The following is a 57,353-nucleotide window of genomic DNA, read 5'->3' as shown; positions in this document are numbered from 1 at the left end:
ACGCCGCGATGAACGTGATGATCGCGGTCGTGAACATGCCCGGCGCGGCCAGCGGCAGGATCACCTTGCGGAACGCCTGCCCACGGGTGAGCCCGTCCACCATGGCCGCCTCCTCCAGCTCCTTCGGCATCTGCCGGAAGAACGTGGCGAGCGTCCACACCGCGAGCGGCAGCGCGAACGAGAGGCTCGGCAGGATCATCGACTGGTAGGTGTTGATCCAGCCGATCTCGGTGAACAGCTTCAGCAGCGGCACGATCAGCGACACGCCGGGGAACATCGACGTCGCGATGATGACCCCGGCGGCGATGTTCTTGAACCGGAAGTCCAGCCGCGCGATGGTGTAGGCCGCGAACGTGCCGACGATCAACGTCGCGATCGTGGTGATGCCCGCGACGCCCAGGCTGTTGCCGAGCGAGCGCCAGAACCCGACGCTCGGGCCGAACACCGCCTCGAAGTTCTCCAGCGACCACGGGCTGGGGAACGGCGAGTTGTCGCCGACGTCGTTGGGCCGCCGGAACGCCGACACGACCATCCAGTAGAACGGCACCAGGCAGTAGACGACGATGACCGCGATGCCGATGTTCAACAGCCAGCGGCGGCCGCCGGGAGCCTTCCCCTGTTCAGTCATGCCGCCACCACCTTGCGCTGCTTGGTCTCCTTGGCCCGGGTGCGTGCCTCACCGATCACGTCCGCGCCGAGCAGTTTGACGAACGCGAAGGCGGTCACCGCCACGTAGACGAACAGCACCACCGCGTACGCCGCGGCAGGCCCGAATCTCAGCTGCTGCGCCTCTTCCTGAGCGAGCATCGACAACGTCTCCACCGACTGTTTTCGTTGGCCGATCATCACGAACGGCAGGTCGAACATGCGCAGCGCGTCGAGGCCGCGGAACAGTACCGCCACCATCAGCGCGGGTTTGACCAGCGGCAGCGTGATCTGCCAGAACTGCTTCCACGCCGACGCGCCGTCCACGCGCGCGGCCTCGTACACGTCGTTCGGGATGATCTGCAGTCCGGCGAGCACGAGCAGGCCGACGAACGGCGCGGTCTTCCACACGTCCGCGATGATCACCGCGATCTTCGCGTGGAAGCCCTCGGTGGTCCACAGGATCTGCGAGTTCAGCACCTCGTTGGCGACGCCGTCCGCGGTGAAGATGAACTGCCACATGATCGCGGACACGGCGGTCGGGATCGCCCACGGCACGAGGATGCTGGCCCGGACCAGTCCCTTCCCGCGCAGTGCGTGGTGCATCACGAGTGCCATCGAGATGCCGATGACGATCTCGAGGATCAGGGTGGTGACGGTGAAGAACGTGGTGTTGAAGAAGGCGTTCCAGAACCGCTCGGCCGACTCGCCCGCGAAGATGGCCGTGTAGTTGTCGATGCCGACGAACCGCTCGTCGTCGATGACGAAGCCGTCCTCGTCCACCCCCTCCACCCTGCGGTACAGGGACTCGCGCAGTGCCGCGATGAGGGGGTAGGCGATCACGATCGCCAGCACGAGGAAGGTGGGGGCGAGCAGCAGGGCCGCGAGCCTGCCGTGCTTCTGCGGGTCGGTCTTCGCGGACGCCGGTTTCTTGGGGTCGCCCGCCGCGGTCGGCGGCGGCGCGGTGGTCGCTGTCACGTCAGAAACTCCCAGGATGTGAAACAGGGAAGCCGGCCGGGCAGGTCCCAAATGAGGCCTGCCCGGCCGGCGTTCTCGGAGCTACTGCGCGGTGAGCGACTCGAGCTTCGTCTGCAGTTCTGCCAGCGCGTCGTCGGTGCTCGTCTCACCGGTCATCGCGCCGTACGCGGCCTCCTGCATGGCCGCCGTGACGTCGCCGTACTTCACGGCCTGCGGCCGCGGCACCGCGTTGAGGATCGACTCCTTCAACGTGGACAGGTACGGGAACTGCTCGAGCAGCTCGGCGTCGTCGTACAGGCTCGTCCTCGTCGGCGCCTGGGAGGTGGCGAGGACGTTGGACTTCTGTGCTTCCTCACTGTTGAAGAACTTGATGAAGTCCAGCGCCGTCGCCTTGTTCTCGGCGAACGCGGAGATCGCGAAGTTGTGTCCGCCCAGAGTGGACACACCAGGGCTGTCCTTGCCGGGCAGCGGGGCGACCTCGAACTTGCCCGCGACCTTGGACGAGCCGTCCGTCGCGTTGGCGAGCGCGTACTGGTAGGGCCACTGGCGGTGGAAGATCAGCTGACCGTCCTGGAACGCGCGCCGGCCCTCCTCCTCCTTGTAGGTGATCGCGGCCTGCGGGATCATCTTGGACTTCATGCCCTCGACCAGGAAGTTCAGGCCGTCCTTGGCCTCCTGGGTGTTGACGGTCGGCTTGCCGGACTCGTCGAGGATGTTGCCACCGGCGGACTGCACGGCCTCGGAGAAGTTCACCGTGAGGCCCTCGTACTTGTCGAACTGCCCCGCGTAGCAACCGATGGCGGCGTTCGTCGCCTGCACCTTGGTGCAGGCCTCCTGCATCTCGTCCCACGTCTTCGGCGGCTCGGCCACGCCCGCGGCGTCGAGGAGGTCCTTGCGGTAGTAGAGCAGGCCGCCGTCGGAGTACACCGGAACCGCGTACATCTTGTCGCGGTACTTGCCGGTGTTCACGGCGGGCTCGAGGAAGTTCTCGAGGTCGAACTCGTCCTGCGGCAGTTCCACGACCCAGCGGTTCGCGGCGAACTCGGCGGTCCACACCACGTCCAGGTTGAGGACGGTGAACTCCTTGGACTCCGCCTGCGCGTTCTGGATCATCTGGTTGCGCTGCTCGTCGGCGGCCTCGGGAAGCTCGACGATCTCGACCTTCTCGTCGGGGTGGTCGGCGTTCCACTCGTCGACCAGCTTCTGCATGTTGCCCGAGGTGTCCTTGCCGGTCGCGAACTTGATCGGACCGCGACCCTCGAGCGCACCGGACGCGGTCCCGCCGCCGCCGCTGTCGTCGGAACCGCTATCGCCACAACCGGCCAGTACGACCGCTGCGACGGCAAGCAAGGCGGCACCGCGCACCCTTGCTTTACCACTCATCTCGTTGTCTCCTGTCAATCAAAAATGAAACCAAACCGCACCTGAACCCTGGGCCATGCGGGAACCGGGCGGAACACGGTATACCGGAAGGTGGTGAGCGGACGCGAAGGAGACCCGAAGAGGACACGGCGGCACGGGGGCGCACAGGCCAAGCCGTCAGTGCGGCTCGTGTCCCGAGTCATCCTCGACTCCTCATTCGCCCGTCCAATTCGGACCGGAACTGACTGTGACCAGCTAGGGCTGGCACACTACTCGCCAACTTGATCGGTTAACGGCGGCCAAGCGTGGACCAGTGCCCGCGCGGGTGTCAACCCCGGAATTGTTATGGAGAGAACGGGAGATCGGACGTCGATGAACCCCCAGTCGAGTGCACGGTTCGAGGAGTTCCCAACACCGGCACAAGGCACCCGGATGCCGGTATCCGGGCCGCCGAATGGCCGCGCCGACCGTCGTGCGATCGCAGTCTTCGCGGCTGTCGCAGGCCTGGTCGTCGGTGCCGCGGTGACGTCGGGAATCTGGTTGCTGTTCGGCAACGAAAGCGGCTCGACATCCCCGGTCTCCGCACCGGAACGGCTCGGCGACCACTACCGGTTCGGCGACGTCCCGCGGCTGTCCTCCGGCGAGAACCAGCGCAAGACGGTCGACCGGCAGAACCGCTACGACGGGGAGAGCTCGGCCCGGTTGTCGGAGTCCAACGACGGCGCCGGCGCGCTCGTCCAGACGTACGCGAACAACGACCTCGACTCGATGTTCGCACTGCAGGTGGTGCGGGCACCGAGCCCGTTCCCGCCGTACGTGTCCTTCAGCGACCCGAAGGACCTGGGCGTCGACAAGCCGCGCGAGGAGGTCCTCCGGTACGGGTCCGTGGCGTGCGCGGTACGCAACGACCCCGGCCAGCCACCGAGGGTGATGGTCTGCCTGCGCACGTCGGACGACCTCACGGTCAGCATCACGAACACCAACGGTGATCTCGGTGAGCAGCCGGAGGAGGTCGCGAAGCTCGTCGACGAGGCGTGGTCGGAGGTGAGCTGACCGCGTGACCGGGCGTGACCAGCCCGTCGCTGCCCGCAGCGCGCAGTCGGCTACGGCAGCGTGAAGTGCGCGATCGCCCGTTCGTTGAGGCTGCCAAGGTAGACCACGCCGTCGGCCTCGCGGACACCGGTCACCATGTGGAAGTCCGGGCGCGTGGCGCGGTAGTCGTGGACGGTCCTGCCGGTGGTGCCGTCGACCGCGCGTACCCACACGACCCGCTTCTCCTTGACCTGCAACGGTTCCGGCAGCGCCCACATCGCCTTGCGGACCGCCGGGTGCAGCCGGTGCGCGAGGTCGAGCGCGGCGATGCGCTGCGATGCCATGGCGATCCACACCAGGCCGTCGGAGCCGGTCGCGATGTTGTCCGGGAACGCGGGCAGGGCGTCGACCAGCGTGGTGCGCCTGCCCGACGGCAGCTCGACGCGGTCGAGCCGGTAGGACCCGCTGCTCGCGACGACCACCCACGACTCGTCGGGCGCGAGCGCCACGCCGTTCGCGAACTGCAGACCGGACAGCAGCACCTCGACCGTCCCGTCCGGGTCGCGGCGCAGGAGCCTGCCGGTGCCGGAGTGCTCCAGCACGTCGGCCTTCCAGTGGTCGAGGTCGAACCGGGACGTCGAGTCGGTGAAGTACACGGTCCCGTCGGCCGCGACCGCCGCGTTGTTGCACACCCGCAGCTGTGGCCCGCGCGGCACCAGCACCTCGATCTCGCCGTCGGTCCTGGACACCAGCAGCAGCCCGCGTTTCGCGTCGCACACCAGCAGGCGCCCGTCCGGGTACAGTTCGATGCCCAGCGGGCGGCCGCCGGTGTCGGCGATCGTGTCGAGTCTGCGGCCGTCCGGGGTGAGCCGCAGGATCCGGCCGTCCTCGACACCGGTGAACACGTGCCCCTTGTCGACGACCACGTCCTCGGCGCCGAACCCGTTGACCTGCAGCACCGTCAGCTCGGGCAGCGGGTCCGGGTGCGGTTTCCGCGCCGTGGGCGGGCGCCACACCTGCGGCGAGATCTTCGGGCGTGCCATGGGTCCTCCTACCGGTAGGTCAGCAGGTCGCGGTGGGGACCGTCGAAGTGGCCGTGCTCGTTGACCGACACCAGGCTGACCCCGGACCGGCCACGGACCAGCTTGGTGATGCTCGCGTTCGCCATCGTGCGGTTGAGTGCCAGGTAACCCGCTGCGGGCGCGGAAAGCAACACCGAGCAGACCGCGCTGATCACGCCTGCCGAGGTGAACACGAGCGCCGAGCCGCCGCGGGGCAGCTCGGCGAACACCTCACCGAGCGCGGCGCGGATACCGTCGGTGAACTGGGTCCACGTGCCGGTCGAGCCCGCCGCGTGCCCGCCGGTGATCCACGCCTCGATGGCCTGGTCGAGCAGGCGCTGGAACTCGCGGGTGGCGTCCTCCAGCTCGGCGACCGGCTGCCCGGACGGCACGAGCCCGAGGTGGTCGTACTCGTTCCACCGCGCGTCCTCGCGGACCGGCAGGTCGACCCCGGCCTCCGCGAGGCACTCCGACGCGGTGTCGACCTGGCGGCGCAGCGTGCCGCTCCACACCGAGTGCACGGTCAGCTCGCGGCGGCGCAGCTCCGCGCCGAGCACCATGGCCTGCTGCTTGCCGGTCGCGGACAGCACGTCGTAGTCGGCGCCGCCGAACGACGCCTGCCCGTGCCGCAGCAGGTAGATCGCGGTCACGTGAGGGCCCTGCGGCAGCGCTCGTCGAGGTAGGCCACGAACCTCGGGAACCCGGCGAACGCCTGGTTGTTCGTCTGTCCACTGTGGAACCGGTAGTAGATCTGCTGCATGATCACCTGCAGCCGGAACCAGCCGAACACCTCGTAGAAGACCCAGTTGTCCGCGGACAGACCCATGCGGTCGCAGTAGTAGGCGACCAGTTCCTTCCGCTTGGGCATGCCCGGCAGGTGCGACGGCTGGCGCCGCGACAGCTGCGCGACCTCGTCGTCGTCGGCCTGGATCCAGTACGCCATGGAGCCCGCGAGGTCCATCAGCGGGTCACCGAGCGTGGCCATCTCCCAGTCGAGGACACCGACGACGGTCAACTCGCCGTCGAGCACCACGTTGTCGAAGCGGAAGTCGTTGTGGATCACGCAGGTGCGCACGTCGTCGGGCTGGTTGGCGGCCAGCCAGTTCATCACGACCTCGCCGTCCGGTGCGTTCGGCGTGCGTGCCCCCCGGTAGCGCTCGGACCAGCCACGCACCTGGCGCGCGACGTACCCGGCGCCCTTGCCGAGGCCGGAAAGGCCCGCCGCGTCCGGGTCCACCTCGTGCAGCTCGATGAGCCGGTCGAACGTGCGGTACGCGAGCGAGGACGCCTCGTGCGGCGACAGCGTCAGCCCGGCAGGCAGGTCGCCGCGCAGGATGATGCCGTCGACGCGGTCCATGACGTAGAAGTCCGACCCGAGCACGTCGTGGTCGGTGCACAGGGCGAGCACGTTCGGGACGTACGGGTAGACCGGCTTGAGCTTGCTCTGCACGGTGTACTCGCGGCGCATGTCGTGCGCGGACGCGGCCTTGTGCCCGGCGGGCGGGCGGCGCAGGATCAGCTCACGGTCCGGATAGGACAGCAGGTAGGTCAGGTTCGAGGCGCCGCCGGGGTACTGCCGCACCTCCGGCGGCCCGTTTAGCCCGTCCACTGTGGACGACAGCCACTCGTGCACGGCCGCCGTGTCGAACGCGTCCTCGTCCCGCAACGCACCGGGTTCGTCCCGCAACCCTGTCACCGGTCACCTTTCTCGACAGCGGCCAGCAGCCGCGCCCGGTACCCGCGCACCTGCCCGTCGCGGCACCCGCCGACCGGCGCTCTGGCAGCGGTGACGGGGTCAGCCATTCTTGTACGCGGCCAGTTCGTGCCGGGCGACCAGTCCCATGTGGACCTCGTCGGGGCCGTCGGCGAGGCGCAGCGACCGCGCGCTCGAGTAGGCGGCGGCGAGCGGGAAGTCCTCGGACAGCCCGGCGGCGCCGTGCAGCTGGATGGCCATGTCGATCACCTCGAGCGCCATGTTCGGCACGGCGACCTTGATCTGCGACACCTCGCTGCGCGCCCCGGCCAGGCCCTCGGTGTCGAGCAGCCACGCGGTGTGCAGCACGAGCAGCCGCGCCTGGTTGATGGCGATCCGCGCCTTGGCGATGCGCTCCCGGTTGCCACCGAGGTTGGCGAGCGGCTTGCCGAACGCCTCCCGCCTGCTTGCCCTGGCACACGCCAGTTCGAGCGACCGCTCGGCGAGCCCGATGAGCCGCATGCAGTGGTGGATGCGCCCGGGCCCGAGCCGCCCCTGCGCGATCTCGAACCCGCGACCCGGCCCGGCGATCACGTTGCCCAGGGGAACCCGGACATCGGTGAAGCTGACCTCGCCGTGCCCGTACGGTTCGTCCCGGTGCCCGAACACCGAGAGCATGCGTTCGACCTTCACCCCTTCGGCGTCGATCGGCACCAGCACCATCGAGTGACGACGGTGACGGTCAGCATCCGGGTCGGTGAGCCCCATGAAGATCACGAACTTGCAGTTCGGATGGCCGACGCCCGTGCTCCACCACTTCCGCCCGTTGATCACGACCTCGTCGCCCTCGACGACGGCGGTGGCCGCCATGTTGGTGGCGTCGGAGGAGGCGACCGCGGGCTCGGTCATGCAGAAGGCGGAGCGGATCTCGCCACGCAGGAGCGGTTCGAGCCACTGTTCCTGCTGCTCGGGGCTGCCGTACTGGAGGAGGACCTCGGAGTTCCCGGTGTCGGGCGCGTTGCAGTTGAACACCTCGGGCGCCAGGAACGAGCGGCCCATCTGCTCGGCGAGCGGCGCGTACTCGACGTTGGACAGGCCAGCGCCGCGTTCGGTGTCGGGGAGGAAGAGGTTCCAGAGCCCCTCGTCGCGGGCCTTGGCCTTGAGGTCGTCGACGACGGGCAGGACCGTCCAGGGGTCCGCGCTGGCGTGCAGGGCCCGGTGGTACTCGGGCTCGACCGGCTCGATCTCGGTCCGCACGAAGTCGGACACCCGGCGCAGGTAGTCGGCCGCCGTGGCCGAGTGCGAGAAATCCACAAAAGGCACCCTAGCCGCGAAAAACCCGGTTCATCGATGCAGAGCCTTCCCCATTTGGTTGAGACCTGCATCACTGCACAAGAACAGGTGGTCGACGCGCACAACGCGGATTACCGTGGCCGGGTGACAATCGATCCGGTGGCCGTGGCCACCCGGTTCAACGACTGCGTCAACCGCCGCGACCTCGACGGCCTCGCGCGGCTGATGTCCGACGACCACCGGTTCGTCGACGCGGAGTCGAACACGGTGTCGGGCAGGCAGGCCTGCGTGGCGGCGTGGCGCGGCTTCTTCGCGGCGTTCCCCGACTACCGCAACGTCTTCCGGTCACTCATGGCGACGGGGAACGTGGTCCGCATCGCGGGGCACTCGGAGTGCGCGGAGCCCGCCCTGGCAGGCCCGGCGCTGTGGACGGCCACGATCGTCGACGACACGGTCGCCGAGTGGCGAGTGCACGAGGACACCCCGGAAAACCGGGCACACCTGGGCTTCCCCGAGCCGCCCTAGTCCGGTGTGGACCAGACGGCAACCACGGCCACGGCAGCTGCCCCTGCGGGCGCGGCGCCCGCTGCACCAGCCCCGGGCGCGTAGCGCCCGGGGCTGGTGCTGCGAAAGGCGCGTTGACGGCGTTGGCAATGCCCTGAAAGGCGCGTTCAGGGCATTGGGCGCCCTGAACGGCCCATTGACGGCACTCGTTGTGCCGCAGACGCCGCGCGGGCGCCGGTGTCGTGTCCCGAAGGCGCTTTCGGGCATCGGGCGGCGTCGCACGTTCACCGACTTTGCCGGGCCCCCGGGCGAACAAAAAGCGGAGCGCCCGGCCGGAATCCGACCGAGCGCTCCGCCAAACCCCGAGGCCCGCGCACCACCGATCCAGACGACGCACCATCGCCTCGCGCGCGCGAACCCCAACCCCCACCCGATCCCGGGGGCGTCCCGCCTTGCCAGCTTACCGGGGTATGCCGGCTGGCGGGAGGTCGCCTGGCATGGTTGTGGACAACTCAGTGGGTTGTGGACAACTGCTTCACTCGCCCGTATACAGGAGCAGGTTCGGCGTGCCAGGGCTGGCGTTGGTGATCTTGTCCGGGGACGCGGCGCCGGTCAGGCCCGCGGCCACGTCGTCCGGGGTGGCGTCCGGGTTCGCGGACAGGAACAGCGCGGCGGCGCCCGCGACGTGCGGGGTGGCCATCGAGGTGCCGCTGATCGTGTTCTCGGCGCCGTCGTTCCAGGACGAGGTGATGTCCACGCCCGGCGCGTACAGGTCGACGACCTCACCGTAGTTGGAGAAGGACGCCTGGCCGTCCGCGTCGTCCGACGCGGCGACGGTGATCGCCTCGGTCACGCGGGCGGGCGAGAAGCCGGTCGCGTCGGCCGACGAGTTGCCGGCCGCGATCGCGAAGGTCACGCCAGAGGCGACGGCACCGCGCACGGCCTCGTCCAGTGCCTCGTCGACGCCGCCGCCGAGGCTCATGTTGGCCACCGACGGGCCGCTGGCGTTCTGGGCGACCCAGTCGATGCCCGCGACGACCTGCTCGGTCGTGCCGGAGCCGCTGTCGTCCAGCACCCGCACGCCGACGATGCCGACGCCCTTGGCCACGCCGTACTCGGCGCCACCGATCGTGCCCGCCACGTGCGTGCCGTGCCCGTGCCCGTCGGCCGGGTCGTCGTCGCCGTCGATCGCGTCGAAGCCGCCGGTCGCCCGGCCCTCGAACGTCGGGTGGTCGACCATGACCCCGGTGTCGATCACGTACGCGGTGACGCCGTCACCCTTGCCCGTGTACGTGTACGAACTGTCCAGCGGCAGGTCCCGCTGGTCGAGGCGGTCGAGCCCCCACGACGGCGGGTTCTCCTGCGTGTCGTTGATCGTGAACGTCTGGTTCTGCTGCACGAACTCGACCGCGCCGTCCGCGGCGAGCCGTCCGGCCTCCGCCTCGGTCGCGTGCACGGAGAACCCGTTCAGCGCGCTCGAGTAGGTACGGCTGACCTGCGCGCCGTGCCTGGCGGACAGGCTCGACGCCGCCGTGGCGACGGACGCGCTCCGCGCCCCGTCGACGGCACTGTCCTTCAGCACGACGATGTAGCTGCCCGCGACCGCGTTCTCGCCACCGGCCAGCAGGATCTGCCCCTCTGCCGCCTGTGCGGGCAGTGCCGCGAACGCGGTGGCGACCGCCACCGCACCCGCGACACCCGCACCCGCGATGAGCCTGCCCCGACTCGTGAGTTTCATTGCGTACCCTTCCAGTCCCCGACTGATAAAGGACAATCCGCGCCCTGCGCAATTGGTGCCCCTAAAACGTTCGGCACGGATTGCCTAATGGCCATTAGGCCCGCGCGTCACGACTCAAGGCAATGACTGACCGTTGCCAGTTCTAGCCCGAATGGCCCAGCAACAAGGCGCTGACCTGCATGAAAGGATCGACCCGACGATCGTCTGGAAATCTGCGTCGGCTATTTGCTCGAATTATGAGACCATATTCCCGACCATCTACGGTTGCGCTCGAAATCTTGATGTGATAATTCAGGCGAGTTTGTCGCGCAGCAGTTTGCCGGTCGCGTTGCGCGGCAGCTCGTCGACGAACACGACCTCGCGCGGCACCTTGAACCTGGCCAGGTTGGCCTTCACGTACGCCTTCAGCTCCTCGCCGTCGACGCCGGCGCCCGGCCTGCGCACCACGTACGCGGCGAGCCGCTGCCCGTACTCGTCGTCGGCGACCCCCGCCACCGCGGCCTCGGCGACGGCGTCGTGCTCGAGCAGCAGGTTCTCGATCTCGCCGGGGAACACGTTCTCGCCGCCGGACACGATCATGTCGTCGTCACGGCCGTCGATGAACAGCAGGCCGTCGTCGTCGTAGTGGCCGACGTCCCCGCTGGACAGCAGCCCGTCGATGATCTCCTTGTGCCTGCCGTCGGTGTAGCCCTCGAACGACAGCATGCTGCCGACGAACACGCGACCGACGACGTGCGGCGCGGTGATCTTCGCGCCGTTCTCGTCGTAGAGCGCGACCCGGCAGCCGACCGGCGCGCGGCCCACGGTGCCCGGCGCCTTCCGCCAGTCCTCCGGCGTGGCGACGGTGGCGACCGCGACCTCGGTCGACCCGTACAGGTTGTGCACGACGTCGCCGAACGCCTCGGTCGCGCGGTTGCCCAGCTCGGGCGGCAGGGCGGACCCGGCGCAGAAGACGATCCGCAGCGACGAGGTGTCGTAGCGCTTCAGCACGTCGTCGCCGAGGTCGAGGATGCGCCGCAGCATGGTCGGCACCAGCACCAGCGCGGTGGCCTTGTTGTCCTGGATGGCGCGGACCGTCACCTCGGGGTCGAACTTCCGGCGCAGCACCACGGTCGAGCCGAGCGAGAGCGACAGCAAGAACTGCGACAGGCCCGTCCCATGGAACAGCGGCGCGGCCATGACCGTGCACTCGCCGGTGCGCAGCGGGATGCGGTCGAGGAACTGGGCCGCGGCCAGCGGGGACCGGACGGTGCGGGGCGCGCCCTTGGGCGTGCCGGTGGTTCCGCTCGTCAGGAGCACGAGGCCGCCGGGGTGCGGCGGGTTGGGCAGGGGCCGGTCGTCGGTCTCGGCGACCAGCTCGTCGACGGTCGGCACGTCGTGCTCGCCGTCGACCCACGCGATGACGCGCTGGACGGCGTTGTCAAGAGCGTCCACCAATGAGGTGAACTCCTGGTCGTAGACGACGGCCTCGACCTTCTCCCTGCGGGCGACGTCCACGAGCTGCGGCTTCGCGAACCCGGTGTTCATGAGCAGGATGCGGGCGCCGAGCTTTCCGGCCGCGACCATGGTCGTGACCGCGTCGCGGTGGTCCCTGGCCAGCAGCGCGATGACCGAGCCGGCCCCGAGTCCTCGGTCCGCGAACGCCCTGGCCAGCGCGTTGGCCCGCAGGCCGAGCTGGTGGTAGGTGAGCGGGCCCAGCTCGTCGACGATCGCGACCGCCGTCTCGTCGCGGTCGGCGGCGACCTGCGCGGCGCCCGCGATCGGGCCGAACCTGCGCAGCGTGAGCAGCGAGCGAAGCGCCTGGTCAGGGCGGAGAACCGGGGCAAGCCCCGCTCGCCTGAGCACGTCGAACCCACGGATCGCGGCCGGTACCTGGGAGAGCGCCCTGAACACTCGCTGACCTCCTCGTCACGTCCCTCCCCCGAACCTACTGGCTAGTTAACTAACGGTCCACTCTCTGTTCGATGGGGTCGCTTCGGCTCGGCTCCGGAAATTGTCGGTGGTCACGCGCACAATGCGTGGCATGAGGGTGGTGGTCGTGCCGGAAGCGGACGGCGCCGGGCAGGTGCTCGGCCCTTCCGGCGTGCCGGAACGCGTCCCCGACCTGGCCGGGTGGATGGCCGGGCGGGACGCGCGCTGGGTGCTGCCCTCGGTTCCGGCCATCTACCCCGACCTGCTGCGCGCCGGTGTGCGCCTCGACCGCTGCCACGACCTCGCGCTCACCGAGGGCATCCTGCTGGCGTTCGAGGAACGCCCCGGCCGCCCGCGCAACCTGGCCGCCACGTGGGCCCGCATGCGCGACCTGCCGGAACCGGACGATCCCCGCCCCGCCGCACGCACCGAGCAGCCGGCGTTGTTCGAGGCGGAGCGGGAACCGGCACCGGCGGGCACCGACCCGCTCACGGCAGCGGCCGCCGTGTACGACGACCAGCTGCGGCGCATCGCCGCGACCGCCCAGCCCGACCGATTACACCTGCTGGTCGCGGCGGAGTCCGCGGGCGCGCTGGCGGCCGAGGAGATGACGCACCACGGGCTCCCGTGGCGTGCGGACGTGCACACGGCTCTGCTCACGGAGCTGCTGGGCCCCAAACCGTCGACGGGCGCGCGGCCGAAGGTCCTCGCGGAGCTGGCCGAGGAGATCACCGAGGCGTTCGGGCTGGCGGGCGCGCCCGAGTCGCGGCAGGTGAATCCGGACAACCCGGCGAGCGTGGTCCGGGCGTTCTCGCGCGCGGGCATCGACGTGCCGTCGAGCAGGGCGCACGTGCTCAAGGAGGTGGAGCACCCGGCCGTCGCCCCGTTGCTGCGCTACAAGGAACTGGCGCGACTGTGGGTGGCGCACGGCTGGTCGTGGCTGGACGCGTGGGTGTCCGGCGGCCGGTTCCGCCCGGAGTACGTGGTGGGCGGCGTGGTGTCGGGCCGCTGGGCGACGCGTGGCGGCGCGGCGCTGCAGCTGCCGAAACAGCTGCGCACCGCGGTCCGCGCGGACGACGGCTGGGCGCTGGTGGTGGCGGACGCGGCACAGCTGGAGCCAAGGGTCCTCGCCGCGCTGGCCGGCGACCGCAAGCTGGCGGAGGTCTCACGCGGCGTCGACCTGTACGCGGGCCTCGCCGAGGAGGTGTTCGACGGTGACCGGGGCCACGCCAAGATCGCGATGCTGTCGGCGATGTACGGCGGCACGAGCGGTGGCGCGGGTCCGCTGCTGGCCAAGCTGCGCAAGCGGTTCCCGCAGGCGGTGGAGTACGTGGAGGCGGCGGCCCGCGCCGGCGAGGAGGGCCAGGTGGTGCGGTCCCGCCTCGGCAGGACCTCGCCGCCACCGAGCGAGAAGTGGCGCGCGCTGATGGGGTCACCGGACACCGACGAGCGCCGGTCCCGTCAGGCGGCCCGCGACTGGGGCCGGTTCACCCGCAACTTCGTGGTGCAGGCCAGCGCCGCGGACTGGGCGCTGACGCTGCTCGCCACGCTGCGCAGACGCATCGCGGGCACGGAAGCCCAGCTGGTCTTCTTCGTGCACGACGAGGTGATGGTCCACTGCCCGGCGGAGATCGCGGACACGGTGGCGGACGCGGTGACGTCGGCCGCGCTGACCGCGTCCCACCTGGTCTTCGGCGACACCCCGGTCCACTTCCCACTGGAGGCGGCGGTGGTCGACTGCTACGCCGACGCGAAGTGACGAGCGTCAGGAGGCCGGACTTGCAGGGCGGCCGGGTGGGGGTGCCTGGTGGCAATGCCCTGAAAGGCGCGTTCAGGGCGCTGGGCGCCCTGAAAGGCCCATTGAGGGCACCCGCCATGCCGTGACCGCGCCTTCAACGGCGCTGGCCTGCCCTGCGGGCTCGGGTGTGATGGCCTGAACGACGTGTCCGCACGCCAGTACCACTTCACGTGGTCTTCGCGGAATCGGTCGTCTAGGTGCGGCGCAACGTGTCCGGGGTCAGCTCGGCGAGCGTGCGGTGGCCGGACAACCCGAGTGTCAGGTCGAGGTCGGCGAGCACGCTGCGCACCGCGTGACGGACACCGTCCTCGCCGCCGAGCGCGAGCCCGTACACGTAGGGCCGCCCCAGCAGCACCGCCTTGGCGCCAAGGGCGAGGGCCTTCAGCACGTCGGCACCGGTCCGCACACCGGAGTCGAACAACACGTCCATCCGGTGACCGATCGCCGCGACGATCTCCGGCAGCATGTCCAGCGCGCCGACGGCACCGTCGACCTGCCGACCACCGTGGTTGGACACCACGATGCCGTCGATCCCTGCCTGCGCGGCGCGCGAGGCGTCCTCGACGTGCTGGATGCCCTTCAGCACGATCGGGCCGTCCCAGTGCTCACGCAGGAACGGCAGCTGGTCCCAGTGGTGGTCGGTGCCGGTGAACATGGGGATCCACTGCAGGATCGCGGCGGTCGGGTCCTCCTCGGGCGTCTTCGCGAGCTTCGCGCGAAACGCCGGGTCGGAGAACGGGATCGCCGTGCCGATGCCGCGGATGAACGGCAGGTACGCCTGGTCGAGGTCGTTGGGCCGCCACGCCAGCGTCCACGTGTCGAGCGTGAGCACCAGCGTCGTGAACCCGGCGGCCTTGGCCCGCCGCAGGATGCTGATCGTCACCTCGTTGTCGTTCGGCCAGTACAGCTGGAACCAGCGTGTCCCGTCACCATTGGCGGCGGCGACGTCCTCGATCGTGTTCGACGACGCCGTCGACAGCACCATCGGCACCCCGAGCGCGGCCGCGGCCCTGGCGGTCGCGAGCTCACCGTCCGGGTGCACGATCGACTGCACCCCGATCGGCGCCAGCAACACCGGCGAGGGCAACTCGGTCCCGACCACGGTGGTCGCGAGGTCCCGCGACGTGGCGTCGGTGAGCATGCGCGGCACGATCCGCCACCGGTCGAACGCCGCACGGTTGGCACGCATCGTCGCCCCGGCCCCGGCACCACCGGCCACGTACCCGTACGGACCGTCGTCGAGCTTCTCCCGCGCGACGGCTTCCAGTCGCGTCGGATCGGTGGTGAACGGCGGCACCTGGTCGCCGAGGCCCTGCAGGTAGATCTCGTTCTGGTACCCGCCGTACTGGCCAGCCACGCTGCTGCTCCTAGGAAATCGTGATCCCGCTGATCGGGGTGCCGGGTGGGAGGTCGCGGACCTGTTCGTGGATCTGCCCGGCGATGTGCAGTGACACCACGAAGTCGATCACCTCGACGTTGTCCACGTCCAGTGCGCCGCCGAGTACGGGTGGTGCCGTGAAGCCGTAGACCTGGGTGTCGGTGGGCACGAGGCCGCGGTGTTCGGCTGCCTGTGCGAGTCCGGCCAGCAGGTACCGGTCCTGGCCGTCGTCGGTGCGCAGGTCGGTCTCCAGTGCCGCCGGGTCCGGCCACGGGCAGGTCAGTGCCCCGTCGAGGGTGTCGAGCCACCAGATGCCCTCGCCCGACTCGAGGAACACGTCGCCGAACGGGGAGGCGAACACGGGCTTCTTGCCGTCGAGCCCGAGCCATGCCCACGACCCGAGCCCGCTTTCGAACTGCTCTGCGGTGAACCTGCGTGTCAGTTCCACCGCGCCATTCAACAGCTACCGGCCCTGCGGACCGAACGGCGGTCCACCCTGCGGACCGTGGTCCAGCATCGGTCCACGCGGTGGCGGCGGGCCCTGCGGTGGCCGCTGCCCGTACTGCGGGCCCTGCCGCGGAACCAGCGGCTGGCCAGAGCCGGGCGGTGGATAGGCCACCGGGTGGCCTGGGCCGTAACCGGGCTGCGGACCGCCAGGCGGTGGGTAGCCGGGCTGCCCGTAGGTGCCCTGCGGCGGCCCGAACCCACCCTGCGGGGTGGCGGGCGCGCCCTGCGGCGGGCCGTAGGCACCCTGCGGTGCGGCGGGCTCGTCCTTGGCGCGCAGCGTCGCGATCAGCAGGAACACCGCGCCGACGCCGCCGAGGATCAGGCCGAGCGCGGGCTGCCATTCCTCGGCCCACATGAGCAGCCGGAACTGGATTTCGGTGAAATGCAGCAACGCCGAACCGAACCCGAACAGGGCCAGGACGGCACCGAGCCGAATCATGGGCTCGTCCCCTCGTTGAGAAAAGAAGTCTTACCAGCACCGACGCGCCCAGGAGCCGCGTGGTTCCGGCGAACACTAACGAGCCCGCGACCACATGCGCCACAACCCGAACGAACTGTTCACGACCGCGACCACAGCGAGACAGAACGCCACTACCAGCAAGGACACGAACACCCCGCCGAATGCCATCACGACCGTCCACACCAGCAATGCCACGTACGACACCGCGAGCGCCGCGCAGGCGACCACCACCAGCGGCGCCCGCGCCCACAGCGCGGGCAACGGCACGCGGGAGCCTGGCGGCAGCCCCGCGAACCCCCGCCACGCCAGCACCCCCACGAACAGCAGCGCCCCCAGCCCCACCCACGCCAGCGACGCGAACACCAGCACGACCGCCAGCACCGCCTGCCACGCCGCGGCCCGCCGCACCGCCAGGTACCACGCCACCCGCGCCACCCGGTCGAAGCCCGGCTCACCCCTGGTGCGGACCGGTTTCCTTCGCCTGCGCGCGTTGTCAGCCGGGCGGGACGCGAGGCGGGCCACCTTGGCGATCACGTCGTCGTTCGCCGGGTCGCGAACCAGCGCGTCGCGGTAGGACCGTTCGGCGAGCATCCAGTCGTGGGCCAGCATCGCGGCGTCGCCGAGCACCTCGTGGGCGCGGGCCTCCTCCGGCGCCAGCGCCACCGCCGCCCGCGCGGCACGCACGGCCTGCTCCGGTTCGCTGCGCGCCAGCGCCTCGGCCAGCGTCACCAGCCCGCGCCAGTCGTCCGGGTCGCGGCGCACGGCCTCGCCCGCCGACACCACGGCCTCCTCGTAGCGTTCCAGCTCGACGAGCGCGAGGCTCGCGAGCCGGTGCGCCCACGCGGGCTGCCCGAGCGGCATCGCGCGCTTGGCCGCGGTCAGCGCCTCCTGCGGTTCACCCACCTCCAGGTAGACGGCGGAGAGCCGACACCAGGCCGCGGCGTTGCCGGGGTAGGTCGCCAGCGCGGACTCCAGCACGACTATCGCCGCCCTCGGCCGTCCCTCGTCGGCCAGCCGCGCCGCCTGCACGAACGCCGCGTCGATCGAACCCTCCGCCATGCGACCTCCCCCGGCGGCTACCCCACCAGCCCCGCCAGATCGGCGTCGGCCAGCTTCGCGGGCTCCACTCTGGCCTGCGTGTCCACGAGCGCGGCCAGCGCGTCGCCGTCGTCCCACATGTTGACGTTCATCGCCGCCCGCACCGCGCCGTCCCGCAGCCAGAACGCGATGAACTCGCGCCCCTCCAGGTCGCCGCGCACCACCAGCTCGTCGGCGAACGGGTCGGCGAGCCCGCGGAACTCCATGCCGAGGTCGTACTGGTCGGAGAAGAAGTACGGGCTCGCCGTGTACGGCTCCGCCGCGCCGAGCAGGTTCTTCGCGACGTGCGCGCCCTGGTCCTTCGCGTTGGCCCAGTGCTCGACCCGCACCCGCTGCCCGTAACGCGGGTGGAAGTGCGCGGCGATGTCGCCGACCGCGTACACGTCCGGCGCCGAGGTCCGCAGCGTGGTGTCCACGTCGACGCCCGCGCCCTCGGACATCTCCAGCCCGGCCTCGTGTGCGAGCTCGGTCCTCGGCCGCGCGCCGACCGCCAGCAGCAGCACGTCACCGGCCACCTCGCTGCCGTCGTCGAGCCGGACGGCGGTGGCGTGCCCGTTCTCGCCGACGTACTCGGCGACCCCGACCCCGAGGCGGAACGTGACGCCCTCGGCCTCGTGCATCCTGCGGAACACCCCGCCGACCGTGTCACCGAGAACGCGGTGCAGCGGCTGCGGCAACGGGTCGACGACCGTCACGTCCGCGCCGTGCTTGCGGGCCGCCGCCGCGGCCTCGCACCCGATCCAGCCCGCGCCGACGATCACCACACGCCTGCCCTCGGTGAACTCCTTGCGCAGGTCACGGGCGTCGTCGAGGCGGCGGAGCCGACGGATGTCGTCGAAGTCGGCACCCGGGACCCGCAGGCGGCGCGGCGTCGAGCCGGTGGCCAGTACCAGCCGGTCCCACGACTCCGTCGCACCGCCGACGTCGACGGTCCGGTCGCCGAGGTGGATCGCGGTCGCCTTCGTGCGCAACCGCAGCTCGATGTTCTTCTCGGCGTAGAACGACTCGTCGTGCACCCAGTCCGGTTCCTCGGTGTCGCCGAGCAGGATGCCCTTGGACAGCGCGGGCAGCTCGTAGGGCCGGTACCGCTGCTCACCGACGAGCAGCACGTCCCCTGCGAAGCCCTGCTCGCGCAACGCACCTGCCGCCGAGGCGCCGGCGAGCCCGGTGCCCACGATCACGATGCGGCGCGGTTCAGCCATGTTCGGTCAAGCCTTTCGTCGAGGATGGTGAAACACGCGTCACGACCCGGTCGTCGCGACGTCTCTGTGTCAAACGAATAATGCGGGGGGACGTACGGAATGGCCGGAGGATGGGAATGTGACCAACCATAAGGAATGGTCGATCACGTGTCGTGACCTCGCCGGCAGGCGACGTGACCTGACGGTGTTCGTCCGGCAGGGCCGGGTCGTGGTCGTCGCGCCGCCCGGTGAGACCGCCGTGCTCAACCCGCTCGACGTCGGGCGGCTGCGGGCCGTGCTCCGCGACGCCGTGGTCGACGCGTCCAAGACGCAGGATGAGAGCTGACAAGGTCCGCTACACCCCTGGCCAGGTGTGCACGGGCTCGTTGGTGTGCATGTGGCTGGCGTAACGGCGGGTCATCTCGCGCAGCGCCTGCTCACGGGTGACCGAGCGGGTCTCCTCCAGCCCGCGCACGGTGTCGACCTGCCAGGTCGCGCCGTTGCGGCCGGAGATGCAGCGCCGCTCGATCACGCCGAGCAGCCGGTCCCGCTGCTCGGGCGCGACGCCCCACAGGTCCAGACCGGTGTGCGCGAGCGGCAGCAACCTGCGCAGCACCAGCTCGGTGACCGGCACGTCGCCGATCCCCGGCCAGTACACCCGCGCCCCGATCCCGCCCTTCGCCGCGGCGTGGAAGTTCTCCTCCGCCGCGGAGAAGCTCATCTGCGTCCACAGCGGACGTTCCTGTTCCGCGAGCGCGCGGACCAGGCCGAAGTAGAGCGCCGCGTTGGCCATCACGTCCACCACCGTCGGGCCGGCGGGCAGCACCCGGTTCTCGACCCGCAGGTGCGGACGACCGTCGACCACGTCGTAGATCGGCCGGTTCCAGCGGTAGATCGTGCCGTTGTGCAGCCGCAGCTCACTCAGCTGCGGCGCGCCGCCCTCGGCGAGCACCTGCGCGGGATCCTCGTCGTCGCACAGCGGCAGCAGCGCCGAGTAGTACCGGACGTTCTCCTCGAACAGGTCGAAGATCGACGTGATCCACCGGTCGCCGAACCACACTCTCGGCCGCACACCCTGCGCCTTCAGCTCGTCCGGCCGGGTGTCGGTGGACTGCTCGAACAACGCGATGCGGCTCTCCGCCCACAGCTGCTTGCCGAACAGGTACGGCGAGTTGGCGGCCAGCGCGACCTGGATGCCCGCGATGACCTGGCTCGCGTTCCAGTAGTCGGCGAACTGCTCCGGCGCCACCTGCAGGTGGTACTGGACGCTGGTGCACGCCGACTCCGGCGCGATCGTGTCGGCCTGGGTGACCAACCGCTCCTCACCCGCGATGTTGATCTCCAGGTCCTCCCCGCGCGCGGCGAAGATCTGCTGGTCGAGCAGCTTGTAGCGCTGGTTCGACGACAACGTGTCCGCGCCCATGTGCTCGTGCCGCAGCGTCGGCAGGATCCCGATCATCACGATGTTCGCGTCGACCGACTCCGCCTTCACCTCCGCCGCGTTCAGCGACGCGCGCAGGCTCTCCTCGAACCCGGTCAGCCCGTCCGGCCCCAGCACCCTCGGCGCCAGGTTGATCTCGATGTTGAACTGGCCGAGCTCGGTCTGGAAGTCCGGGTCCGCGATCGCGTCCAGGACGTCCTGGTTCTTCATCGTCGGGTCCCCGGCCGCGTCGACCAGGTTCAGCTCCACCTCCAGCCCCGACATCGGCCGGTCCGTGTCGAACGCCGACTGCTTGAGCATCTGCGCGAACACGTCCAGGCACTGCCTGACCTTCTCGCGGAACCGTTGCCGGTCCGCGCGGGTGAACTCGGTCCGCTCGACATCCTTGCCCATCCGCATCGCCCCACTAGGTGAATCGCGTACCGGGAAGCCTCGCGCCAAGCCTTTACCCCCGCAAGCTGCGAGATCAAACAAGCGTACCGGGATAAGCTCCGTCGGGTGACGGACAACCTGGTGTGGATCGACTGCGAGATGACCGGCCTCGACTTGAGTAAAGACGCACTGATCGAGATCGCGGTTCTCGTGACCGACTCGGAGCTCAACATCGTCGACGACGGCATCGACATCGTCATCCACGCCGACGACGCCGCCCTGGACGCCATGCCGGACGTCGTCCGCGAGATGCACGCCAACTCCGGCCTCACCCCACTCGTCCGCGAGTCGACCGTCGCGGTGGCCGACGCCGAGGCCCAGGTACTCGACTACGTGCGCAAACACATCCCCGACGCCCGCACCGCACCCCTCTGCGGCAACTCCATCGCCACCGACCGCGGCTTCATCGCCCGCGACATGCCCGCACTCGACGCCCACCTCCACTACCGGATGATCGACGTGTCGTCCATCAAGGAACTGTGCAGGCGCTGGTACCCGAGGATCTACTACGCGCAGCCCGGCAAGGGCCTCACCCACCGCGCACTCGCCGACATCAAGGAGTCCATCCGGGAACTCCGGTACTACCGCGGCACCGCGTTCGTCCCCGCCCCCGGCCCGACGAGCGACCAGGCAAAAGCCGTGGCAGAGGCCCTGATGAACCCCGAAACCTGACCGCTTGCCAGCCGGGTTACGATATGCCCGCTGTCAGTGCGGCACCGGCAGCGATGGTGGGTGTAGCTCAGCCGGTAGAGCACCTGGTTGTGGTCCAGGATGTCGCGGGTTCAAGTCCCGTCACTCACCCGTGGATGACCCTGTTCGGTGGCCCTTCGGGGCCACCTTCCCGGGCGGGTTCGTCATTGTCCTGGGGGGCCGAGCCCCCCATGCCCCCCACGGTGCGTGATTGTTGCCCTGGCTGCGTGGGGGCTTTCGATCTTTGCGTGGGGGCTTTCGATCTTGGCTTCGCCACCTCGCGTTTTGGGTGGGCTCGTGTTCGGGCTATCAGTGGGTTTGGGTGCTGTGAATGGCGCGTTCACGGCATAACGAGTGCCGTCAATGGGCCGTTCAGGGCGCTCAGCGCCCTGAACGCGCCTTTCAGGGCATTGCCACGCCGTCAACGCGCCTTTCACGGCACCCCAAAGCCTGGGCGCTCCGCGCTCGGCCCGCGAAGCGGGTCCCGCAAGCGGGAAGCTGCCCGCGAAGCGGGCTCTACCCTCGCAACCCCGACGGTGGCGTCAGCCCACCACCAAGGGGCTCCCTGCCATCCCGTCGACCTGGCAACGCCCGATCACGCCGCGCCAAGGGGGGCCAAACACCCGAATCACACCAAGCACGAACCGGCCCCCCTTGGCGCGGTGTGATAGCCCGTAGGGAGGTTGACGGGATGGCAGGCAGACCCGAACCCAACCGCAGCCAAACAACATCCCCCCGCCACCCCCGAGACCTGCCCGTCCGGCGAGGACAACCACCACGACGTCACCCCCAGACCTGCCCGTCCGTCGAGGGACAAACCGTCAAACCAGGCAAGGGACAGCAACGAAGCCCGGATTCGAAGGCTTGGTCAGCGTTTGCCGCCTGCTTTCCACTCGTCCCAGGGGACCTGCCAGACGCTCAGGCCGTCCCAGGGTTCCAGGACCGGGCCGCCGCTGTTCTGGACGGTGATCACGTCGCCTTTCTGGCTTATGTCCTGTAGCCAGCGGGCGTTTTCCGTTGTCATGTTGATGCAGCCGTGGCTCACGTTGCGGTGGCCCTGGTCGCCTACCGACCACGGGGCCGAGTGGTAGAAGATGCCGCTGTTCGACATGCGACTCGCCACCGCGACGGTCGTTCGGTAGCCGGCTGACGAGTCGACCGGGACGCCGTAGGTGCTGGAGTCCATCGTGTAGTTCGAGTGTTCGCTCATCACCACGTACGTGCCCACCGGGGTTTCGTGCGCGGGCTTGCCCATGGAGATGGGAATCGTCCTCGCCACCTCGCCGTTCACCGTCACCGTCATCTGGTGGGTGGCGCCGTCGGCGGTGGCCACGATCGCGTCGCCCACCGTGATGTTGGCAAGGCGGCTGTCGTTGCCGAACACGCCGTTGCCGAAGTCCTTGCCGTAGATCGCGGCGTTGATCGTGATCTTCGTGCCCGCCGCCCAGTACTCCTTCGGGCGCCAGTGGACCTCGCTGTCGTCGAACCAGTAGAAGGCGCCCTCGGTGTGCGGGGTCGCCGAGATCTGGATCGCCTGCTCCACGGCGGCCTTGTTCTCGATGTTCACGTCGAAGTAGAACGCCAGCGGCTGGCCGACGCCCACCGTCTGGCCGTCAAGCGGGTTCATCGCCACGTCGGCCTTCACGCGCGGGGTCGCGGTCGAGAAGACCGACGTCACAGTGGCCGGTTTGCCGTCCGTGCCCTGGCCCGTCGCGGTGGCCGTGTACGTCCTGCCGAAACCGAGGGGCTCGGTGGTCTGCCAGGTCGTGCCGTCCGGGGACAACCGGCCCGCGACCGGCTCGCCGTCGTCGTTGACCAGTGTGGCCTGCGTGACCTTGCCGTCGATCGCGGCGATCGTGACCGGACCACCCGGCACCACGTCGGCCGCCTTGTCACCCGGGGTGATCGTGAGCTTGACCGGCTTCTTCGGCGGCGCCGGTTTCGCGCTCGAAGTCTGCTCGCTCGTGTCGTTCTTCGGTTCCGTCGCCGCCTCACCACTGGTACACGACGTGACCATCAACACAGCGAGACTCATGACCCCGCTGATGAGTAACCCCCGCCGTCGGCCGCCCCAAGCCATAACACACCGCCCCATCTACCTCTGATCGTCAGCCACAGTGTGCCCGATGGGTCCGACACCCTGGAGCAGGCCATCCACCCGCAAGAGGGAATCCCGTTTCAGTGGCCTCAGGGGCCCGTGATACGGTTCCACACGTCGCGGCGGAGAGATCTCCTCCGATACGCGCCGCTAGCTCAACTGGCAGAGCAGCTGGCTCTTAACCAGCGGGTTCGGGGTTCGAGTCCCTGGCGGCGTACACCAGGACCGCAGGTCAGCGTTATCGCTGACCTGCGGTCTTGTTGTTGCAGGCTTGTAACCGTGATCAATCTGAGCGTCCGCGGCAGATGAGCGGAACAAGAGCATCGGCGCTCCGCTCGACCGGCTCGAACTGCGTGCGGTGTTCCGCCAACTGCCCAGCCGGTTTCCGGCGATGCGGCTCGCGGTGCCCGTGTCCGAGCCGGCCGTCCACACCGGAACTCTCACCGGTGGGCTGGTGGCGTGGTGAGCGCCATGGTGCACCACCCGGTCTTCGCGCGGCTCCATCCGCCACCACAGTGGTGCGTGCACTGGTGCTGTGCTCGATCCCGGACCAGGGCACGGCTTTGCGGGAGATCCGCCGCATTCTCGTCCCAGGTGGACGGAGCCCGTGACGTGCCCCGCGGCGTACTCGCTGTGCTGGCGGACCCTCGGGCACGAACTGCTCGCCGCCGCCAATCTCGCCGCGTCCACCGGCTCGGCCTGCCACAGCGGCACCCACACCCCCTCCCCCGTCCTCACCGCCATGGCCACCCCACCGACCGCGCCCTCGCCGCAGTCCGGCTGTCACTCGGCCGCTGGACCACACCCGAGGACATCGACACCGCGGCCACCGCGTTGATCACAGCAGCCGAAGGAGAGGCATGACCGACACCACCGGGCACCCGCAGCGTGCACGCAGGTGAGGAACGCGACCCGCAAGGAGCCATCCACACCCCGAGTCAGCACCTGGCCGGCGTGCGCATCGGAAAGCGCAGCAGATCGAACTCGACGGTGGTCAGGTCGATCCGCCGACCGCCCCTCGTGACCTCATGGTTGCCCTCATCGAGGATGAGGGCACCGATCACGAGGGACGGCCCTGGGGACGCCACGTCCATACCGGCGTGGCGGAGCAGTGTCCGCAGGCGTAGTACCACCTCTGCCAGGCTGACGGGCTTGGCGAGGAGTTCCGCGAGCGCGGGTTCGTCGGCGACGGCCAGCACACGGACGGACTCCCCACCGGTTCCTGCCCGCTCGTCACGGGGAGTTCCGGCTCGTGGCGGTCACCACAGGACGGCGGGTCACCGACCGGCGGGGCGCCCCATGGGCCCACCTCCCGGCCCGCCACCGGGACCGCGGCCGAAGCCGCCACCACCGCCGCCGCCACCGGGACCGCCGCCTGTAGGCGTCTCGGCGCTGGGCAGGGGTTCGCCGAGGTCAGCCAGGACCACTTGCTCACCGGCAGCCACGCCTTCCTGGATCTCGGTGCGGAGGGGGCCGACCGCGCCGACGGTCACCTGCCGCGTGATGGCTTGACCGTCCGCGTACACGGTGACCGTGTCGCGGCCGCCGCGGGTCAGGGCCGATGTGGGCACGGTGACCACGTTGTCGATGGTGGACACCACGATGGTCACGCTCGCTGTGCTCCCGGCCAGCATCGTGGTGGTGGGCTCGTCGACGGTCACGGTCACCGGGTAGGCGACCGAGTCGGACGCGGTGTCGGCCAGACGGCCGATGCGCGTCACCGTGCCCGTGACTCCTTCGTTCGCGCCGGACGGGGTCACCGTGGCTTCCAGGCCCACGTCGATGTCGCTGATCCGCTCCACCGGGACCGTCGTCTCGATCACGGCGTCGCCGCTGCCGATCAGCACGATCGCGGTGTCGCCCGCGGTCACGCTGTCGCCCTCGGTCACCTCGACCGACGCCACCTCGCCCGCGATCGGCGCGGTCAGGTTCGCGTGGATGAGGGACTGCTCGGCCGCCAACAGATCCGCTTCAGCGCGGTCGATCCGCGCCTGGCCGGACGCGATGCCGGTGGCGCTGGAACCGGAGCCCGGGGGCTCCTCGGCACCGTTCGGCGACTGGCCACCGTTCTGGGACTGGCCACCGTTCTGCGGCTGGTCCCCGCCTCCTTGAGCGTCGCTGCTGCCGCTGGGCTGGTCGGCACCGGAGGAGCTCGCGGACTTCTGCACCTCGGCCACGGCCCGGTCGAGCGACCCGGCCAGGTCGTCGATGGTGCTCTGCAACGTGTCCTGGGCCTGGGCGACCGCGTCCTGCGCGGCTGTCACGGCGTTCAGCGCTTCCGAGCAGGCCGCGTTCTGGGCAGGCGGTTCGACTGTTGCCGGTTCGGATGCGGTGGGTTCGGTGGGCGCTGCGGTGTCCGGCTGGTAGGCGTTGGCGCACTTCTCGGTCTGCGTGGCCAGCGCCGACTTCGCCGCGGTGATGGCCTTGGTGGCCGTGGTCTGGGCCGTGCGCACCGCCTGCTGTTGCTTCTTCACCTGGGCGGCCAGACCGGCGAGCGCGGAGTCGGTAGGTTGGTCGGCTTGCTGGGCTGGGGCCGTCGGCTGGTTGTCCGTGGGCGCGACCGCCACGGCGGCCTGAGCTGTGTCCACCTGTTCCTGCTCGGCGGCCTCGATCGCGGCTGTCGCGTCGGCGAGTTCGGCCTCGGCGGCATCCACCGCGGCCTGCAGGACGGTCGTGTCCAGGCTGCCCAGCGGCTGTCCGGCTGTGACGTGGTCGCCCACCGCGACGGCCAGGTCGGTGAGCGTGCCGTTGGTCCCGAACGCGACGTCCGCCCGGTTGACGAGGTCGACCGTCCCGCTGGTGGACACCGTCTGCTCGACGTCGCCAGTGCTCGCCGTGGCGAGCCGGTACTGCTCGGAAGTGTCGCCGGCCGCGACACTGACCGCGCCGACCGAGGCGACGAGCCCCACCGCGGCCGCGCCGATGACCCACGGCACCACGGGGGGCCTGAGTAGTGCACGCATGATCAGAACCCTCCGCCTCGCCCGAACATACCGGCGCACTCGCCGTCCACGGGGTCGGTGATGTTGATGTTGGTCGCGGTCACGGCCCCGGTGTCGTCGGACTCCCCGGTGGCCGTCACACAGCGGCCGACCTCGAGGGCCGCCGCGGTCGCGTCGGCGTTGGTCGTCCACGTGGTGCCTGCGGACACCGTGACCGTGGCCATTCGTGTGTCCTCCGAGCCCGGGACGGTCGACTCGACCGTGAAGCCGTCGGCGGTGACCGCGGTGACCGTTCCGGACGCGCCACCGAACTGCCCTCGGTCACCCCCGCCCGGTGCCGACGGCGCACCGCTGGGCCGCGACGGCCGTTCCCCACTGGGCCTCGACGGCCGTTCCCCGCTGGGGGGCGCCATTCCGCCGCCCGGCATGCCCCGGCCGCCGCCACCCTGTATCCCGCACGATCCGTCGACCGACTCGCTGATCGAGACCGTCGCGGCGGTCACGGAATCCCCGGAGTCGTCCCCCGAGTCCTCGGACGTGACCCGGACGCAGTCGCCGACCTTCAACTCGGCGAGCGTCGCCGCGACCTGCTGGGTGAACGTGGTCGTGTCGGTGTAGGTGACCGAGACCTGCCCGCTCTGCGCGTTCTGCACCTGCATCGTGGTGCCGGAGATGGCGGCGATCTCGCCGGTGGCGCCGGGGAATCCCGCCCCGCCACCGGGACCGCCGCGCCCGTTTCCCTGGCCTGCCGCGCCCTGCTCGGTGTCCTGGCCGGTGGCACCGGAGTCGTCCGAGCCGCACGCGGTGACGGTCAGGATGGCGGCCGTGGTGGCGGCCAGGAGCGCATGCTGGATGCGAATCATGGAATCGGTCTCTCTCCGTGGGGGAAGGTGCTCACTCGCTGCGCAGCGCGTCGATCGGGGTGAGCCGGGCGGCACGGCTGGCCGGGTAGACACCGAAGCCGAGCCCGATCGCGAGTGCGACGCCGATGGCGGCGAGGGTCGCGACCAGTGACACGCTGACCGGCTGGTCGATCAGGCCGGGAAGAACGTAGGCGCCGCCGATGCCGATACCGATGCCGACGACGCCACCGACGGCACCGAGCACACCGGCCTCGACGAGGAACTGGCGGCGGACCGCCCGCGGTGTCGCGCCGAGCGCCTTGCGCAGGCCGATCTCCCTGACCCGCTCGGTGACCGCGACGAGCATGATGTTCATGACGCCGATCCCGCCGACGAGCAACGAGATCGCCGCAACGCCGCCGAGCAGGATCGTCAGGGTCTCGTTGGTCGCGTTCGCCGTCTCCAGCAGCGACTCCTGGGTCGAGATCGAGAAGTCGACGTCGGCGGCGTCGACGCCGTGCAGGTTCAGCAGCAGCGACGTGATCTCCTGGTGCGCGGCGCTCAACGACTCGGCCGAGTCGGCCTGCACGTAGATCGTGGACACCGACGAGGTGGACGAGCCCGACACCCGCTTGGCCGTGCCGATCGGGACCACGGCCATGTCGTCGTCGCTGGAACTGCTCGACGATCCGCCGCTGGGCTCGAGGACCCCGACGACGGTCATCATCGTGCCGCCCACATTGACCTGCTGGCCGATCGGGTTACCGACGGCGAACAGCTCGCTCGCGGTGTCCGCGCCGAGCACGACGACGTCGGCGGCCCCGTCGACCTCGCCCTGGTTGAAGAACCGGCCCGAGGACAGCGTCCGGTTGCGCACCGACTGCCACGACGTCGTGGTCCCCACCATGCTCGTCGTCCAGTTCGTGGTGCCGACGGTGAGCGACAGCGAGCTCGTGGTGACCGGTGCGACGGCGGCGACGTCCGGTGCCACCGACTCCGTGGCCATGGCGCTCGCATCGTCCATGGTCAGCGTCGACGCGGAGCCGAACCCGCCCCGCACTCCCGACTGGGAGGTGCTGCTGCCCGGCGACACGATCAGCAGGTTGCTGCCCAGCGCGTCGATCTGCTTGCGCACCTCGTCCTGGGCACCGAGACCGAGGCCGACGGTCAGGATGACCGAGGCGATGCCGATGACGATGCCGAGCATCGTCAACACCGAGCGGAGCCGGTGGGCGCGGATCGCCTCGAGGCCGCTGCGGAAGGTATCCGTCCAGTTCACGAGGCCAGCACCCGGTCCGACAGCACGCCGTCGCGGATGACCAGCGTGCGCTCCGCCTGCTCGGCCACGTCCTGCTCGTGCGTGATCAGCACGATCGTGCGGCCCGCCGCGTGGAGTTCGGCGAACAGGCTGAGCACGTCGGCCGTCGAGGAGGAGTCGAGGTTCCCGGTCGGCTCGTCGGCGAGGATCAGCGCCGGGTCGGTCACCAGTGCACGGGCCACGGCGACACGCTGTTGCTGGCCGCCGGACAACTCGCCAGGGCGGTGCTCGAACCGGTTGCCGAGACCGACTCTTTCCAGCGCACGCACCGCGCGTTCACGCCGTTCCGCGGCCGGCACACCCGCATACGCCAGTGGCAGCTCGACGTTGCGGCAGGCCGTCATGCTCGGCAGGAGGTTGTACTGCTGGAAGACGAAACCGATCCGCCGGTTGCGGATCACGGCCAGCCGGCTTTCGGACAGGTCGCCGACATCCTCGCCGGCCAGCCGGTAGACACCGGAGGTCGGCACGTCCAGACAGCCGAGGATGTGCATCAACGTCGACTTGCCCGATCCGGACGGCCCGACGATCGCGACGTAGTCACCGGACTCGATGGTGACCGACACCCCGCGCACCGCTTGAACCTCGATCGCACCGGTGGCGTAGGTCTTGCGCACGTCCTTCATCTCGATGATCGGCGTGGTCATCGGCGTGGTCATCGCCCCCCACCCCCTGGGAGCCGCGCACCACCGGGGAACTGTCCGCCACCGGGGAACTGGCCACCGCCCGGGAATCCGCCACCCCCACCGCCGCCGCCACCGCCGCCTGGTGCGCGGGTGAAGCCGGTGATCTCCACCTCGTCACCCTCGGAGAGGCCGGAGACGACCTCGGTCTGTGCGCCGTAGGCGGTGCCGATCTCGACGTCGGTGCGGACGCGCTCGCCGTTGACGATCCGGTTGACGTAGGTCGTCGACCCCTCGCTGTGCAGGGCCTGGCTCGGCACGGTCAGCACGTCGTCGCGCTGCTCGACGATGATCGAGACGGTGGCCGAAGAGCCGGCGTAGATGTCGTCGCGTTCCCCGGTGACCTCGATCGTGACCGGGAACGCGGCCGCGCCGGAACTGTCCGCGGAGGCGACCTTGCCCACCGACTTCACCGTGCCGTACACCGCCTCGGTCGCGTCGACCGGCGTGATCTCGGCCTGCAGGCCGGCCTTGACGCTCTCGACGTCCGAGCTGCCCACCTTCGCCTCGACGACGAAGCGGTTGGTCGACACGATGGTGACCTGGGCCGACGAGCTGGTGTCGGCCGTGGAGCCCTGAGACCCGCCCGACGGGCCGGGGGCCGGTCCCTGGCCCGTGGCGCCCGAGCCATCGCTCGAACCGCTCCCGGCTGACACCTCGTCGCCGACCGCCAGGTCGAGCGAGGCGACCGTGCCGGCGATCGGGGCGCGGAGCTCCGCCTGATCGAGCGACGACTGCGCCGAGGACAGCTCGCTCTCGGCGGACACCACGGCAGCCTGGTCGGCGGCGATCCGGGTGTCGGAGGCGCCGTTGGCCGTGTCCTCGTCGAGCTGGGCGTTGGCGGCGTCGAGCGAGGACTGTGCGGCGTCCACATTGGCCTGGAGCAGCTCGTCGTCGACCGTCGCGAGCACCTGGCCCTCGGTGACGGTGTCACCCTCCGCGACGTCGACGCTGACGACCTCTCCGCTGACCGCGAACGAAAGGTCGGCCCGGTCTGCCGGCTCGATGGTGCCCGATGCCGAGACGCTCTGCCGCTGGGTACCGGACGAGACGGTGGCCGTCATCATCTCCGCGGCGCCCTCCGAAGGCGTGAGAAGCAACCACGCCCCCGCACCACCCACCGCGAGCACCACCGCCACGGCCACCACCAGCCATCGTTTCTTCATGCGGTGAAACAAGGAACGCACCAATTACTCCTCGCGCTCAACGTGACATGGCGAACCCCGGACACACGACCGTCGCGGGGAAAACTGTCGGGGTCCTTCGAGTTGCCTGTGGGCAACCTGTGCGTCTGGGCCGCGTGCACCGCGCGCGGTGCACGCGGGCGGTCGGGCATCGCAGTCGCAGAGGTCTGCGTGCCCACGCCGGCGGAACCTCCGCCCGGCTGCTCAGGCTCGGGTGAACCGCCGTAGGCGCTCGAGTCGACCAAGCCCATGCCGATGACTGTCTCGTCGGAACCCATGCGGAGGAACCGGTGCGGCATGGTGGTCGTTGAGCCAACGACATCGCCTTGCTCGGCAGCGCTGACCGACAACGTGGCCTCTCCCGTTTCTTTTCGGCACGACCGTTCCCGAGCACTGTGTTGTGGTCGGACGGGCACCTACAGTGCTGCGCCGAGTGTTAGAACACCCTTGGGCTGGCCTGAGAAAACCGTGAGAGCGGAGCCGATCTCCGCGGGCCCCCGCACAGCGCAGACCAGTAACCTCCACACGCGTACACCCAGAGTGACGACAGGGCGAGGTGGCATGCGCATACTCGTGGTGGATGACGATCCCGACGTCCGGGACAGTCTGCAGCGCAGTCTGGAGTTCGCGGGCTACGACGTCGTCACCGCCGCCGACGGGGCCGCGGCCTTGCGGCTGGTCAGCAACGTGCAGGCACTCGACCTGGCAATTCTCGACCTGATGATGCCCGAGATAGACGGACTGGAGACGTGTCGCCGGCTCCGTGACGCGGGAGAGCGGATGCCGGTGCTGATACTGACCGCGCGTGACGGGCTGGGCGACCGGGTCACCGGCCTGGACGCCGGCGCCGACGACTACATGATCAAGCCGTTCGCGCTGGAGGAACTGCTCGCCCGTGTCCGCGCGCTACTCCGGCAGAACCGCGGTGACATCTCCGCGCGGCATGTTCGGCGATTCGCGGACCTGCGTCTGGACCTGCGCACGCGAGAGGTCGTGCGAGCGGGCCGGCCGATAGACCTCACCCCGACCGAGTTCGCCCTCCTGGCCGCGTTGCTCGAGCGACCGGGAAAGGTCCTGACCCGCAACCACCTCACGCACGCCGTGTGGGGCCACGACTACGGCACCAACAACCTCGACGTCTACATCAGCTACCTGCGACGCAAGACAGAGACCGACGGCCAGAGCCGACTGGTGCACACCGTCCGAGGTGTCGGGTTCGTCCTCCGGCTGCCGTCATGAGCCGAACGCGGCGCGAGCGACGCATGCTGCTCCGCAACCGGATCACCTGGGCCACCGCGTGCGTCGTCGCCGTGGCGATCGCCACGATCAGCACCATCGCGTGGTTCGCCACCCAGCACAACCTGCGGACCCAACTCGACGAGACGTTACGGGAAGGGCAGCCGCCGCCCCGCACGACACCCGCGCCCGGCCCGCGCCGCCCGGATCTCACCGCCCTGTGCTCGCCGGATCCCGTCAACAGGGACCTGCGACGATTCCTCGAAGATATCCAGCTACTCGGCAGCGACGGCACCACGTGTGTGCCCACGGGAGTCGAACCGGTCGTCATCGAACCCGGAGACCTCGACCTCGACGACGTGACCTTACGCGACGGTCACACCAGTTCTGGTGCTCCGGTTCGGGTGCTCCTGCGTCCGCTTGAAAACGGTGACGTGCTGGTCGTCAGCCGAAGCCTCACCGAGATCCAGGGCACGCTCACCGGCCTGCGCAACGTGCTGATCGTCGTGTCGGTCCTCGCGGCCGCGCTTGTCGGTGTGGCGGCCCGCCTGCTCACCCGCAGCGCACTCGCCCCGCTGGAGCGACTGACCGAGACCGCGGAGGAGATCGCCCGCACCGAAGATCTCCAAACGCCGATCACCGTGTCCGGCCGGGACGAGGCCGGCCGCCTCGGACGCGCGTTCGCGGCCATGACCGCCGCACTCTCGGAGTCGCGACACCGCCAGCGCGAACTGGTCAACGACGCCGCACACGAACTGCGTACCCCACTGACCAGCCTGCTGACCAACGTCGACCTCCTGATCCTCAGTCAAAGCACGGGCCGGCCACTGCCGGCCGGCCAGCAGGCGACGATCCTGAACCGGCTCCAGGCCCAAGCACACGAGTTCCGCGACCTGGTCAACGAACTGGTCATCCTCGCCCGAGACGAACGCGAACTGGAACGCACCCCGGTCGACATCCCGACCGTGATCGACAACGCCGCACGCCGGGCCGAAAGCCGGGCCCGCGGGCACCGCTTCGACATCGACCACACACCCTGGCTGGTGATCGGCGACAAAACCGCGCTCGAACGCACCGTGCTCAACCTCCTCGACAACGCGATCAAGTTCTCGCCCGCCGACTCGACCATCACAGTCCGTTCACGACCCGGCTGGCTGACCGTCACAGACGAAGGACCCGGAATCCCCGCCACGCACCGTCAACACGCCTTCGACCGCTTCTGGCGAGCACCCGACGCCCGCGCTCTCCCCGGCTCCGGACTCGGGCTCGCCATCGTCGCCGACACCGTCATCGCGCACGGCGGCAGCGTGAAGTTCGCGACCCCACCCGCGACCCGAGGCACCTCCGTCCGCATCGAGCTACCCGCGGCCACTGACCAAGGGCTGTAGATCGTCAGTCAGTGGGGATCAGACGAGCCAACTCTCACGTCCGCGCGCTGGCGCCGCGGGGGAAGCTCACGACGTCGGTCTTGCCGTCACCGTCGAAGGCGCCGGTCAGCGGTATCCGGTCGGCCGAGGCGAAGTCGTCGTGCCACTTGGCGGTCGGCCGCGCGAATGTCGTGCCGTCCCGCCACATCCGCAACGGCCGCTGAGCCGAAACCGCGACACGATCCGGGTCGGCGTCGTGTCCACGCTGCTCGCCCTGCACCGGCTGTCACCCGCCACCGCCCTTCGTCTGGTCGCCGACTGAGCCTGCCGATCTCCAGCGCCTCCGATCCTCACCGCCACCGGCCGCACCGTCACTGCCGAACAGGCCGGTCAGATCGGCCACGAACCCGGAGCCGGTCGTGGGCGTGGTCGAGGAAACGCCTGCACCGCCCTCGCGTTCGGGTTGGCGAAGGTCCGCCATGCCGCCTGCGGCCGGACGGCTAACCTGACCGGCGAAGTCGGCGTGGACGGAGGATCGGTGAAGGGCCTGACTGGTCGGTGGCGGATCGTGGAGATGGGCGAGTGGGACCGGGACGCGATCGACCTCATCGGGCCCGGGTTCATCGAGTTCGCCGCGAAGGGCACCGGTGAGTTCGGGTTCATCGCGGTGCGTGGCCGGCTGGACTGCCGGTGGTCCAAGCGGAACGGCCGGCCGTTCGTCGAGTTCACTTGGGAAGGCGACGACGAGGGCGACCAGGTCAGCGGGCGCGGCTGGGCGGCGCTGACCGAGGACGGTGGGCTGACCGGGCACCTGTTCTTCCATCTCGGTGACGACTCGGGGTTCCGGGCGACACCCTTCGAAACCGGCACGGAGGTCAGGCATTGAGCGAGTACCAGTACTACGAGTTCCTCGCCGTCGACCGGCCACTCGACGATCGCCAGCGGTCCGAGATGCGCAAGCTGTCCACCCGCGCGCGGATCACCGCCACGAGCTTCGTCAACGAGTACCACTGGGGCGACTTCCGCGGTAACCCGAGCAAGATGATGGAGCGTTACTACGACGCGCACCTGTATCTGGCGAACTGGGGCACCCGGCACGTCATGCTTCGCCTGCCACGCAGCCTGCTGGATGTGGAGGTGGCCGAGCAGTACTGCGTCGGTGACCAGGTCACCGCCTGGACAACAGGCAACCACCTCATCCTCAGCCTGACCAGTGAAGCCGAGGAAGAAAGCTGGGACTACGAGCCGCAGGGATTCCTGGCCGCGATCGTCGGTGTCCGGGGTGAGATCGCCGCCGGGGATCACCGCGCGCTGTATCTGGCGTGGCTGGCCGGGTACGGCACCTGGGAACGCGACGAAGCCGGGTTCGACGACGAGGACGACGACGAACCCGAACCCCCGCTACCAGCCGGGTTGCGCACACTCACCGCGCCGCAACGTGCGCTGGCCGACTTCCTGCGCCTCGACGACGACCTCCTCGCGGTCGCGGCCGAGACAAGCCCACCACTCGGCAAGGCCACCGCTGATCCGGAGCGTCTCGCCGCCTGGGTGGCGAAACTGCCCACGGCGGAAAAGGACCGGCTTCTTGTGCGTGTCGCCCAGGATCACGCCGCGACCGTGCACCTGGAGCTACTGCGCCGGTTCCGCGACGACACCACCCCTGCCACCGCCGGCCGGCCGCGCCGCACGGTGGCCGGCCTCCTCGACGGCGCTGCCCGCATCCGCGCCGACCGACAGCGCCGCGAAGCCGTGCGACGCGCCGAGGAAGAAACCCGCCGCGAAGCATCTCGCGCTCTTGCCCGCGAGCGGTGGCTGGACGAACTGGCCGACGACGAGGAAGCCGCCTGGGCACGCGTCGCCGCGCTGATCGCCACTCGCCAACCCGGCGAGTACGACAACGCCGTCAGACTCCTGGCCGACCTGCAGACCCTCGCAGAACGCGACGACCGCCCCCACGAGTTCACCCAGCGCTGTGCTGCGATCCGGCAGGATCACGCACGCAAAACCACGCTCATCGGAAAGCTCGACCGCGCGAACCTCTGAGGAGGACGCCAACGGCTACGGCCCGCCTTCGACCTCGCCGGGGGGCGGGCACCCCGCCTTGGTGCCGTGACAGGCGCGATGTCGGCACCGGTGCGCCCTGCGGGGTGCGCTTCGTGGGTGCGGGTGTCATGCCGTGGAAAGCGCTGGCAACAAGCGGACATAACAACCGGATAATTCCGGGACCCCTCCCGGTGCCGCGGTAGGACAATACTTTTCGGCCGCCGCCATTCCTGGGGAAGGAACCACCGATGGACCGCCCGCCGCAGCCCGAACCCAGTCCGCCGACCCCAGCGACGCCGGAGCCCGGGCCATCCGCTGAGGAGACCCCCGCGCCTGCGGCGGAGGGTGGAGCGCAGGCACCACCGCCCGCCGCGGTCGAGCCCCCCGGCGAGCCGGAGGCGCAGGCAGAACCAACCGTTGCGGAGGACGCGCGACAGCCGCCGACACCTGCCGCTCCGGAGCCGGTGGTGGCTTCCTTCTCGGAGCAGGTAACCCGGCCGGGTGTTGGGCAGCCCGTCGGTGACGACCAGCCGACGGTCGCCGAGGCGGGGTTCCGGCAGCAGTGGGCCACCTACGAGCAGGGCGCTACCGGGGCCCGGGCGACGTTCTACGACCCGGACGTCACGCCCGCCTACGGCACCCGCGTGCCACGGCCGCAGACCCCGGCCGACCCGTTGGCCGTCGCCGTCGGGAACGCCTCGCTGCTCGGGATCGGCTACTTCCTGCTCGGCAGGAAGGTGCTCGGTGTCGCGGCCGTGCTGGTGACGGTCGCGCTGCTGTTCGTGCTCCTGTCCGTGACGCCGACGCTGTGGTTCGAGTTCGTGGTCGTCGCCTGGTGGGTGGCGGTCGTCGGGCACGGGTGGGCGCTCGCCCGGCGTCGGCCCCGGCCCCGGCCGGTGCGCACCCAGCGGGTCACCGCGTTCGCGGTGGCGCTTCCGGTGCTGCTCGCGTTCGGGCTGTTGCGGTTCGACGCCGCCAGGATCGAGGACGACATCACCGCCGCGCGGGCCGGTGGGGACTGCGAAGCGGCACTCGCGGCGACCGGGTCGTTCTGGTTCGGGCACGACCTGGCCGACGCGCCGCTGACCGAGCGGGCAGGCGCCACCGTCCGGGCCTGCGACCAGCTGCGCACCGCAGGCCGGGTGCTCGACTCCTCGCTCGAGGGCGACACCGGCGCGCTCGCTGCCGGGTTCGGCGACCTGACCGACGTGCTGACCGGCCTGCCGGGGCACGAGGAGATGGTGCGGTCCACTGTGGACGGCTTCGTCCGTGCGCTGCCCGTCGATGATCCCTGTGACACCAGCGCCATCACCGACTGGCTGCGGAAGAAGAAGCCGGGCGGGGCGCTCAGCGCGGCGAGCGAGGTCGTGCCGCAGGTCGCGCCGTCGGCGCTCGTCGAGTGCGCGGACGCCTTCATGGCCACGAGCGACTGGGACGTCGCGAAGCTGCGGTACCAGCAGCTCCTCGACGAGTACCCCGACCACGAGCTGGCGCCGAAGGCGCGGGCCGGGGTCACGAAGGCCACCCAGGCCATCGAACTCGCCAACGTGCGGGCTCTGCTGACCACCTCGGGCGGCTCGGTACCGGCCTACTGCGCCACCCCAGCGGCCTACAGCGCCGCCAAGCCCTACGTCCCCAACGCGCCCAACCGCGCGCTGGTGTACGGCAACGAAGCCCACACCGGCAAGATCCCGCCCGCCTGGCGCGCCAAGGACGCGGCCGACGCGGTCGTCGTGATCTGTGCGGGGGAGACCGAGTACGGCACGCCGGTGCAGACCTGCCCCTACGAGGCCGGGTCCAGCCTCTCCCCGTACGGGTACACGGACGTGACGTTCCACAAGATCGCGATCCCGCTGCGGGTGTTCGAGGTGCGGACCGGGAAGCTCGTCGCCCAGTTCAAGCTGGAGATCGGCGGGGCGAGCTGCCCCGCGGTCCTCGAGTACCGGACCTCGTCCTATGTGGACCTCGGGCCGCCGTCGCAGGTGTACGTGACGGCGTCGATCACCGACGTGCAGGGGGCGTTCCGGCCGATGCTCGTGCCGTGAGGTGTCCTATCGTTGCGGCGCCGAGGAGGTGCCGTGCCGACTGACCACCCTGACAGCGAGCCAGCCATGCGGATCGTGATCGCCGAGGACGACTCCCTGCTGCGCGAGGGTCTCGCGCTGCTGCTGCGCGCCGAGTCCCTCGACGTCGTCGCCACCACCGACAACCCGGACGCGTTCCTCGCCGCCGTCGACGAACACGACCCCGACGTGGCCATCGTGGATGTCCGGATGCCGCCGACCCACACCGACGAGGGCATCGTCGCGGCGGTCGAGGCCCGGCGGCGCAAGCCGGGGCTCGCGGTGCTCGTGCTGTCGGCGTACGTGGAGCAGGCGTTCGCGACGGAACTGCTCGCCGGTGGCGGCGCGCGGCTGGGCTACCTGCTGAAGGAACGCGTCGGGCGGGTGGCGGAGTTCCTCGACGCACTGCACCGCGTCCGCGACGGCGGCATGGCCATCGACCCGGACGTCGTGGCGCAGTTGCTGGCACGCACCCGGCCCGACACGAAGCTCGAACGCCTGTCGCGCAGGGAGCGGGACGTGCTGGCGCTGATGGCGGAAGGTCTCGGCAACAACGCGATCGCGGAGCGGCTCGTGGTGACCGACGGCGCCGTGCACAAGCACATCCGCAGCATCTTCGCCAAGCTCGACCTCGCGCCGGACGACCGCGCCGACCGCCGCGTCACCGCCGTGCTGCGGTACTTGGAGGACGCGAACCGGCGGTAGGCGGCGCCGGGTCAGACGGCGAAGACCTGGGAGTCGTCGGCGAAGGCCTTGAACTCCAGCGCGTTGCCCGCCGGGTCCAGGAGGAACATCGTCCACTGCTCGCCGGTCTCGCCCCTGAAGCGGACGTAGGGTTCGATGACGAACTCGGTGCCCGCCGCGCGGAGGCGCTCGGCCAGTTCCCGGAAGGCGGGGACGGTCAGGACCAGGCCGAAGTGCGGCACCGGGACGTCGTGGCCGTCGACCGGGTTGTGGACGCGTTGCCGGGCTCCCGGGGCGAGGTGCGTGACGAACTGGTGGCCGTGCAGGTTCCAGTCCACCCACGTGTCGGAGCTGCGGCCCTGCTCGAGGCCGAGCACCTCGCCGTAGAAGCGGCGGGCCGCGGCCAGGTCGTCGACCGGCATGGCCAGGTGGAAGCGCGGGATGGGCAGGTCAGTCATGTCCGAATGTTAACATTTCGACATGACGACACGGGTGGGTCCCGCGCGGCGCCGGGGTCTTGCCGACGAGGTCGCGGACAGCATCCGCGACGCCATTCTCGGCGGCGCCTACGAGCTGGGCGCACAGCTGCGCGAGGTGGAGCTGGCCGCCGCGCTGGAGGTCAGCAGGGGCCCGGTCCGGGAGGCGTTGCTGCGGCTGGAACGCGAGGGCCTGGTCAGGAGCGCCTGGCACCGCGGCGCCACCGTGATGACCCTCTCCCCCGAGGACATCGCCGAACTGGACAGCCTGCGGGGCGCGCTGGAGCGGCTGGCCGTCGAACGGGTCGTCGCGCACGCGTCGGACGACGACCTCGCCGCGATCGAGGCGGCCACGGCGGCGATGGCACGTGCCGGGGACGAGCACGCGCTGGTGCGCACCGACATCGAGTTCCACGACGCCGTGTATGCCGCCGCCCGGCACCGGCGGCTCACCGCCGCATGGCTGGCGATCCGCTCACAGGTCCACCTGTTCCTGCTGACCAGGATCGGGGTCAGCGCAGAGGACTACCTGGGCCACATCCCGCACGAGCACCGCGAGCTGGCCACCGCGCTGCGGTCGCGGGACGCGGCGGTCGCGCTCGAACTGTTCGCCGCACACCGGCGGCACGCCTTCGAGCTGCTCACCGGCGGATAAGGGACCCGGCGGGTGACCGCGGAACAACACGGTCACCCGCCGCGTTGTCACTTGGCGAGGGTCTCCAGCTCGGCCAGTGCGGCGGCCATGCGGAAGTACTTGCTGGTGCCGAGGTCACGCACGGTCCTGATGTTGAACGCGGCGGCCAGCTTCTCGGCGTCGCCCTCGCTCACCCCCGAGATGGCGGCCACCGGCGCGTCCAGGATCTCCGTGACACTCAGGTCCTCGTACGCCTTGTCGAGCTGCTTCGCGAGATCGGCGGAAACGGCCACGTCGTTATCTCCTTCTACGGTGGGGACTGACGGTGGCACCTTAGACGGTTGCGCACCGTGGGATCGGGGAGGTAGCCTCGGTTCACCGCTCGTGGTCGCGGACCTCTTCCCCCACTGAGCCTCTTCTTTCCCTCTCTCTTCGGTCCACTGTGACCGTTCTTTCCTCTTTGGAGATTTCCCATGTCTGTCAACGGAATACTCGACATCGTCGGCGACCGCGCGTTCGTGCGGGCCGACGGCTACCTGCCCGGTCCCCAGGACACGTCCGTCCCGATCGGACTGGTGCGTGGCAACGACCTGCGGCGCGGCGACACCGTCACCGGGGACACCCGGTCCGGCAGGCTCGCGACCGTCGAGTCGGTCAACGGGCAGCGACCGCGTCACCAGCGGCCCGCGTTCGGGGAGCTGACTCCCTTGTACCCCAACGAAAGACTCCGGCTCGAAACCGAGCCGCACGCGCTCACCGCACGCGTGAGCGACCTCGTCATGCCGGTCGGCAAGGGGCAGCGCGCGCTGATCGTCGCACCGCCGAAGGCGGGCAAGACCACGGTGCTGCAGGCGATCGCGCACGGCATCGCCAAGAACCACCCCGAGTGCCACCTGATGATGGTGCTGGTCGGCGAACGACCGGAGGAGGTCACCGACCTGTCCCGCGGCGTGCCAGCCGAGGTGGTCGCGGCGACGTTCGACCAGCCGCCACGGCAACACATCGCTCTCGCGGAACTCGCGATCGAACGGGCGAAGCGGCTCGTCGAACAGGGTCGCGACGTGGTCGTGCTGCTCGACTCGCTCACCCGCCTCGGCCGCGCCTACAATCTGGCCGCCCCCGCCACCGGCCGCATTCTGACCGGCGGCGTCGACTCCGGGGCACTGACCCCGCCGAAACGCTTCCTCGGCGCGGCACGCAACGTCGAGGGCGGCGGCTCGCTGACCGTGTTCGCGACGGCCCTGGTGGAGACCGGCTCGGCCGGTGACTCGGTGATCTTCGAGGAGTTCAAGGGGACCGGCAACGCCGAGCTGCGCCTGGACCGGCGAACCGCGCAACGCCGCGTGTTCCCCGCCGTGGACGTGCGCCAGTCGGGCACCCGCAAGGAGGAGCTGCTGCTCACCCCGCCCGAGCTGGCCGCGACCCGTGCACTCCGCCACGCCCTGGACACCCGCGACAGCCAGCAGGCCATCGACATCCTGCTGGACGGCCTGCGCAGGACCGGGACGAACAACGACTTCCTGAGGAACCTGACCCGCCGCTGAACCGTGCCGGGCACCCATCCGTGTATGTGGGTATGACTCGGGTTCGGGTTGCGGTTCTGGTTGCCCTTCTCACGGCGCTGGCCGGGTGTGCTCAGGCGACGCAGCGGCCTGCGCCACCTGAGCGGGTCTACACCGTGGAGGAGCTGGCCGAGAAAGTCGGGTGCACGCCGGAGTTCCAGGGCGACACCAGCGACTTCCGCCAGGCCGCCTGCACCACCGAAGCCACCCGGTACATGCTCCTCGACTTCGACACCGACGAGAAGAAACGTGCCTGGCTCGACACGGCCCTGATCTACGGTGCCACGTACCTCGTCGGGGAGCGGTGGGTGGTCACCAGCCTCGAGGTCGCCGACATGGAACGCCTCCGGGGGGAGGTCGGCGGCACACTCGAAGGGGATCCCACCATGCAGCACTGACCCGGGCTACTGGGTCACGACGAGCACAGCGGCGGGGCGGCCCATGCTGTCGTCGTCGTTGTCGTCGTCATCGTCCTCCTCGCTGTCGTTGCACGCGGCGAGCAGCGGGAGTGCGGCCAGGGCACCGATCACGGCGAGCATGCGCAGCGAGCGGCGGGTCGGGTCGTGCGCCACGAGGTACATCCCTTCGTCGACGATATGTCCGGATCAGTCGTACCCCATGCCGCACAACCGCAACCACCCGGACTACCCCTTCGTGGCGACCCCCGCGAACGACAGCTCGTTCATCTCCGGGTCGTCGGCGATGTCGCCCGCACCGCCGGGACGCCAGGTGCCCGTCGGCACGAGGCCCGGCTCGACCAGCGCGAAGTCCCCGAACAGCGCCGTGATCTCGGCCCTGGTGCGGGGAAAGACCTGCCCGGCGCCCCGGTTCTCCCGCACGATGCCGGCCACCGCGCTGATCTTGTCCTCCTGGATGTCGTCGGTCATGTGCGTGACCGCCAGGTAGCTGCCGGGCACCATCTGCTCCCGGTAGCGGGCGACCAGCGCCGCCGGGTCGGCGTCGTCCGGGACCCAGTGCAGCACCAGCAGGAACAGCACACCGACCGGCTGGTCGAAGTCGATCAGCGAGCGGGTCGTCGGGTGGTCGAGGATGCTGTCCGGGGCACGCATGTCGGCCTCGACCATCGCGGCGCGGTCGTTGCCTGCGAGCATCAACTCGCTGTGCGCCACCGCGATCGGGTCGCGGTCGACGTACACGACGCGGCACTCCGGGTCTTCCTTCTGCGCGATCTCGTGCACGTTGCCGACCGTCGGGATGCCGGAGCCGATGTCGAGGAACTGGCGGATCCCCTCGCCCATCATGAAGCGGACCGAGCGGGCCAGGAACGCGCGGTTGAGCCTGGCCGCCGCCCTGATCCCCGGCACGGCGCGTTCGACCTGGTCGGCCATGGCGCGGTCGGCCTCGAAGTTGTGGTTGCCGCCGAGCAGGTAGTCGTAGGTGCGCGCGCCACTGGGCGCGGCCGTGTCGATGATCCCCGGAACCCAGTCCTGCTGTGTCACAGCACACCTCTTTTGAACGGAAAGCGACGTAAATCTCCGGATAACACCCGTTCGGGTGCTGTCGGAGACTACTGCTGGGCACTTACTGTAATCCGTCTCGCGAGGCGAGGAGATACGGATGTCGGTTCCGGTGGCACCAGGGCGCTGGCCGGTGCTCGGCCACACCCCGGCGCTGCTGCGACGCAGATTCGGCTTCACAGAAGGTCTTCGCACCCATGGCGACATCGTGCGCGTGCACCTCGGCGCGCTCCCGATGTACTTCGTGACCACGCCGGAGCTGACGCACCGTGTTCTCGTCACCGACTCGGCGAGTTTCGGAAAAGGCGCCATGTTCGACAAGTTCCGCCCATTCACCGGCAATGGGCTCGTCAATTCCGAGGGCGCCTTTCACCTGCGACAACGCAGATTGGTACAGCCCGCGTTCCACCATGAGCGCATCGCCCGTTATGCCGAAAAGATGGAAACGACCGTTTCCCGTTTGTCCGCGTCGTGGCGGCCGGGCGAGCGACGCGAGATCAACGAGGACATGCAGGCACTCGCCGTGACCATCGTCGGCGAGGCCCTGTTCGGCACCGAGTTCGGCCGCCCGGCCATCGAGGAGGCGCGCCGTTCCATCCCGATCGTGATCCGGCACGGCATGGTCCGTGCGCTGTCCCCCGCGTTCGTCGGACCGCTGCTCGTGCGCGGCAACCGCCGGTTCGGCGGCGCCGTGCACCGGATGCGCGCGGTGGTCGGCGAAGTCGTCACCGGCTGGCGCGCGGCCGGTCTCGACCGGGGCGACCTGCTGTCGATGCTGCTGTCGGCCCGCGACGAGGACGGCGAGCCGATGACCGACCAGCAGGCCCACGACGAGGTCGTCACGCTGCTGTCGGCGGGCATCGAGACCAGCGCCCTGGCGCTCGCGTGGCTGTTCCACGAGATCGCGCGGCACCCCGAGGTGGAGCGCCGCGTGCACGAGGAGATCGACCAGGTCCTCTCCGGCCGTCCCGTCACCGCCGACGACGTGCCGAAGCTGACCTACCTCCAGCAGGTCGTCAACGAAACCCTGCGGATGTACCCCATCTGGATACTGATGCGCCGCACGCTGCGCCCGGTGCGGCTCGGCGGTGTCGGCCTGCCCGCGGACACCGAGGTCACCATCAGCCCGCACGCACTGCACCACGACCCGCGCTGGTTCGCGGAACCCCACGTCTTCGACCCGGACCGGTGGGCACCGGAGCGGGTCGGCGACATTCCCCGCGGCGCGTTCGTCCCGTTCGGCGCGGGCAACCGCATGTGCGTCGGCAACGCCTTCGCCATGACCGAGATGGCCGTCACGCTCGCCACGATCGCGAGCCGCTGGCGGCTCGTGCCCGTCCCGGAACGACCGCCGCGGATCAAGTACACCTCCACCGCCTATCCCGCACGGCTGTCGATGACGGCCGTTCCCCGCTGAAAGGTGCCCGTTGTTCGCCCGACCCACCCGGCGGCTCGCCATGGCGCTTGCCGCCGCCGCGCTCACGTTCCTGCTGTCCGCACCCGCCGCCGACGCGGCCGAACCGTCCTGCACACCGGAGCGGTACCCGGTCACGGTCGCCGGTCTCGCGCAGACCATGGCTGGCACGCTGTGCGTGCCACCGGGTGGCGCTTCCGCCGTGCAGGTGCTGATACCGGGCGGTTTCTACAACCGCGGCTACTGGGACATCCCCGTCGACCCGGCGACGCACTCGTTCCGGCGCGCCATGAACGGCGCCGGGTACGCGACGCTGACCGTCGACCGGCTCGGCACCGGCGACAGCTCGGTCCCGCCGAGCGTGCTGCTGACCGCGATCACGCAGGCCGACGCGGTGCACCAGGTCGTGCAGGTGCTGCGGCAGCGGTTCCGGACCGTGTTCCTCGGCGGCCACTCGCTCGGCTCCGCCATCTCGATCATCGAGGCGGCCAGGTACCGCGACGTGGACGGCGTGCTGGTCACCGGCATGGGCCACCACCTCAACGTCCTCGGCCTCGCCCCGATCGCCGCCACGTTCCTGCCCGCGGTCCTCGACCCCGCGTTCGCGGGCCGCTCGCTCGACCCCGGCTACCTGACCACCATGCCGGGCACGCGCTGGCGGTCCCTCCACGCACCGGGCCCGTACCGCCCGGTGATCGACACCCTCGACGAGACGACCAAGGACGTCGCCGCGCCGACCGAGCTCGTCGACGCGGCGCTGCTCGGTACCCTCACCCCGTACACCAGAAAGGTCGGCGTCCCGGTCCTCACCGTGATGGCCGGAAAGGACCCGACCTTCTGCGGGCTCCTGGCCACCGACTGCTCGTCGTCGGCGGCGCTGCTGGCGGCGGAGGCGCCGTTCTACGGTCCCGCCGCGCAGTTGCAGGCCTATGTCCTACCGGGCTACGGCCACGCGTTGAACTACGCCCCGAACGCTCCGGACCTGCACGATGTGGTGTTGCGATGGGCAGATCGGATGATCCTCCGATGACCAAGCCGCTGCCGAACGGGCCACGCGCCCCGGTACCGAGATCGGCGAAGGAACGGGAGAAGGCACGGGTCAGGCTCGCCCGCAAGTGGGCGTACCTGATCAGCTCGACCGCCTATGTGCCGTTGAAGCACACCGAGCTCGAGGAGCCGATGCTGGAGCTGGTCCACGAACTGTTCGCGGCGCTGGTCGCCGAGCCGCTCGGGCTGGAGGAGGCCGAGCTGGCCGGCGCCCGGCTGGTGGCGCTGAACTGTGCCGACAAGTCGAGCCTGCAGTGCACCTTCGACGTGCTGGCAGGTCCCCTGCTGACCGACGACGACGTGCGCGACCTGCCGCCGGAGCGGGTGGTCCGGCTGCTCGGCGCGCTGTCGGCCGGGTTCACCGAGGCGGTCCGAAGACGGACCACCGACCAGCAGGAGGGCATGTGCCGCGCGCTGATGGAGGTCGCCAAGAAGGCGATGCACGCGGCGGAGAACAGGAAGACCGACTTCGGTGACACGTCGACCGAGCTGACGCTGCTGAGGCGTCAGCTGAGCCACCAGCTGCTGCACGACGCGCAGACGGGCCTGCCCAACCGGCAGTTCTTCAGCACCCGGCTCGAGGAGGTGCTGAACTCCGGCAGCCCGACCACGCTGTACCGGATCGAGCTGAACGGCTTCTCCGTGTTCAACGAGGGCCTCGGCGGTCCACGCGCCGACATGCTGATGACCGCGATCGCCGTGCGCCTGCGGGCCGCGCTGCCCGGCATGATGGTCGCCCGCTTCGACCGGGCGGACTTCACGGTCCTGCAGGATTCGGGCACCGACAGCACCGCGCCCGTCGACGTGATCGCCGCGATCAACGACGCCGTCGCCACGACCACCCGCGTCGCCGACCTCGGGCTCGTCACGTCCGCCAGCATCGGCGTGGTGCAGAGCCCACCGCACCGCGCGAACCCGGTCGAGTTCCTGCAGGCGGCCGACATCGCGCTCCGCCACGCCAAGGAGGAGGGCCCCGGCCGGTCGCGCCTGCTCATGCCGGAGGAGGACGCACACGACCGCCGCCTGCTCCGCATGGCCGCGGGCCTGCCGGGTGCGATCGAGAACGGGCAGCTCCCGGTCGGCTACCGGCTGCGGGTGGACCTCACCGACGAACAACCGGTCGGCGTCGACGCGTACGTGCGGTGGCAGGAGACCGGGCTGTCCGAGGTGGTGGAGCAGACCGGGCTCGCGCCGAGGGTCGGGCAGTTGCTGTTGCGGGACGCGTGCGAACGGCTGTCGGGCGCGAGCCTGCCGCTGTCGGTGCGCCTCTCACCCAACCAGTCGGCGGCACCGGACCTGGTCGACACCGTGCTCGACGTGCTCGACGAGACCGCGCTGCCCGCGAACCGCCTGCAGCTCGCGATGCCCGCCGCGGAGGTGTTCGATGGCCGGGCGCGGTCGGTGGACAACCTGTCCTCGCTCGCCACGGCCGGTGTCGGCATGGCGGTGCACGACTTCGGTGGCGACCCGTCGGAGGTGGTGCGGCTCGGCGGGCTGCCGTTGCGAGCGGTGGCGTTGACTGCCCGGCTGGTGTCGCAGGCCAGGGGTGCGTCCAGGAAGTCGTTGGTGGCCAAGGCGTTGACCGGCCTCGCCGCGATGGTGCACGAGTCCGGGGCGACGGTCGCGGTGGACGACGTGCGCAGTCGCCGGGAGGCGGAGTGGTGGCGCCACGCGGGCGCCGACACCGCCAGCGGCCCGCTGTTCGTGGTGGGCGGTGAACGGGAGGACCTGGTGGAGCTGTTCGACTGAGTCGCCGCTTCGCGGTGCGTCACTCCACCGGCGCCGCGAACTGCGTCGCGTACAGGCGGTGGTAGGCGCCGCGCTGTTCCAGGAGCTGCTCGTGGCTGCCCTGTTCGACGATGTGGCCCGCCTCCATCACCAGGATGAGGTCGGCGTCGCGGATCGTGGACAGGCGGTGCGCGATCACGAAGCTGGTGCGCGAGGACCGCAGCGCGGCCATCGCGTGCTGCACCAGCGACTCCGTGCGGGTGTCGACCGAGCTGGTCGCCTCGTCCAGGATCAGCAGCGACGGGCTCGCCAGGAACGCGCGCGCGATCGTCAGCAACTGCTTCTCACCGGCGGAGACGTTGGACGCCTCCTCGTCGATCACCGTGTCGTAACCGTCGGGCAGGGTGCGCACGAACCGGTCGACGTAGGTCGCCTGCGCGGCCGCGATGATCTCCTCCTCGGTGGCACCCGGCTTGCCGTAGGCGATGTTGTCGCGGATCGTGCCGCCGAACAGCCAGGTGTCCTGCAGGACCATGCCGACCTGCGAGCGCAGGTCCTCCCGCTTCAGTGCCGTGATGTCGACACCGTCGAGGGTGATCCGGCCCGCGTCCAGCTCGTAGAACCGCAGGATCAGGTTCACCAGCGTGGTCTTGCCCGCGCCGGTCGGTCCCACGATCGCCACCGTCTGCCCCGGTTCCGCCACCAGCGACAGGTGCTCGATCAACGGCTGCTCCGCGCGGTAGGAGAACGACACGTCCTCGAACGCGACCCGGCCACGCCGCTGCGCGGGCAGTGCCGCGTCGGCCGGGTCCGGCTCCTGCTCCTGCGCGTCGAGCAGCTCGAACACCCGCTCCGCCGAAGCGACACCCGACTGCATGAGGTTCGCCATCGACGCGACCTGCGTCAGCGGCTGGGTGAACTGCCGCGAGTACTGGATGAACGCGGTGACCTCGCCGAGCGTCATCGTCCCCGACGTGATCCGCAGCCCGCCGACCACGGCGATCACCACGTAGGACAGGTTCGACAGGAACATCATCGACGGCATGATCAGACCGGACACGAACTGCGCGCCGGAGGACGCGGTGTACAGGTCCTCGTTGCGGCGCTGGAACTCCGCCTCCGACTCCTTCTGCCGCCCGAACGCCTTCACCAGCTGGTGGCCGGTGAACGACTCCTCGATGTGCGCGTTCAGCACGCCGGTGTGCTTCCACTGCGCGATGAACAGCTTCTGCGACCGCTTGCCGATCTGGCCGGTGACCACAACGGAGACGGGGATGACCGCGAGCGCGATCAGTGCCAGCAGCGGCGAGATCGAGAACATCATGGCCAGTACGCCGACCACGGTCAGCACGGACGTGAGCAGCTGGCTCAGCGTCTGCTGCAGCGTCATCGAGATGTTGTCGATGTCGTTGGTGACCCGGGAAAGCAGCTCACCGCGGGGCTGGCCGTCGAAGTAGCGCAGCGGCAGCCGGTGCACCTTCGCCTCGACGTCCTCGCGCAGCGAGTACACGATGCGCTGCACGACCTTGTTGAGCAGCCTGCCCTGCAGCCACGCGAAGATCGACGACACCAGGTAGAGCCAGAGCACCCACTGCAGCACCACGGCGAGCGCGCCGAAGTCGATGCCCGCGCCCGGCCCGCCCCGGTACCGGCCGATGACGCCGTCGAAGATGATGTCCATGGCGTCGCCGAGGATCTTCGGGCCCGCCACCGCGAACCCGACGCTGATCACGCCGAGCACGACGACCAGCAGGAGGTTCGTGCGCTCCGGCCGCATGCGCGCGACGAGCCGCTTGGCGGAGGTCCTGAAGTTGGCTGCCTTGCTGACGGGGCCCTGCATGCCGGGGAAGCCCGGGCCACCGCCTGGCCGTGGCCCGGCGGGCGTGCGGGTCGGGGTCGAGGTGCTCATGCGGCCTGCTCCGGGGTCAGCTGGGACTCGACGATTTCCAGGTAGGTCGGGCAGGTGCCCATCAGCTCGCGGTGGGTGCCGATCCCGACGACCTCCCCGTTCTCCAGGACGATGATCTGGTCCGCGTCGAGGATCGTGGAGACCCGCTGCGCGACCACGAGGACCGCCGACCGCTCGGTGTGTGGCTTCAGCGCCGCACGCAACGCGGCGTCGGTGGCCAGGTCCAGCGCGGAGAACGCGTCGTCGAACAGGTAGATCTCCGGCCGCCGCACCAGTGCGCGGGCGATCGAGAGCCGCTGCCGCTGGCCACCGGAGACGTTGGTGCCGCCCTGCGCGATCTCCGCATCGAGACCACCCATCGCCTCGACGAAGTCCCGCGCCTGCGCGATCTCCAGCGCCTGCCACAGTTCCTCTTCGGTGGCGTCCGGGTTGCCGTAGCGCAGGTTCGACGCGACGGTGCCGGTGAACAGGAAGGCCTGTTGCGGCACCAGGCCGATGCGGCCGCGCAGCACGTCCGGAGCCAGCTCGCGGACGTCGGCGCCGTTGACGAGCAGCGCCCCGCCGGTCACGTCGATCAGCCGGGGCACGAGCGACAGCAACGTGGTCTTGCCCGCGCCGGTGCTGCCGATGATCGCGGTGGTCCTGCCGGCCTCGGCGCGGAACGAGATGTCGCGGAGCACCGGGTCGACCGCGCCCGGGTACCGGAACTCGACGCCGCGGAACTCGACCTCCGCCCGCGCGGGCAGTTCGGTGACGGGTGCCTCGGGGTCGCGAACGGACGACTCGGTGCCGAGCACCTCCTGGATGCGCTCGGCACAGACCGCCGCGCGCGGGATCATCATGGAGATGAAGGTCGCCATCATGACCGACATCAGGATCATCAGCAGGTAGGACAGGAACGCGGTCAGCGCGCCGACCTGCATCTCGCCGGTGTCCACCCGGTGCGCGCCGAACCAGAGGACGGCGACGCTGGAGACGTTGAGGATCAGCATGACGGTCGGGAAGATCAGCGCCTGCAACCGTCCCACGCGCAGCGCGGTGTCGGTCAGCCTCTGGTTGGCGTCACCGAAACGGGCGGTTTCCGCCTTCTCCCGGACGAACGCGCGGACCACCCGGATACCGGTCAGCTGCTCGCGCAGCACCCGGTTCACCTGGTCGATCCGGTCCTGCATCAACCGGAACTGCGGCACCATGCGCACCACGATCAGCCCGATGGAGATCGCGAGCGCCGGCACGCACACGAGCAGCAGCCAGGACAGCCCGACGTCCTCCCGCAACGCCATGATCACCCCGGCGACGCACATGATCGGCGCCGCGACGAACATCGTGCAGAACATGACCACGAGCAGCTGAACCTGCTGCACGTCGTTGGTGGTGCGGGTGATCAGCGACGGCGCGCCGAACGTGTTGACCTCGCGGGCGGAGAACGCGCCGACCCGGTGGAAGATCCCGGCCCGCACGTCCCTGCCGAACGCCATCGCGACCCGCGCACCGAACCAGACGGCGCCGATCGAGCAGAGGATCTGCAGCAGCGTCACGGCGAGCATCCACCCGCCGGTCTCGACGATGTAGCCGGTGTCCCCCCGCGCGACCCCGAAGTCGATGACGTCGGCGTTGAGGCTCGGCAGGTAGAGCGAGGCGACCGTGCCCACCAGCTGCAGTACCAGGACGGCGGCGAGCTCGCGGCGGTACGGCCGCAGGTAGGTCACCAGCAATCGGTTCAGCAAGACTTCCCCCCTGGGAAGAAACGGTGCGTGTCTAACATGGTGGAAGGTAGACCAGAGCCATAGGAAACGCAACGTATCTTAAAGGGGTCGGGTGACCGAGGCCAAGACACGCAGGCGAGGCGAACTGCTCGAGGAGGCCATCCTCGAAGCGACCTGGGCCGAGCTGGCTGAGGTGGGCTACACAGCTCTCACCATAGAGGCGGTGGCAAAACGGGCGGGGACCAGCAAACCCGTCATATACCGCAGATGGCAGAGCCGCGCGCACCTCGTCGTCGCCGCATGGGCCCGGCAACGCCCCGCCGAGTCCGTTACGCCCGATCTGGGTTCGCTACGGGCAGACCTCGTGTGGCTGTTCACCCGCCTCGCGGACCGCACGGCCGGGATGATGAGCGAGACCATCGCGGGCGTGATGGCGGAGGCCTTCAAGCACCCGGAGGTGCAGGAGCTGTTGCGGGAACGGATGGATTCCGCGCCGCTGACCCACACCGTGCGGCAGATCGTGGACAGTGCCGTGGCCCGGGAAGAGCTGCCACCCGTCGTTCTGCCCCGGCTGGCCGCCCGGCTGCCGCTGGACCTGGTGCGCGCGGAGGCGGTCTTCTGCGGCGCACCCGTGCCCGAGGAACTGGTCGAGGCCATGGTGGACGAGATCTACCTGCCCTTGCTGAAGGGCTTGGCACTGAACCGACCTCCGCACAAGGAGCCCGACGGGCCCCCGCAGGGCGGACCGCCGTGAAAGGCGCGTTCGGTCCGGTCGCGATAGCCGTGAGTGTGCCGATAGGGACACTGCGCGTCCCTATCGGCACACTCACAACGCCAGTCATGCCCCGAAAGCGCCTTTCGGAGCAGCTTGGCGGGCCGGGCGCGCAGCGCCCTCGCGACTGCTGTGAAAGGCGCGTTGACGGCATCAGCCACGCCGTCAACGCGCCTTTCACGGCACCAAAGCCCGGGCGCTACGCGCCCTGCCCGCGCAACCCCGATGGTGGCGCAAGCCCACCCCAAAGGGGCTCCCTGCCATCCCGTCGACCTGGCAGCGCCCGATCACGCCGCGTCAAGGGGGGCCGGAGGCCCGAATCACATCATGCGGAAACCCGGCCCCCCTTGGCGCGGTGTGATAGCCCGTAGGGAGGTCGACGGGATGGCAGGCAGACCCGAACCCAACCGCAACCAACCCACCCCTCCGCCACCCCCGAGACCTGCCCGTCCGGCGAGGACAAACCCACCACGACGCGAACATCGCCGAACCCGCAGAGCTCCGGCAAGCCCGAAGACTGCTCACCAACCGACAACGGTTGCGCAAGCCGACCGCGAAGAGCGCCCGTCCGCCGGACACCAGCCTCCGAACGCCATGAAAGGCGCGTTCAGGATGGGCAGTCCCGAAAGCGCCTTTCATGACACCGGGCCGCTGGGCGCGCAGCACCCCGGTCCGCGGAGCGGGCCCGCCCACGCGCGGGTTCCCGCTCGATCAGGCTCAGCCATCCACCGCCAGCATCAGCAGCGCCAGCCCGAACTGGCCGCCGGTCCCCGTGCACGTGTCGGCGGTCACCGTCAGCCCCGCCTCGTGGAGCATGGTCGCGAGGCCTTCCGGGGTGTACTTCCGTGTCAACGCGAGCCGGATGGTGTCGTCTGGCGGGAAGCGGACCGCCGTGTCGTTCGGCAGTCGCAACCGCAGGTCCGCGTCCGTTCGGTTGCGGTAGGCCGTTCTCACGACCAGCGCCCGCTCGTCCTCCACGGCGCCGAGCAGTTCGACGGCGTCGTCGTCGACCAGCAGGTCCGTGTGGGCGCGGAGGGTGGCCGCGACGAACGCGCCGAAGGCGGTGCTGTGTTCGTACTCGGCCACGGCGTCCACGACCTGGTCCGCACCGAGGGCCATGGTCACCTCTGCCTCCAGCAGCAACCGGTCGCCTGGGCGCAGGAGAGCCTCCGCGCACCTGCCGAGCACCGCCACGTCGTCGTCGAAGTGGGCGATCGTGTTGCCCAGCAACGAGAACAGCACCGGGGTCGGGCCGAACAGCTCGTCGAGCAACCCGCGGAGCGCGTGGAGGTTCTCCGGCAGCGTGAAGTCCCACGGCAGTGACAACACCCGGTCGGTCGGCAGGCCCAGTCTGCGGATCAGTCCGCGGACGGCCAGGTGCAGCAGGTCCTCGCCGGCGTCCACCGGCAGGTAGCACAGGTCCGCGTTGGCGCGGGAGAGGTCTTCCAGGAGCACCCCGTCCTTGCGGCCGTCGCCGGGGCCGAGGCTGACGTAGTGGCACGGCTCGGCCGGCATGCTTGCCCGTAGGCCCTGCCAGCGGCGCGGGAACGACTCGACGCTCTGCCTTGGTGCGCCGCACAGCGGATCGCGGCAGACCGCCGTCCACGCGATCGCGGCGTCGACGCCGGTGTACGCGTGGCCGCACGTGATCCGTTTTCCCTCGCCCGCGTCGTCGTAGCCTCGACTCAGGTCGCTGACCAGCCGCATGAACCGCGCGGTGCGGTCGTCCGGGCCCAGTTCCAGCCACGCCGGACCGTCCGGCCCGACTCTTGTGCGCCACACGGGCGGCGGTATCGCCGTCGTCCGCGCGATCTCCCCAACTGCCATCGCAGGGCTCCCCTTCCGCAGATGGCTTCTGCACTTCAGAAGAGTTCTGATTCTGCATCTGCACGTGCATCTGCACAAGGCGCACAGATTGCGAGAACAACACGAAAACCGAAAGGCGCTTTCTGAACAGAGTCCTGCCCAGAAAGCGCCTTTCGAAAAACGATCAGTGCGCGGCGATCGGCCGGAGGTTCTCGTCGTGCTCGTCGACGTGGTAGTCCTCGTCCGTGGTGGCGTCCTCCCCGTTGGAAACGCCCTTCATCCGGCGGATGACGAACGTGACGACAACGGCCACCAGCAGGTTGGCGATCAGCGCGACGAACCCGACGTAGATCTGGACCGTCGAACCCTCGAACGGCTGCCAGCCGAAAACGTTGAGCTTGTCCAGCGCGAGCGCGGAGCCGCCGAAGTGCGCGCGACCGCTGGCCGGGTTGGGGATCTGGTACAGCAGCACCATCCCCCACAGCATGCCGACCGCCCAGCCCGCGATGAGCGCCCAGCGGTGCAACCACCTGGTGTACAGGGCGATCGCGACCGCGGGCAGGGTCTGGAGAATGATCACGCCGCCGATCAGCTGGAGGTCGATCGCGTACTGCGGGTCGATCAGCACGATGAACAGCACGGCGCCGAACTTGACCACCAGCGAGGCTAGCTTCGCCTGCTTCGCCTCGTCCTTCGCGGTCGCGTTCCTGCGGATGTACTCCTTGTAGATGTTGCGGGTCCACAGGTTCGCCGCGGCGATCGACATGATCGCGGCGGGCACCAGCGCGCCGATCCCGATCGCGGCGAACGCGATGCCCGCGAACCACGACGGGAACTGCGAGTTGAACAGCTCGGGGATGATCGTGTTGCTGTCCGGGCGGCCGGTGGCGTTGTTGGTGATCGGCGTGACGCCTGCGGCGATCGCGGCGAACCCGAGCAGCGCGAGCAGACCGAGCAGCAGCGAGTACGCCGGCAGCGCGGACATGTTGCGCTTGAGCACGTCCCGGCCGCGGGAGGCCAGGACGCCGGTCACCGAGTGCGGGTACAGGAACAGCGCCATCGCCGAGCCGAGCGCGAGCGTCGCGTACTGCAACTGGTTGTTGCCGCTCAGCAGGAGACCGTCGGCCGGGGACTCGCTCTCGCTGAACTTCTGCTCCGCCGCCGAGAAGATCGAGTCCCACCCGCCGAGCTTGGCCGGCAGGTAGATCACCGCGACCAGGATGACGACGTAGATCAGGATGTCCTTGACGAACGCGATCAGCGCGGGCGCGCGCAGCCCGGACTGGTAGGTGTAGAGCGCGAGGATGACGAACGCGATCAGCAGCGGCAGGTGGCCGAGGAAGCCCGCGCCGTTGAAGCCCATGGACCGCAGCACCGCCTCGAGGCCGACGAGCTGCAGCGCGATGTAGGGCATGGTGGCGACGATGCCGGTGATCGCGACCAGCAGGGCCAGCAGCGAGGAGCCGTAGCGGCCGCGCACGAAGTCCGCGGGCGTGACGTAGCCCCGCGCCCGCGACACCGACCACAGCCGCAGCACCGGCAGGAACACCAGCGGGTAGGCGATGATCGTGTACGGCATGGCGAAGAAGCCCATCGCGCCCGCGCCGAACAACAGCGCGGGGACGGCGACGAACGTGTACGCCGTGTAGAGGTCACCGCCGATGAGGAACCAGGTGATCCACGACCCGAACCTGCGGCCACCCAGACCCCACTCGTCGAGGTGGTCGAGCGTAGCGGCGGCGCGCCAGCGGGCGGCGACGAAGCCCAGGACGGTGACGAACCCGAACAGCAGGGTGAAGACGATCAGCTCGGTCCACTGCATCACCCGGCGCTCCCCTCGTCCAGCCGGTCGACGTCCGCCGGGACGCCGGGCGCGGGCCGGACCGGCGCCTTTCTCGTCATCCGGTAGACGGTGATCGTGCACAGCACGCCGACGAGGATCAGCGTGAACTGGAACCAGTAGAAGAACGGCATCCCGAACAGCGCGGGTGTCTCGCGGTTGTAGATCGGGGTGAACAGGACGATGAAGGGGATCAGGAGCAGCAGGTTCCACGGGCTGAACACCAGCCCCGTGGTCCTGCCTCCCGGCTTGTCGGACGACATAAGGCCCTACCTCGTTGTTTGGCGTGACCGACGACAGTGCGGAATACGATAGAACCGATGATCACGCTGGGCCAGCACGCGTTTCCGCAGTGTCATGCGAGGTGGTCGGACGCCGCGGGACCGGTGGCCGGCGTCCTGCCCGCCCCCAAGCCGGGCAGGACGCCGCTCCCCCCTCCCCCCAGCGGTGAAACGTTCTCGTCCTGGCCAGGATTTGTAGAGCATCCGGGTTGTTCAGTGTCCTGACGTTGGACTTTGAACATCGCACTCTGAACAATGGTGGCGCTTGGGGGTGGTGGGGGTGCCACGACGCGAGAACCCGCTCGGGCCTGCCGAGGACGCGCTCACCCGCTTCGCCGCGGACCTGCGGGGGCTGCGGGAGAAGGCGGGCGCACCGACGTACCGGCAGCTGAGCGCGCTGGCGCACTACTCGGCCGCCGCGTTGTCGGAGGCGGCGGGCGGACGCAAGCTGCCGAGCCTTCCCGTCACGCTCGCCTACGTCCGCGCGTGCGACGGTGACACCGCGGCGTGGGAGCGGCGCTGGCGGGAACTTTCCGCCACACAGGCGAAGGAGTCGCAGGAGCCGGTGGCACGGCCGGGCGAGACGCCGCCGTATGCCGGGCTCGCCGCGATCGACGACCCGGCACTGTTCGCCGGCCGCGCGGAACTGGTCGCCGAGCTGACCGCGCGGGTGCGGGAACAGCGGCTCACCGCCGTGGTCGGCGCCTCGGGCAGCGGCAAGACGTCGCTGCTGCTGGCCGGTCTGCTGCCCACGCTGGCCGACCACGTGCTGATGACGCCTGGACCGCGGCCGCTGGAGGAGTGCGCGGTCCGGCTCGCGGACGTCGTCGGCGTCCCGCCCGGCCAGCTGCACCGGGAGCTGGCGCAGGCGCCGGAGAACCTGCACCTGCGGGTGCGGCAGGCGTTCGCCGACCGGCCGGACGACCTGGTCCTCGTTGTCGACCGGTTCGAGGAGGCCGCCGCCGACGAGCACTTCGTCGCGGCGCTCGTGCACGCCACGACGGCGGCGACGAGCAGGCTCCGGGTCGTGCTCGCGGTGCGCGCCGACGTCGCGGACGGCCTTCCCGCCGCCGCCCGGGACGGGCAGGTGCACGTCGGCCCGATGACCGCGGACGGCCTGCGGGAGGCCATCACCGACCCGGCCACCGCGGCGGGCTGCCGGGTCGAGACCGCCCTGCTGGTCCGGCTGATCGCCGACACCGACGGCCCCGGCACGCTCCCGTTCCTGCAGCAGGCGCTGCTGGAGGCGTGGCGGCGGCGCCGGGGCACCACGATGTCGGTCGCGAGCTACGAGGCGGCTGGCGACATCCCCCGGCTGATCGCGGACGCGGCGGAACGCGGGTACACCGCGCTCGACGCCGACGGGCAGCGGCGCGCCAGGAACCTGTTGCCCCGGCTCGCGTCGGCGGGCCGCGGGTTGCGTCGCGACGACCTGGACGCCGGGACCGCCGAAGTGCTCGACGAGCTGGTGTCGGCCAGGGTCGTGGTGGCCGACACCGACCGGTTGCGGCTCGCGGGCCGGTCGCTGGCGCAACGCTGGCCCCGGCTGCGCGAGTGGCTCGCGCAGGACGGCGACCGCCTGCGGGCGCACCGTGAGCTGGCGGAGGCCGCGGCCATGTGGGAGTCACTCGGCCGCGACCCCGGCGCGCTGTTCCGCGGGGTCCGGCTCGACACCGCGCTGGCCGCCGACGCACCCGTGCTCACCGCCGAGGAGCGGGACTTCCTGCTGGCCAGTGTGGTGGCGCGGACCGGTGAACAGCGGCGGGTCCGGCGTGTGCGTGCCGGGCTCGTGCTGCTGTCGGTGCTGGTGGTGCTGGCGACCGGGGCGCTGGCGTACGCGGTGCGGGCGGGGCAGACCGCGGACCGGCAGCGTCACGCGGCCGCGGCGCAGAGCGCGTTGCGGACGGCCGCCGAGCTGATGGACACCGACCCGGCCCTGGCGATGCAGCTCACCGTCGCCGCCAACCGGCTCGACCCGACCGCTGCCAGCAGGAACGCGGTGCTCTCGCTGTTCGCGACCCCGTACGCGGCGCGGCTCACCCGGCACACCGGCGCCGTGCACGCGGTCGCGGCCGACGGCGACGTGCTGGCCACCGCGGGCGACGACGCGACCCGGCTGTGGCGGGCAGGCGACCCGCGCCACCCGCGTGAGCTGGCGGTACTGCCGGAGAGCGCCACGTCGGTCGTGCTCGCCGACGAGGGCAGGCTCGCCGTGACCGGCACCCCGGCGTCCGCGTGGCTGTGGGACCTCACCGACCTCACGCACCCGAAGCGGATCGCGCAGGTGGGCAGGAGCAGCGGCCAGGAGCGGTCACCCGGCCAGGTCGCGCTCAGCGCCGACGGCAGGACGCTCGCACTGTCGAAGGAGAACGACGTCCGGCTCTACGACGTCACGGTCGGCGGGCGGCCCAGCAGGCTCGACACGCTGACCGGGCACACCGATCCGGTCACCTCGGTCGCGTTCCACCCGGACGGCGCGACGGTGGCGACCACCAGCGCGGACCACACGGTGCGGCTGTGGCCCACCGCCGACGGCGCGCCCGTGGTGCTGACCGGCGGCGGCACCGCGGTGAAGTTCAGCCCGGACGGCGAGTTCGTCGCGGCATCCGGCGAGGACGGGACGGTCCGGCTGTGGCGGACCGCCGACCACGTGCAGGTCGCGGACATGGTGGTGCGCGGCGGCGCGGTGCGGGACGTGGCGTTCAGCCCGGGCGGCGACCTGCTCGCCGCCACCGGCGACGACCAGGTGACGGCCGTGTGGGACATGACGGAACCGGAGCGGCCGAGGGAGGTCGCCGCGCTGACCGGGCACACGGACGCGGGCACCGGCGTCCGGTTCACGCCGGACGGCCGGACGCTGATCACGTCCAGCCGGGACCGGACCGTGCGGCTGACCGACGTCGCCGAGGTGGCGGCGGGCCGCGCGGCAGGCGACCTGCTCGCGTGGCGCGGGCCGGTACTGGCGAGCGGCGGCGACGGGCCGGTGCGGCTGTTCGACATGCGCGACCGGCACGCGCCGCGGCGCGGTGGCACCGTCG

Annotated in this window: 51 protein-coding genes, 2 tRNA genes and 1 pseudogene (2 of these 54 only partly in view); 22 read left to right on the top strand and 32 right to left on the bottom strand. The window is 70.2% G+C overall.

Features of this window, described 5'->3' with window-relative positions; translation table 11 throughout:
* From ACFPCV_RS32045 to ACFPCV_RS32035, 3 genes are all read right to left on the bottom strand, one after another.
* Positions 1-628 carry the 5' portion of a carbohydrate ABC transporter permease gene (locus tag ACFPCV_RS32045; protein ID WP_378060427.1) on the bottom strand. Its footprint begins 215 nt before the window's first position, so the window shows 628 of its 843 coding nt (coding positions 1-628); it begins with the start codon at positions 626-628; its stop codon lies beyond the left edge, outside the window.
* Positions 625-1,623 (bottom strand): carbohydrate ABC transporter permease, encoded by a 999-nt coding sequence (locus ACFPCV_RS32040; protein WP_378060425.1) that lies wholly within the window; start codon positions 1,621-1,623, stop codon positions 625-627. Before ACFPCV_RS32040 ends, ACFPCV_RS32045 begins: the two co-directional genes overlap by 4 nt.
* Before the next feature lie 81 nt (positions 1,624-1,704).
* On the bottom strand, positions 1,705-3,006 hold the full coding sequence (locus ACFPCV_RS32035) for an ABC transporter substrate-binding protein (RefSeq protein WP_378060423.1): 1,302 nt from the start codon (positions 3,004-3,006) through the stop codon (positions 1,705-1,707).
* Between the two features lie 501 nt (positions 3,007-3,507).
* Between ACFPCV_RS32035 and ACFPCV_RS32030 the strand changes: the two genes are divergently transcribed.
* Positions 3,508-4,038, top strand: coding sequence for a hypothetical protein (locus ACFPCV_RS32030; protein WP_378060421.1), 531 nt, complete (start codon positions 3,508-3,510; stop codon positions 4,036-4,038).
* Between the two features lie 50 nt (positions 4,039-4,088).
* Here ACFPCV_RS32030 and ACFPCV_RS32025 read toward each other — a convergent pair whose 3' ends face one another.
* The 4 genes from ACFPCV_RS32025 to ACFPCV_RS32010 form a co-directional block, all read right to left on the bottom strand.
* Positions 4,089-5,060 carry an SMP-30/gluconolactonase/LRE family protein gene (locus ACFPCV_RS32025; RefSeq protein WP_378060419.1) on the bottom strand — a complete coding sequence of 324 codons (972 nt, stop codon included), beginning with the start codon at positions 5,058-5,060 and terminating at the stop codon, positions 4,089-4,091.
* Positions 5,061-5,068: 8 nt separating this feature from the next.
* A complete protein-coding gene (locus ACFPCV_RS32020; RefSeq protein WP_378060417.1) occupies positions 5,069-5,728 on the bottom strand; it encodes a histidine phosphatase family protein in 660 nt (219 codons plus the stop codon).
* On the bottom strand, positions 5,725-6,774 hold the full coding sequence (locus ACFPCV_RS32015) for a phosphotransferase family protein (protein WP_378060415.1): 1,050 nt from the start codon (positions 6,772-6,774) through the stop codon (positions 5,725-5,727). Before ACFPCV_RS32015 ends, ACFPCV_RS32020 begins: the two co-directional genes overlap by 4 nt.
* A 99-nt stretch (positions 6,775-6,873) precedes the next feature.
* Positions 6,874-8,085, bottom strand: coding sequence for an acyl-CoA dehydrogenase family protein (locus ACFPCV_RS32010; RefSeq protein ID WP_378060413.1), 1,212 nt, complete (start codon positions 8,083-8,085; stop codon positions 6,874-6,876).
* Positions 8,086-8,208: 123 nt separating this feature from the next.
* On the opposite strand from ACFPCV_RS32010, the gene ACFPCV_RS32005 reads away from it, so the two are divergent.
* A complete protein-coding gene (locus ACFPCV_RS32005) occupies positions 8,209-8,589 on the top strand; it encodes a nuclear transport factor 2 family protein (RefSeq protein ID WP_378060411.1) in 381 nt (126 codons plus the stop codon).
* A 514-nt stretch (positions 8,590-9,103) separates the two neighbouring features.
* On the opposite strand, the gene ACFPCV_RS32000 is transcribed toward ACFPCV_RS32005, so the two are convergent.
* Positions 9,104-10,306, bottom strand: coding sequence for a S8 family peptidase (locus ACFPCV_RS32000; protein WP_378060409.1), 1,203 nt, complete (start codon positions 10,304-10,306; stop codon positions 9,104-9,106).
* A 291-nt stretch (positions 10,307-10,597) separates the two neighbouring features.
* Positions 10,598-12,199 carry an AMP-binding protein gene (locus tag ACFPCV_RS31995; protein ID WP_378060407.1) on the bottom strand — a complete coding sequence of 534 codons (1,602 nt, stop codon included), beginning with the start codon at positions 12,197-12,199 and terminating at the stop codon, positions 10,598-10,600.
* 130 nt (positions 12,200-12,329) lie between these two features.
* Between ACFPCV_RS31995 and ACFPCV_RS31990 the strand changes: the two genes are divergently transcribed.
* On the top strand, positions 12,330-13,976 hold the full coding sequence (locus tag ACFPCV_RS31990) for a bifunctional 3'-5' exonuclease/DNA polymerase (protein WP_378060405.1): 1,647 nt from the start codon (positions 12,330-12,332) through the stop codon (positions 13,974-13,976).
* Positions 13,977-14,208: 232 nt separating this feature from the next.
* Here ACFPCV_RS31990 and ACFPCV_RS31985 read toward each other — a convergent pair whose 3' ends face one another.
* The 5 genes from ACFPCV_RS31985 to ACFPCV_RS31965 all read right to left on the bottom strand — a co-directional run bounded on the left by ACFPCV_RS31985 (position 14,209) and on the right by ACFPCV_RS31965 (position 18,660).
* Positions 14,209-15,372: a lactate 2-monooxygenase gene (locus ACFPCV_RS31985; protein WP_378060403.1), complete on the bottom strand. Its 1,164-nt coding sequence runs from the start codon at positions 15,370-15,372 to the stop codon at positions 14,209-14,211.
* Positions 15,373-15,382: 10 nt separating this feature from the next.
* Positions 15,383-15,841: a T6SS immunity protein Tdi1 domain-containing protein gene (locus tag ACFPCV_RS31980; RefSeq protein ID WP_378060401.1), complete on the bottom strand. Its 459-nt coding sequence runs from the start codon at positions 15,839-15,841 to the stop codon at positions 15,383-15,385.
* A 15-nt stretch (positions 15,842-15,856) separates the two neighbouring features.
* A complete protein-coding gene (locus ACFPCV_RS31975) occupies positions 15,857-16,339 on the bottom strand; it encodes a hypothetical protein (protein WP_378060399.1) in 483 nt (160 codons plus the stop codon).
* Positions 16,340-16,414: 75 nt separating this feature from the next.
* Complete coding sequence (locus tag ACFPCV_RS31970) at positions 16,415-17,419, bottom strand: tetratricopeptide repeat protein (RefSeq protein WP_378060397.1); 1,005 nt, start codon at positions 17,417-17,419, stop codon at positions 16,415-16,417.
* A 17-nt stretch (positions 17,420-17,436) separates the two neighbouring features.
* The gene (locus ACFPCV_RS31965) at positions 17,437-18,660 is read right to left on the bottom strand and encodes an NAD(P)/FAD-dependent oxidoreductase (RefSeq protein ID WP_378060395.1); all 1,224 of its coding nucleotides are present in this window, start codon (positions 18,658-18,660) and stop codon (positions 17,437-17,439) included.
* 118 nt (positions 18,661-18,778) lie between these two features.
* Here ACFPCV_RS31965 and ACFPCV_RS31960 point away from each other — a divergent pair, with 118 nt between their 5' ends.
* Positions 18,779-18,985 (top strand): hypothetical protein, encoded by a 207-nt coding sequence (locus ACFPCV_RS31960; protein WP_378060393.1) that lies wholly within the window; start codon positions 18,779-18,781, stop codon positions 18,983-18,985.
* Between the two features lie 9 nt (positions 18,986-18,994).
* On the opposite strand, the gene ACFPCV_RS31955 is transcribed toward ACFPCV_RS31960, so the two are convergent.
* Positions 18,995-20,473, bottom strand: a complete 1,479-nt coding sequence (locus tag ACFPCV_RS31955; RefSeq protein WP_378060392.1) for a glutamate-cysteine ligase family protein — start codon at positions 20,471-20,473, stop codon at positions 18,995-18,997.
* Between the two features lie 105 nt (positions 20,474-20,578).
* Between ACFPCV_RS31955 and orn the strand changes: the two genes are divergently transcribed.
* Both orn and ACFPCV_RS31945 read left to right on the top strand, forming a co-directional pair.
* Positions 20,579-21,184: an oligoribonuclease gene (gene orn, locus ACFPCV_RS31950; RefSeq protein ID WP_378060390.1), complete on the top strand. Its 606-nt coding sequence runs from the start codon at positions 20,579-20,581 to the stop codon at positions 21,182-21,184.
* Positions 21,185-21,240: 56 nt separating this feature from the next.
* Positions 21,241-21,313, top strand: a tRNA-His gene (locus ACFPCV_RS31945).
* Positions 21,314-22,070: 757 nt separating this feature from the next.
* Here ACFPCV_RS31945 and ACFPCV_RS31940 read toward each other — a convergent pair.
* Entirely contained in the window at positions 22,071-23,237 is a 1,167-nt protein-coding gene (locus tag ACFPCV_RS31940) for a L,D-transpeptidase (RefSeq protein WP_378060388.1), read from the bottom strand.
* Positions 23,238-23,444: 207 nt separating this feature from the next.
* Here ACFPCV_RS31940 and ACFPCV_RS31935 point away from each other — a divergent pair.
* Positions 23,445-23,517 (top strand) — tRNA-Lys (locus ACFPCV_RS31935).
* A gap of 390 nt (positions 23,518-23,907) precedes the next feature.
* Entirely contained in the window at positions 23,908-24,138 is a 231-nt protein-coding gene (locus ACFPCV_RS31930; RefSeq protein WP_378060386.1) for a hypothetical protein, read from the top strand.
* A gap of 100 nt (positions 24,139-24,238) precedes the next feature.
* Here ACFPCV_RS31930 and ACFPCV_RS31925 read toward each other — a convergent pair whose 3' ends face one another.
* The 6 genes from ACFPCV_RS31925 to ACFPCV_RS31900 form a co-directional block, all read right to left on the bottom strand.
* Positions 24,239-24,499, bottom strand: a complete 261-nt coding sequence (locus ACFPCV_RS31925) for a response regulator transcription factor (RefSeq protein WP_378060384.1) — start codon at positions 24,497-24,499, stop codon at positions 24,239-24,241.
* A gap of 78 nt (positions 24,500-24,577) precedes the next feature.
* Positions 24,578-26,263 carry an efflux RND transporter periplasmic adaptor subunit gene (locus tag ACFPCV_RS31920; protein WP_378060382.1) on the bottom strand — a complete coding sequence of 562 codons (1,686 nt, stop codon included), beginning with the start codon at positions 26,261-26,263 and terminating at the stop codon, positions 24,578-24,580.
* A 2-nt stretch (positions 26,264-26,265) separates the two neighbouring features.
* Positions 26,266-27,105: a DUF5666 domain-containing protein gene (locus tag ACFPCV_RS31915; RefSeq protein ID WP_378060380.1), complete on the bottom strand. Its 840-nt coding sequence runs from the start codon at positions 27,103-27,105 to the stop codon at positions 26,266-26,268.
* Between the two features lie 31 nt (positions 27,106-27,136).
* Complete coding sequence (locus tag ACFPCV_RS31910; RefSeq protein ID WP_378060378.1) at positions 27,137-28,363, bottom strand: ABC transporter permease; 1,227 nt, start codon at positions 28,361-28,363, stop codon at positions 27,137-27,139.
* Positions 28,360-29,061 (bottom strand): ABC transporter ATP-binding protein, encoded by a 702-nt coding sequence (locus ACFPCV_RS31905; protein WP_378060376.1) that lies wholly within the window; start codon positions 29,059-29,061, stop codon positions 28,360-28,362. The genes ACFPCV_RS31910 and ACFPCV_RS31905 overlap by 4 nt, the downstream gene beginning before the upstream one ends.
* Positions 29,058-30,272 carry an efflux RND transporter periplasmic adaptor subunit gene (locus ACFPCV_RS31900; protein WP_378060374.1) on the bottom strand — a complete coding sequence of 405 codons (1,215 nt, stop codon included), beginning with the start codon at positions 30,270-30,272 and terminating at the stop codon, positions 29,058-29,060. The genes ACFPCV_RS31905 and ACFPCV_RS31900 overlap by 4 nt, the downstream gene beginning before the upstream one ends.
* Before the next feature lie 558 nt (positions 30,273-30,830).
* Between ACFPCV_RS31900 and ACFPCV_RS31895 the strand changes: the two genes are divergently transcribed.
* Positions 30,831-31,508, top strand: coding sequence for a response regulator transcription factor (locus ACFPCV_RS31895; protein WP_378060372.1), 678 nt, complete (start codon positions 30,831-30,833; stop codon positions 31,506-31,508).
* Complete coding sequence (locus ACFPCV_RS31890) at positions 31,505-32,893, top strand: sensor histidine kinase (RefSeq protein WP_378060370.1); 1,389 nt, start codon at positions 31,505-31,507, stop codon at positions 32,891-32,893. The genes ACFPCV_RS31895 and ACFPCV_RS31890 overlap by 4 nt, the downstream gene beginning before the upstream one ends.
* A gap of 34 nt (positions 32,894-32,927) precedes the next feature.
* On the opposite strand, the gene ACFPCV_RS31885 is transcribed toward ACFPCV_RS31890, so the two are convergent.
* Positions 32,928-33,152 (bottom strand): hypothetical protein, encoded by a 225-nt coding sequence (locus ACFPCV_RS31885; RefSeq protein WP_378060368.1) that lies wholly within the window; start codon positions 33,150-33,152, stop codon positions 32,928-32,930.
* Positions 33,153-33,410: 258 nt separating this feature from the next.
* Here ACFPCV_RS31885 and ACFPCV_RS31880 point away from each other — a divergent pair, with 258 nt between their 5' ends.
* From ACFPCV_RS31880 to ACFPCV_RS31865, 4 genes are all read left to right on the top strand, one after another.
* Positions 33,411-33,758 (top strand): hypothetical protein, encoded by a 348-nt coding sequence (locus ACFPCV_RS31880; RefSeq protein ID WP_378060366.1) that lies wholly within the window; start codon positions 33,411-33,413, stop codon positions 33,756-33,758.
* Between the two features lie 65 nt (positions 33,759-33,823).
* Entirely contained in the window at positions 33,824-34,915 is a 1,092-nt protein-coding gene (locus ACFPCV_RS31875) for a hypothetical protein (protein WP_378060364.1), read from the top strand.
* Between the two features lie 467 nt (positions 34,916-35,382).
* The gene (locus ACFPCV_RS31870) at positions 35,383-36,960 is read left to right on the top strand and encodes a tetratricopeptide repeat protein (RefSeq protein ID WP_378060362.1); all 1,578 of its coding nucleotides are present in this window, start codon (positions 35,383-35,385) and stop codon (positions 36,958-36,960) included.
* Positions 36,961-37,026: 66 nt separating this feature from the next.
* Positions 37,027-37,683: a response regulator gene (locus ACFPCV_RS31865; RefSeq protein ID WP_378061161.1), complete on the top strand. Its 657-nt coding sequence runs from the start codon at positions 37,027-37,029 to the stop codon at positions 37,681-37,683.
* Between the two features lie 11 nt (positions 37,684-37,694).
* Here the strand turns inward: ACFPCV_RS31865 and ACFPCV_RS31860 are convergent, their stop codons facing one another.
* Positions 37,695-38,120 carry a VOC family protein gene (locus ACFPCV_RS31860; RefSeq protein WP_378060360.1) on the bottom strand — a complete coding sequence of 142 codons (426 nt, stop codon included), beginning with the start codon at positions 38,118-38,120 and terminating at the stop codon, positions 37,695-37,697.
* Between the two features lie 22 nt (positions 38,121-38,142).
* On the opposite strand from ACFPCV_RS31860, the gene ACFPCV_RS31855 reads away from it, so the two are divergent.
* On the top strand, positions 38,143-38,793 hold the full coding sequence (locus ACFPCV_RS31855) for a GntR family transcriptional regulator (RefSeq protein WP_378060358.1): 651 nt from the start codon (positions 38,143-38,145) through the stop codon (positions 38,791-38,793).
* 47 nt (positions 38,794-38,840) lie between these two features.
* Here the strand turns inward: ACFPCV_RS31855 and ACFPCV_RS31850 are convergent, their stop codons facing one another.
* Entirely contained in the window at positions 38,841-39,065 is a 225-nt protein-coding gene (locus ACFPCV_RS31850; RefSeq protein WP_378060356.1) for a hypothetical protein, read from the bottom strand.
* 180 nt (positions 39,066-39,245) lie between these two features.
* Here ACFPCV_RS31850 and ACFPCV_RS31845 point away from each other — a divergent pair.
* Positions 39,246-40,316, top strand: a pseudogene (locus tag ACFPCV_RS31845) (transcription termination factor Rho, short form); the annotation flags it as partial.
* A gap of 134 nt (positions 40,317-40,450) precedes the next feature.
* Positions 40,451-40,732, top strand: a complete 282-nt coding sequence (locus tag ACFPCV_RS31840) for a hypothetical protein (protein ID WP_378060354.1) — start codon at positions 40,451-40,453, stop codon at positions 40,730-40,732.
* 6 nt (positions 40,733-40,738) lie between these two features.
* Here the strand turns inward: ACFPCV_RS31840 and ACFPCV_RS31835 are convergent, their stop codons facing one another.
* Together ACFPCV_RS31835 and ACFPCV_RS31830 are read right to left on the bottom strand one after the other, a co-directional pair.
* Positions 40,739-40,915, bottom strand: coding sequence for a hypothetical protein (locus ACFPCV_RS31835; protein ID WP_378060352.1), 177 nt, complete (start codon positions 40,913-40,915; stop codon positions 40,739-40,741).
* A gap of 63 nt (positions 40,916-40,978) precedes the next feature.
* A complete protein-coding gene (locus ACFPCV_RS31830; protein WP_378060350.1) occupies positions 40,979-41,794 on the bottom strand; it encodes an SAM-dependent methyltransferase in 816 nt (271 codons plus the stop codon).
* A gap of 118 nt (positions 41,795-41,912) precedes the next feature.
* On the opposite strand from ACFPCV_RS31830, the gene ACFPCV_RS31825 reads away from it, so the two are divergent.
* From ACFPCV_RS31825 to ACFPCV_RS31815, 3 genes are read left to right on the top strand one after another with little or no spacing between them, the layout of a single operon-like run.
* The gene (locus tag ACFPCV_RS31825) at positions 41,913-43,229 is read left to right on the top strand and encodes a cytochrome P450 (protein WP_378060348.1); all 1,317 of its coding nucleotides are present in this window, start codon (positions 41,913-41,915) and stop codon (positions 43,227-43,229) included.
* 10 nt (positions 43,230-43,239) lie between these two features.
* Positions 43,240-44,256: an alpha/beta hydrolase gene (locus tag ACFPCV_RS31820; RefSeq protein ID WP_378060346.1), complete on the top strand. Its 1,017-nt coding sequence runs from the start codon at positions 43,240-43,242 to the stop codon at positions 44,254-44,256.
* Positions 44,253-46,022: an EAL domain-containing protein gene (locus ACFPCV_RS31815; protein ID WP_378060344.1), complete on the top strand. Its 1,770-nt coding sequence runs from the start codon at positions 44,253-44,255 to the stop codon at positions 46,020-46,022. The genes ACFPCV_RS31820 and ACFPCV_RS31815 overlap by 4 nt, the downstream gene beginning before the upstream one ends.
* Before the next feature lie 19 nt (positions 46,023-46,041).
* On the opposite strand, the gene ACFPCV_RS31810 is transcribed toward ACFPCV_RS31815, so the two are convergent.
* Together ACFPCV_RS31810 and ACFPCV_RS31805 are read right to left on the bottom strand one after the other, a co-directional pair.
* On the bottom strand, positions 46,042-47,910 hold the full coding sequence (locus tag ACFPCV_RS31810; protein WP_378060342.1) for an ABC transporter ATP-binding protein: 1,869 nt from the start codon (positions 47,908-47,910) through the stop codon (positions 46,042-46,044).
* Positions 47,907-49,637, bottom strand: a complete 1,731-nt coding sequence (locus ACFPCV_RS31805) for an ABC transporter ATP-binding protein (protein ID WP_378060340.1) — start codon at positions 49,635-49,637, stop codon at positions 47,907-47,909. Before ACFPCV_RS31805 ends, ACFPCV_RS31810 begins: the two co-directional genes overlap by 4 nt.
* A gap of 91 nt (positions 49,638-49,728) precedes the next feature.
* On the opposite strand from ACFPCV_RS31805, the gene ACFPCV_RS31800 reads away from it, so the two are divergent.
* On the top strand, positions 49,729-50,370 hold the full coding sequence (locus tag ACFPCV_RS31800; protein WP_378060338.1) for a TetR/AcrR family transcriptional regulator: 642 nt from the start codon (positions 49,729-49,731) through the stop codon (positions 50,368-50,370).
* Between the two features lie 735 nt (positions 50,371-51,105).
* On the opposite strand, the gene ACFPCV_RS31795 is transcribed toward ACFPCV_RS31800, so the two are convergent.
* The 3 genes from ACFPCV_RS31795 to ACFPCV_RS31785 form a co-directional block, all read right to left on the bottom strand.
* Positions 51,106-52,215, bottom strand: coding sequence for an L-histidine N(alpha)-methyltransferase (locus ACFPCV_RS31795; protein WP_378060336.1), 1,110 nt, complete (start codon positions 52,213-52,215; stop codon positions 51,106-51,108).
* Positions 52,216-52,378: 163 nt separating this feature from the next.
* Positions 52,379-54,016 carry a monocarboxylate uptake permease MctP gene (gene mctP / locus ACFPCV_RS31790; RefSeq protein WP_378061159.1) on the bottom strand — a complete coding sequence of 546 codons (1,638 nt, stop codon included), beginning with the start codon at positions 54,014-54,016 and terminating at the stop codon, positions 52,379-52,381.
* Positions 54,016-54,297, bottom strand: coding sequence for a DUF3311 domain-containing protein (locus tag ACFPCV_RS31785; RefSeq protein ID WP_378060334.1), 282 nt, complete (start codon positions 54,295-54,297; stop codon positions 54,016-54,018). The genes mctP and ACFPCV_RS31785 overlap by 1 nt, the downstream gene beginning before the upstream one ends.
* Positions 54,298-54,595: 298 nt before the next feature.
* On the opposite strand from ACFPCV_RS31785, the gene ACFPCV_RS31780 reads away from it, so the two are divergent.
* Positions 54,596-57,353 carry the 5' portion of an nSTAND1 domain-containing NTPase gene (locus ACFPCV_RS31780; RefSeq protein ID WP_378060332.1) on the top strand. 791 nt of this gene lie beyond the right edge of the window, so only the first 2,758 of its 3,549 coding nucleotides appear in the window; its start codon is at positions 54,596-54,598; its stop codon lies off the right edge, out of view.

The organism is Actinophytocola glycyrrhizae, assembly GCF_042653545.1.
In the GTDB taxonomy this organism is placed as follows: Bacteria; Actinomycetota; Actinomycetes; order Mycobacteriales; family Pseudonocardiaceae; genus Actinophytocola; species Actinophytocola glycyrrhizae.
Note: the sequence above shows the minus strand (reverse complement) of the source record. Positions and strands in the feature narration are given on the sequence as shown.

Excerpts from the sequence above, each read along its gene's own strand:
- ACFPCV_RS32035 (WP_378060423.1), bottom strand. The coding sequence starts at position 3,006 with ATGAGTGGTAAAGCAAGGGTGCGCGGTGCCGCCTTGCTTGCCGTCGCA.
- ACFPCV_RS32025 (WP_378060419.1), bottom strand. The coding sequence starts at position 5,060 with ATGGCACGCCCGAAGATCTCGCCGCAGGTGTGGCGCCCGCCCACGGCG.
- ACFPCV_RS32000 (WP_378060409.1), bottom strand. The coding sequence starts at position 10,306 with ATGAAACTCACGAGTCGGGGCAGGCTCATCGCGGGTGCGGGTGTCGCG.
- ACFPCV_RS31990 (WP_378060405.1), top strand. The coding sequence starts at position 12,330 with ATGAGGGTGGTGGTCGTGCCGGAAGCGGACGGCGCCGGGCAGGTGCTC.
- ACFPCV_RS31975 (WP_378060399.1), bottom strand. The coding sequence starts at position 16,339 with ATGATTCGGCTCGGTGCCGTCCTGGCCCTGTTCGGGTTCGGTTCGGCG.
- ACFPCV_RS31970 (WP_378060397.1), bottom strand. The coding sequence starts at position 17,419 with ATGGCGGAGGGTTCGATCGACGCGGCGTTCGTGCAGGCGGCGCGGCTG.
- ACFPCV_RS31965 (WP_378060395.1), bottom strand. The coding sequence starts at position 18,660 with ATGGCTGAACCGCGCCGCATCGTGATCGTGGGCACCGGGCTCGCCGGC.
- ACFPCV_RS31955 (WP_378060392.1), bottom strand. The coding sequence starts at position 20,473 with ATGGGCAAGGATGTCGAGCGGACCGAGTTCACCCGCGCGGACCGGCAA.
- ACFPCV_RS31940 (WP_378060388.1), bottom strand. The coding sequence starts at position 23,237 with ATGAGTCTCGCTGTGTTGATGGTCACGTCGTGTACCAGTGGTGAGGCG.
- ACFPCV_RS31920 (WP_378060382.1), bottom strand. The coding sequence starts at position 26,263 with ATGCGTGCACTACTCAGGCCCCCCGTGGTGCCGTGGGTCATCGGCGCG.
- ACFPCV_RS31915 (WP_378060380.1), bottom strand. The coding sequence starts at position 27,105 with ATGATTCGCATCCAGCATGCGCTCCTGGCCGCCACCACGGCCGCCATC.
- ACFPCV_RS31905 (WP_378060376.1), bottom strand. The coding sequence starts at position 29,061 with ATGACCACGCCGATGACCACGCCGATCATCGAGATGAAGGACGTGCGC.
- ACFPCV_RS31895 (WP_378060372.1), top strand. The coding sequence starts at position 30,831 with ATGCGCATACTCGTGGTGGATGACGATCCCGACGTCCGGGACAGTCTG.
- ACFPCV_RS31890 (WP_378060370.1), top strand. The coding sequence starts at position 31,505 with ATGAGCCGAACGCGGCGCGAGCGACGCATGCTGCTCCGCAACCGGATC.
- ACFPCV_RS31875 (WP_378060364.1), top strand. The coding sequence starts at position 33,824 with ATGCGCAAGCTGTCCACCCGCGCGCGGATCACCGCCACGAGCTTCGTC.
- ACFPCV_RS31865 (WP_378061161.1), top strand. The coding sequence starts at position 37,027 with ATGCGGATCGTGATCGCCGAGGACGACTCCCTGCTGCGCGAGGGTCTC.
- ACFPCV_RS31860 (WP_378060360.1), bottom strand. The coding sequence starts at position 38,120 with ATGACTGACCTGCCCATCCCGCGCTTCCACCTGGCCATGCCGGTCGAC.
- ACFPCV_RS31855 (WP_378060358.1), top strand. The coding sequence starts at position 38,143 with ATGACGACACGGGTGGGTCCCGCGCGGCGCCGGGGTCTTGCCGACGAG.
- ACFPCV_RS31835 (WP_378060352.1), bottom strand. The coding sequence starts at position 40,915 with ATGTACCTCGTGGCGCACGACCCGACCCGCCGCTCGCTGCGCATGCTC.
- ACFPCV_RS31825 (WP_378060348.1), top strand. The coding sequence starts at position 41,913 with ATGTCGGTTCCGGTGGCACCAGGGCGCTGGCCGGTGCTCGGCCACACC.
- ACFPCV_RS31815 (WP_378060344.1), top strand. The coding sequence starts at position 44,253 with ATGACCAAGCCGCTGCCGAACGGGCCACGCGCCCCGGTACCGAGATCG.
- ACFPCV_RS31810 (WP_378060342.1), bottom strand. The coding sequence starts at position 47,910 with ATGAGCACCTCGACCCCGACCCGCACGCCCGCCGGGCCACGGCCAGGC.
- ACFPCV_RS31795 (WP_378060336.1), bottom strand. The coding sequence starts at position 52,215 with ATGGCAGTTGGGGAGATCGCGCGGACGACGGCGATACCGCCGCCCGTG.
- mctP (WP_378061159.1), bottom strand. The coding sequence starts at position 54,016 with ATGCAGTGGACCGAGCTGATCGTCTTCACCCTGCTGTTCGGGTTCGTC.
- ACFPCV_RS31785 (WP_378060334.1), bottom strand. The coding sequence starts at position 54,297 with ATGTCGTCCGACAAGCCGGGAGGCAGGACCACGGGGCTGGTGTTCAGC.